Origin of the sequence: Pseudomonas sp. PSPC3-2 (assembly GCF_049897085.1) — a bacterium.
GTDB lineage: Bacteria > Pseudomonadota > Gammaproteobacteria > Pseudomonadales > Pseudomonadaceae > Aquipseudomonas > Aquipseudomonas paraveronii.
Genome location: NZ_JAFCVO010000004.1, coordinates 224,935 through 280,052, shown reverse-complemented (window position 1 = coordinate 280,052; position 55,118 = coordinate 224,935). Strand labels below are relative to the sequence as shown.

Annotated in this window: 55 protein-coding genes, 1 tRNA gene and 1 pseudogene (2 of these 57 only partly in view); 29 read left to right on the top strand and 28 right to left on the bottom strand. The window is 59.7% G+C overall.

Annotated elements, in window-relative coordinates; translation table 11 throughout:
* The 3 genes from ACP7CJ_RS09840 to ACP7CJ_RS09830 form a co-directional block, all read left to right on the top strand.
* On the top strand, nt 1-63 hold the 3' portion of the coding sequence (locus ACP7CJ_RS09840; protein WP_017847751.1) for a CreA family protein. Its footprint begins 402 nt before the window's first position; the window shows 63 of its 465 coding nt (coding positions 403-465); the start codon falls outside the window, past its left edge; its stop codon occupies nt 61-63.
* A gap of 101 nt (nt 64-164) precedes the next feature.
* Nucleotides 165-647 carry a glutathione peroxidase gene (locus ACP7CJ_RS09835; protein WP_276194832.1) on the top strand — a complete coding sequence of 161 codons (483 nt, stop codon included), beginning with the start codon at nt 165-167 and terminating at the stop codon, nt 645-647.
* A gap of 147 nt (nt 648-794) precedes the next feature.
* Nucleotides 795-1,898: an NADH:flavin oxidoreductase gene (locus ACP7CJ_RS09830; RefSeq protein ID WP_426100203.1), complete on the top strand. Its 1,104-nt coding sequence runs from the start codon at nt 795-797 to the stop codon at nt 1,896-1,898.
* Between the two features lie 383 nt (nt 1,899-2,281).
* Here the strand turns inward: ACP7CJ_RS09830 and ACP7CJ_RS09825 are convergent, their stop codons facing one another.
* Together ACP7CJ_RS09825 and cysZ are read right to left on the bottom strand one after the other, a co-directional pair.
* Nucleotides 2,282-3,460: a glycosyltransferase family 4 protein gene (locus tag ACP7CJ_RS09825; protein WP_276194829.1), complete on the bottom strand. Its 1,179-nt coding sequence runs from the start codon at nt 3,458-3,460 to the stop codon at nt 2,282-2,284.
* 54 nt (nt 3,461-3,514) lie between these two features.
* The gene (gene cysZ, locus ACP7CJ_RS09820; RefSeq protein ID WP_276194827.1) at nt 3,515-4,279 is read right to left on the bottom strand and encodes a sulfate transporter CysZ; all 765 of its coding nucleotides are present in this window, start codon (nt 4,277-4,279) and stop codon (nt 3,515-3,517) included.
* 292 nt (nt 4,280-4,571) lie between these two features.
* Here cysZ and trxB point away from each other — a divergent pair, with 292 nt between their 5' ends.
* Nucleotides 4,572-5,534: a thioredoxin-disulfide reductase gene (gene trxB, locus ACP7CJ_RS09815; RefSeq protein ID WP_276194825.1), complete on the top strand. Its 963-nt coding sequence runs from the start codon at nt 4,572-4,574 to the stop codon at nt 5,532-5,534.
* A 204-nt stretch (nt 5,535-5,738) separates the two neighbouring features.
* Here trxB and ACP7CJ_RS09810 read toward each other — a convergent pair whose 3' ends face one another.
* Genes ACP7CJ_RS09810 through ACP7CJ_RS09785 form a run of 6 tightly spaced genes read right to left on the bottom strand, consistent with a single transcriptional unit; the run spans nt 5,739 to nt 8,671 of the window.
* A complete protein-coding gene (locus ACP7CJ_RS09810; RefSeq protein WP_426100202.1) occupies nt 5,739-6,077 on the bottom strand; it encodes a HopJ type III effector protein in 339 nt (112 codons plus the stop codon).
* Nucleotides 6,070-6,366 carry a DUF1244 domain-containing protein gene (locus ACP7CJ_RS09805; protein ID WP_276194822.1) on the bottom strand — a complete coding sequence of 99 codons (297 nt, stop codon included), beginning with the start codon at nt 6,364-6,366 and terminating at the stop codon, nt 6,070-6,072. Before ACP7CJ_RS09805 ends, ACP7CJ_RS09810 begins: the two co-directional genes overlap by 8 nt.
* A gap of 22 nt (nt 6,367-6,388) precedes the next feature.
* On the bottom strand, nt 6,389-6,760 hold the full coding sequence (gene folX, locus ACP7CJ_RS09800) for a dihydroneopterin triphosphate 2'-epimerase (protein ID WP_026140129.1): 372 nt from the start codon (nt 6,758-6,760) through the stop codon (nt 6,389-6,391).
* Between the two features lie 2 nt (nt 6,761-6,762).
* The gene (folE, locus tag ACP7CJ_RS09795; RefSeq protein WP_247398018.1) at nt 6,763-7,323 is read right to left on the bottom strand and encodes a GTP cyclohydrolase I FolE; all 561 of its coding nucleotides are present in this window, start codon (nt 7,321-7,323) and stop codon (nt 6,763-6,765) included.
* 20 nt (nt 7,324-7,343) lie between these two features.
* Nucleotides 7,344-8,054: a dihydromonapterin reductase gene (gene folM, locus ACP7CJ_RS09790; RefSeq protein ID WP_276194821.1), complete on the bottom strand. Its 711-nt coding sequence runs from the start codon at nt 8,052-8,054 to the stop codon at nt 7,344-7,346.
* Between the two features lie 56 nt (nt 8,055-8,110).
* A complete protein-coding gene (locus tag ACP7CJ_RS09785) occupies nt 8,111-8,671 on the bottom strand; it encodes an antibiotic biosynthesis monooxygenase (RefSeq protein WP_247398013.1) in 561 nt (186 codons plus the stop codon).
* A gap of 232 nt (nt 8,672-8,903) precedes the next feature.
* Here ACP7CJ_RS09785 and ACP7CJ_RS09780 point away from each other — a divergent pair, with 232 nt between their 5' ends.
* Nucleotides 8,904-9,863 (top strand): MerR family transcriptional regulator, encoded by a 960-nt coding sequence (locus tag ACP7CJ_RS09780; protein ID WP_276194820.1) that lies wholly within the window; start codon nt 8,904-8,906, stop codon nt 9,861-9,863.
* A gap of 2 nt (nt 9,864-9,865) precedes the next feature.
* On the opposite strand, the gene ACP7CJ_RS09775 is transcribed toward ACP7CJ_RS09780, so the two are convergent.
* Both ACP7CJ_RS09775 and ACP7CJ_RS09770 read right to left on the bottom strand, forming a co-directional pair.
* Nucleotides 9,866-10,471, bottom strand: coding sequence for a hypothetical protein (locus ACP7CJ_RS09775; RefSeq protein ID WP_276194818.1), 606 nt, complete (start codon nt 10,469-10,471; stop codon nt 9,866-9,868).
* Between the two features lie 60 nt (nt 10,472-10,531).
* Nucleotides 10,532-10,999, bottom strand: coding sequence for a PAS domain-containing protein (locus ACP7CJ_RS09770; protein WP_276194817.1), 468 nt, complete (start codon nt 10,997-10,999; stop codon nt 10,532-10,534).
* Between the two features lie 128 nt (nt 11,000-11,127).
* Between ACP7CJ_RS09770 and ACP7CJ_RS09765 the strand changes: the two genes are divergently transcribed.
* Entirely contained in the window at nt 11,128-11,583 is a 456-nt protein-coding gene (locus tag ACP7CJ_RS09765) for a flavodoxin (RefSeq protein ID WP_276194816.1), read from the top strand.
* On the opposite strand, the gene ACP7CJ_RS09760 is transcribed toward ACP7CJ_RS09765, so the two are convergent.
* Nucleotides 11,564-12,460, bottom strand: a complete 897-nt coding sequence (locus ACP7CJ_RS09760) for a LysR family transcriptional regulator (RefSeq protein WP_276194815.1) — start codon at nt 12,458-12,460, stop codon at nt 11,564-11,566. The two genes, ACP7CJ_RS09765 and ACP7CJ_RS09760, sit on opposite strands and share 20 nt — an antisense overlap.
* A 98-nt stretch (nt 12,461-12,558) precedes the next feature.
* Here ACP7CJ_RS09760 and ACP7CJ_RS09755 point away from each other — a divergent pair, with 98 nt between their 5' ends.
* The 8 genes from ACP7CJ_RS09755 to ACP7CJ_RS09720 all read left to right on the top strand — a co-directional run bounded on the left by ACP7CJ_RS09755 (nt 12,559) and on the right by ACP7CJ_RS09720 (nt 22,877).
* Nucleotides 12,559-12,945, top strand: coding sequence for a CidA/LrgA family protein (locus tag ACP7CJ_RS09755; protein ID WP_276194814.1), 387 nt, complete (start codon nt 12,559-12,561; stop codon nt 12,943-12,945).
* Nucleotides 12,935-13,621 (top strand): LrgB family protein, encoded by a 687-nt coding sequence (locus ACP7CJ_RS09750; RefSeq protein WP_276194813.1) that lies wholly within the window; start codon nt 12,935-12,937, stop codon nt 13,619-13,621. Before ACP7CJ_RS09755 ends, ACP7CJ_RS09750 begins: the two co-directional genes overlap by 11 nt.
* 149 nt (nt 13,622-13,770) lie before the next feature.
* Nucleotides 13,771-14,553: a class II aldolase/adducin family protein gene (locus ACP7CJ_RS09745; protein WP_276194811.1), complete on the top strand. Its 783-nt coding sequence runs from the start codon at nt 13,771-13,773 to the stop codon at nt 14,551-14,553.
* Nucleotides 14,553-15,455, top strand: a complete 903-nt coding sequence (locus tag ACP7CJ_RS09740) for an alpha/beta fold hydrolase (protein WP_276194810.1) — start codon at nt 14,553-14,555, stop codon at nt 15,453-15,455. Before ACP7CJ_RS09745 ends, ACP7CJ_RS09740 begins: the two co-directional genes overlap by 1 nt.
* Nucleotides 15,456-15,573: 118 nt before the next feature.
* Nucleotides 15,574-16,485: an SDR family oxidoreductase gene (locus ACP7CJ_RS09735; protein ID WP_276194809.1), complete on the top strand. Its 912-nt coding sequence runs from the start codon at nt 15,574-15,576 to the stop codon at nt 16,483-16,485.
* A gap of 482 nt (nt 16,486-16,967) precedes the next feature.
* A complete protein-coding gene (locus ACP7CJ_RS09730; protein WP_276194807.1) occupies nt 16,968-18,758 on the top strand; it encodes a DUF1302 domain-containing protein in 1,791 nt (596 codons plus the stop codon).
* Between the two features lie 26 nt (nt 18,759-18,784).
* Complete coding sequence (locus ACP7CJ_RS09725; RefSeq protein ID WP_276194806.1) at nt 18,785-20,143, top strand: DUF1329 domain-containing protein; 1,359 nt, start codon at nt 18,785-18,787, stop codon at nt 20,141-20,143.
* Between the two features lie 226 nt (nt 20,144-20,369).
* Entirely contained in the window at nt 20,370-22,877 is a 2,508-nt protein-coding gene (locus tag ACP7CJ_RS09720) for a LuxR C-terminal-related transcriptional regulator (protein WP_426100201.1), read from the top strand.
* Here ACP7CJ_RS09720 and ACP7CJ_RS09715 read toward each other — a convergent pair.
* Nucleotides 22,874-23,749, bottom strand: coding sequence for a helix-turn-helix domain-containing protein (locus tag ACP7CJ_RS09715; protein WP_247405561.1), 876 nt, complete (start codon nt 23,747-23,749; stop codon nt 22,874-22,876). The genes ACP7CJ_RS09720 and ACP7CJ_RS09715 overlap by 4 nt on opposite strands.
* Before the next feature lie 138 nt (nt 23,750-23,887).
* On the opposite strand from ACP7CJ_RS09715, the gene ACP7CJ_RS09710 reads away from it, so the two are divergent.
* Nucleotides 23,888-24,799 carry a DMT family transporter gene (locus tag ACP7CJ_RS09710; RefSeq protein ID WP_426100200.1) on the top strand — a complete coding sequence of 304 codons (912 nt, stop codon included), beginning with the start codon at nt 23,888-23,890 and terminating at the stop codon, nt 24,797-24,799.
* Between the two features lie 141 nt (nt 24,800-24,940).
* Here ACP7CJ_RS09710 and norR read toward each other — a convergent pair whose 3' ends face one another.
* Entirely contained in the window at nt 24,941-26,485 is a 1,545-nt protein-coding gene (gene norR / locus ACP7CJ_RS09705) for a nitric oxide reductase transcriptional regulator NorR (RefSeq protein ID WP_276194803.1), read from the bottom strand.
* A gap of 145 nt (nt 26,486-26,630) precedes the next feature.
* Here norR and hmpA point away from each other — a divergent pair, with 145 nt between their 5' ends.
* Complete coding sequence (hmpA, locus tag ACP7CJ_RS09700; protein ID WP_426100199.1) at nt 26,631-27,812, top strand: NO-inducible flavohemoprotein; 1,182 nt, start codon at nt 26,631-26,633, stop codon at nt 27,810-27,812.
* A gap of 237 nt (nt 27,813-28,049) precedes the next feature.
* The gene (locus tag ACP7CJ_RS09695) at nt 28,050-28,556 is read left to right on the top strand and encodes a disulfide bond formation protein B (RefSeq protein ID WP_276194801.1); all 507 of its coding nucleotides are present in this window, start codon (nt 28,050-28,052) and stop codon (nt 28,554-28,556) included.
* Between the two features lie 510 nt (nt 28,557-29,066).
* Here the strand turns inward: ACP7CJ_RS09695 and ACP7CJ_RS09690 are convergent.
* Nucleotides 29,067-29,320: pseudogene (locus ACP7CJ_RS09690) on the bottom strand (hypothetical protein).
* Nucleotides 29,321-29,347: 27 nt separating this feature from the next.
* On the opposite strand from ACP7CJ_RS09690, the gene cyoA reads away from it, so the two are divergent.
* The 6 genes from cyoA to ACP7CJ_RS09660 all read left to right on the top strand — a co-directional run bounded on the left by cyoA (nt 29,348) and on the right by ACP7CJ_RS09660 (nt 35,418).
* The gene (gene cyoA, locus ACP7CJ_RS09685; protein ID WP_276194800.1) at nt 29,348-30,289 is read left to right on the top strand and encodes a ubiquinol oxidase subunit II; all 942 of its coding nucleotides are present in this window, start codon (nt 29,348-29,350) and stop codon (nt 30,287-30,289) included.
* A gap of 3 nt (nt 30,290-30,292) precedes the next feature.
* Nucleotides 30,293-32,311, top strand: a complete 2,019-nt coding sequence (cyoB, locus tag ACP7CJ_RS09680; RefSeq protein ID WP_276194799.1) for a cytochrome o ubiquinol oxidase subunit I — start codon at nt 30,293-30,295, stop codon at nt 32,309-32,311.
* Between the two features lie 3 nt (nt 32,312-32,314).
* Complete coding sequence (locus ACP7CJ_RS09675) at nt 32,315-32,941, top strand: cytochrome o ubiquinol oxidase subunit III (protein ID WP_276194798.1); 627 nt, start codon at nt 32,315-32,317, stop codon at nt 32,939-32,941.
* The gene (cyoD, locus tag ACP7CJ_RS09670) at nt 32,941-33,276 is read left to right on the top strand and encodes a cytochrome o ubiquinol oxidase subunit IV (protein ID WP_276194797.1); all 336 of its coding nucleotides are present in this window, start codon (nt 32,941-32,943) and stop codon (nt 33,274-33,276) included. The genes ACP7CJ_RS09675 and cyoD overlap by 1 nt, the downstream gene beginning before the upstream one ends.
* Nucleotides 33,277-33,287: 11 nt before the next feature.
* Nucleotides 33,288-34,175 carry a heme o synthase gene (gene cyoE / locus ACP7CJ_RS09665; protein ID WP_276194796.1) on the top strand — a complete coding sequence of 296 codons (888 nt, stop codon included), beginning with the start codon at nt 33,288-33,290 and terminating at the stop codon, nt 34,173-34,175.
* Nucleotides 34,176-34,323: 148 nt separating this feature from the next.
* Entirely contained in the window at nt 34,324-35,418 is a 1,095-nt protein-coding gene (locus tag ACP7CJ_RS09660; RefSeq protein WP_276194795.1) for a pyridoxal phosphate-dependent aminotransferase, read from the top strand.
* 68 nt (nt 35,419-35,486) lie between these two features.
* Here the strand turns inward: ACP7CJ_RS09660 and ACP7CJ_RS09655 are convergent, their stop codons facing one another.
* From ACP7CJ_RS09655 to ACP7CJ_RS09640, 4 genes are all read right to left on the bottom strand, one after another.
* Nucleotides 35,487-36,203, bottom strand: a complete 717-nt coding sequence (locus ACP7CJ_RS09655) for a hypothetical protein (protein ID WP_276194794.1) — start codon at nt 36,201-36,203, stop codon at nt 35,487-35,489.
* A gap of 70 nt (nt 36,204-36,273) precedes the next feature.
* Complete coding sequence (locus tag ACP7CJ_RS09650) at nt 36,274-36,777, bottom strand: hypothetical protein (RefSeq protein WP_276194793.1); 504 nt, start codon at nt 36,775-36,777, stop codon at nt 36,274-36,276.
* Between the two features lie 77 nt (nt 36,778-36,854).
* Nucleotides 36,855-37,109, bottom strand: coding sequence for a Txe/YoeB family addiction module toxin (locus ACP7CJ_RS09645; RefSeq protein ID WP_426100198.1), 255 nt, complete (start codon nt 37,107-37,109; stop codon nt 36,855-36,857).
* Nucleotides 37,106-37,360 (bottom strand): type II toxin-antitoxin system prevent-host-death family antitoxin, encoded by a 255-nt coding sequence (locus tag ACP7CJ_RS09640; RefSeq protein WP_276194791.1) that lies wholly within the window; start codon nt 37,358-37,360, stop codon nt 37,106-37,108. Before ACP7CJ_RS09640 ends, ACP7CJ_RS09645 begins: the two co-directional genes overlap by 4 nt.
* 229 nt (nt 37,361-37,589) lie before the next feature.
* Between ACP7CJ_RS09640 and ACP7CJ_RS09635 the strand changes: the two genes are divergently transcribed.
* On the top strand, nt 37,590-39,614 hold the full coding sequence (locus ACP7CJ_RS09635) for a c-type cytochrome (protein ID WP_426100197.1): 2,025 nt from the start codon (nt 37,590-37,592) through the stop codon (nt 39,612-39,614).
* On the opposite strand, the gene ACP7CJ_RS09630 is transcribed toward ACP7CJ_RS09635, so the two are convergent.
* The 5 genes from ACP7CJ_RS09630 to ACP7CJ_RS09610 form a co-directional block, all read right to left on the bottom strand.
* Complete coding sequence (locus tag ACP7CJ_RS09630) at nt 39,611-40,861, bottom strand: 2-aminoadipate transaminase (RefSeq protein WP_426100196.1); 1,251 nt, start codon at nt 40,859-40,861, stop codon at nt 39,611-39,613. The genes ACP7CJ_RS09635 and ACP7CJ_RS09630 overlap by 4 nt on opposite strands.
* 191 nt (nt 40,862-41,052) lie before the next feature.
* Nucleotides 41,053-42,054, bottom strand: coding sequence for a sensor domain-containing diguanylate cyclase (locus ACP7CJ_RS09625; protein WP_426100195.1), 1,002 nt, complete (start codon nt 42,052-42,054; stop codon nt 41,053-41,055).
* Nucleotides 42,055-42,194: 140 nt separating this feature from the next.
* A complete protein-coding gene (locus tag ACP7CJ_RS09620; RefSeq protein ID WP_426100194.1) occupies nt 42,195-44,090 on the bottom strand; it encodes an alkaline phosphatase D family protein in 1,896 nt (631 codons plus the stop codon).
* A gap of 124 nt (nt 44,091-44,214) precedes the next feature.
* On the bottom strand, nt 44,215-44,409 hold the full coding sequence (locus ACP7CJ_RS09615) for a hypothetical protein (protein ID WP_426100193.1): 195 nt from the start codon (nt 44,407-44,409) through the stop codon (nt 44,215-44,217).
* A 244-nt stretch (nt 44,410-44,653) separates the two neighbouring features.
* Nucleotides 44,654-45,034, bottom strand: coding sequence for a response regulator (locus ACP7CJ_RS09610; RefSeq protein WP_426100192.1), 381 nt, complete (start codon nt 45,032-45,034; stop codon nt 44,654-44,656).
* Nucleotides 45,035-45,384: 350 nt separating this feature from the next.
* On the opposite strand from ACP7CJ_RS09610, the gene ACP7CJ_RS09605 reads away from it, so the two are divergent.
* From ACP7CJ_RS09605 to ACP7CJ_RS09595, 3 genes are all read left to right on the top strand, one after another.
* Entirely contained in the window at nt 45,385-45,762 is a 378-nt protein-coding gene (locus ACP7CJ_RS09605) for a c-type cytochrome (RefSeq protein ID WP_276194785.1), read from the top strand.
* A gap of 446 nt (nt 45,763-46,208) precedes the next feature.
* Nucleotides 46,209-46,547 carry a hypothetical protein gene (locus ACP7CJ_RS09600; protein ID WP_426100191.1) on the top strand — a complete coding sequence of 113 codons (339 nt, stop codon included), beginning with the start codon at nt 46,209-46,211 and terminating at the stop codon, nt 46,545-46,547.
* A gap of 336 nt (nt 46,548-46,883) precedes the next feature.
* On the top strand, nt 46,884-47,519 hold the full coding sequence (locus tag ACP7CJ_RS09595) for a LysE family translocator (RefSeq protein WP_426100190.1): 636 nt from the start codon (nt 46,884-46,886) through the stop codon (nt 47,517-47,519).
* Nucleotides 47,520-47,563: 44 nt separating this feature from the next.
* On the opposite strand, the gene ACP7CJ_RS09590 is transcribed toward ACP7CJ_RS09595, so the two are convergent.
* The 4 genes from ACP7CJ_RS09590 to ACP7CJ_RS09575 all read right to left on the bottom strand — a co-directional run bounded on the left by ACP7CJ_RS09590 (nt 47,564) and on the right by ACP7CJ_RS09575 (nt 54,143).
* Nucleotides 47,564-47,893: a hypothetical protein gene (locus tag ACP7CJ_RS09590; RefSeq protein ID WP_247396101.1), complete on the bottom strand. Its 330-nt coding sequence runs from the start codon at nt 47,891-47,893 to the stop codon at nt 47,564-47,566.
* Nucleotides 47,894-48,205: 312 nt separating this feature from the next.
* Nucleotides 48,206-50,536, bottom strand: a complete 2,331-nt coding sequence (locus ACP7CJ_RS09585) for a TonB-dependent receptor (protein WP_426100189.1) — start codon at nt 50,534-50,536, stop codon at nt 48,206-48,208.
* A 647-nt stretch (nt 50,537-51,183) separates the two neighbouring features.
* Nucleotides 51,184-52,836 (bottom strand): methyl-accepting chemotaxis protein, encoded by a 1,653-nt coding sequence (locus tag ACP7CJ_RS09580; protein ID WP_426100188.1) that lies wholly within the window; start codon nt 52,834-52,836, stop codon nt 51,184-51,186.
* A gap of 767 nt (nt 52,837-53,603) precedes the next feature.
* Nucleotides 53,604-54,143: a DinB family protein gene (locus ACP7CJ_RS09575; RefSeq protein ID WP_426100187.1), complete on the bottom strand. Its 540-nt coding sequence runs from the start codon at nt 54,141-54,143 to the stop codon at nt 53,604-53,606.
* Between the two features lie 94 nt (nt 54,144-54,237).
* Here ACP7CJ_RS09575 and ACP7CJ_RS09570 point away from each other — a divergent pair, with 94 nt between their 5' ends.
* Nucleotides 54,238-54,546, top strand: coding sequence for a DUF3077 domain-containing protein (locus ACP7CJ_RS09570; protein ID WP_426100186.1), 309 nt, complete (start codon nt 54,238-54,240; stop codon nt 54,544-54,546).
* A gap of 162 nt (nt 54,547-54,708) precedes the next feature.
* On the opposite strand, the gene ACP7CJ_RS09565 is transcribed toward ACP7CJ_RS09570, so the two are convergent.
* A tRNA-Leu gene (locus tag ACP7CJ_RS09565) sits at nt 54,709-54,793 on the bottom strand.
* A gap of 108 nt (nt 54,794-54,901) precedes the next feature.
* On the opposite strand from ACP7CJ_RS09565, the gene queA reads away from it, so the two are divergent.
* Nucleotides 54,902-55,118, top strand: the 5' portion of a protein-coding gene (gene queA, locus ACP7CJ_RS09560; RefSeq protein WP_426100185.1) for a tRNA preQ1(34) S-adenosylmethionine ribosyltransferase-isomerase QueA. The gene runs 848 nt beyond the window's last position; only the first 217 of its 1,065 coding nucleotides appear in the window; it begins with the start codon at nt 54,902-54,904; the stop codon falls past the right edge of the window.

Genomic DNA, 55,118 nt, shown 5'->3' with positions numbered 1-55,118 from the left:
GAGGGCAGCCCGCAGAACGCCGTTACCGCGATTCCGATTTTGCCGTGGCCGACCGCTCAGTGATCCGCAGGCGAGTTTCGTAATCGGCGTCTATGATTGCAGGCTTGCGGGTTGTAATCTCGAAGCGTCGCAATGCAAAGAACATGGGATATCTGGAGTTCGTCATGAGTGCTTTCCACGACCTGAAACTCAAAGCGTTGGACGGACAAGAGCTGCCACTGGCGCCCTTCAAGGGCAAAGTTGTGCTGGTGGTCAACGTGGCCTCCAAATGTGGCTTGACCCCGCAATACGCGGCGTTGGAAAACCTCTATCAGCACTACAAGGACCAGGGGTTTAGCGTACTCGGCCTGCCGTGCAACCAGTTTGCAGGCCAGGAACCGGGTAGCGAAAAGGAAATCCAGGCGTTCTGCAGCCTCAACTACGGCGTGACCTTTCCGTTGGGCAGCAAACTCGAGGTCAACGGCCCTGAGCGTCATCAGTTGTACCGCTTGTTGGCGGGCGAGGGCGCCGAGTTTCCTGGGGACATCACCTGGAATTTCGAGAAATTCCTGTTGGGTAAAGACGGCCGAGTACTGGCGCGCTTCTCGCCGCGTACCCCACCGGAAGATCCGTCGATCGTCCAGGCCATCGAAAAAGCCCTGAGCTGATTCCCTAACCTGTAGGCGCGAGCCAGCTCGCTCCTACAGGTGTCCGGCATTTCTAAGCCTTAATCACTCCGATCAATAGTGCTACTCAGCGCGCTGCACTCGCCATATTATCGGCATCATAAAAACCGTCTTTCGTGGAGTGTTGCCATGCTTGTTCAAGCCTTGTTCAAACCGTTCCACCTCGGAGCACTGCAACTGTCGAGTCGTGTGGTCATGGCGCCGATGACCCGTTCGTTTTCCCCGGGCGGTGTACCCAATTCCAAGGTCATCGAGTACTACCGCCGCCGTGCCGCTGCCGGCGTGGGCCTGATCATCACCGAAGGCACCGTGGTCGATCACCCGGCGTCCAACGGCTATCCCAACGTCCCGCACTTCTACGGTGAAGCGGCGTTGGCCGGTTGGAAGAAAGTGGTCGATGCAGTGCATGCCGAAGGCGGCAAGATCGTCCCGCAGCTGTGGCATGTGGGCAGCGTGCGCCGTATCGGCACTGAGCCGGATGCCAGCGTACCGGCCTACGGCCCGATGGAAAAACTCAAGGATGGCAACGTGGTCGTCCACGGCATGACCCATCAGGACATCAAGGACGTGATTGCCGCCTTCGCCCAAGCGGCCAAGGACGCCCAGCGCATCGGCATGGACGGCGTGGAGATCCATGGCGCCCATGGCTATCTGGTGGACCAGTTCTTCTGGGAGGGCAGCAACCAGCGCACCGACGAATATGGCGGCAGCCTGGCCAACCGTTCGCGCTTTGCCATCCAACTGATCCAGGCCACCCGCGCCGCTGTAGGCCCGGATTTTCCGATCATCTTGCGTTTTTCCCAGTGGAAGCAACAGGACTACACCGCGCGCCTGGTGCAAACCCCCGAGGCCTTGGGTGAGTTTCTTAAGCCGCTGTCCGACGCCGGTGTGGATATTTTCCACTGTTCCACTCGCCGTTTCTGGGAGCCGGAGTTCGAAGGTTCCGACCTCAACCTGGCCGGCTGGACCCGCCAGCTCACCGGTAAACCGACCATCACCGTCGGCAGCGTCGGCCTGGATGGCGAGTTCCTGCAGTTTATGGTCAACACTGACAAGGTTGCGCAACCGGCCAGCCTGGAGAAGCTGCTGGAGCGCTTGAACAACGATGAGTTCGACCTGGTCGCCGTGGGCCGTGCTCTGCTGGTGGACCCGGATTGGGCGGTGAAGGTGCGCGAAGGTCGCGAGGGCGACATCCTGCCGTTCAGCCGTGAGGCGTTGACGACCCTGGTGTAACGGGCTGGGCTCCCGGCGGTTGTCACCGGGAGCTGTTTAGCTGGAGCGTTCAATACTCTACTGATTTACGCAGCGCTTGGCTGTGATCGGTCTTGTGCCCATCTTGACGCGCAGAGTGGTCATAGGTGGGCGGTTCTGCTCGAGACTGATCCAGCCACTGTTGCTGACGCGTCCACTCTGCCTTTTGTGTGTGTGTCCACAAGCAGACACCCCTTCTATGGCAGGTGTCATGTAGGTGGCGATAAATCGCACGACGTTCCGGAAATATCCTGTTGTGGCGTGCCGACTCCGATGGCTTTAGGTAAAAAATCCTAATGTTGAAGCCGTTATTCAGGGGGAAGGCTGGCAGGAAGGCGAACGAACTGACGTTACTCGCAGAGCGTTCAACGAGCGTAAGGCAGCGTTGGAGCGGCCAAAGGTTCCCCGCACACATCGCGTAACTGGTTCTCGAATTGCTCGATAATCGCTGGCCAGCCCTGGCGACTGGCATGCTGGCGCGCATTGAGGCGGGCTCTGCGCAAATGCTCACGGTCTTCGAGCAGCCAATTGGCTGCATCGCAGAACGCGTCCTCATCGCCGGGCATCGCCAGCACGCCGTTGTAGCCATGGCGGATATGCTGGGTCGCGGCCGCCTGGTCGTATGCCACCACCGCGAGCCCGGAGGCCATCGCTTCCAACACCACATTGCCGAAGGTTTCGGTCAGGCTGGGGAACAGGAACAGGTCTCCCGAGGCGTAATATCGCGCCAGTTCTTCGCCGCGCAGGGTGCCGCAGAATATGGCGTTCGGCAGGTCGTGCTCCAACAGCGCACGCTGTGGCCCGTCGCCGACGACGATCAGTTGCAGGCGACGCTGTGGATAAGTACTGCGCAGGGCATCGAAGCAACGCTTGAGCACGCCCAGGTTCTTTTCCTGAGCCAGACGCCCGACGTGCAGCACCGCAATATCGTCATTGCCCAGGCCCCAGCTCTCGCGCAACGCGTTATCGCGCTTGGCCGGGTGGAATAGCTGACTGTCCACCCCGCGCGACAACATCCCCAGGCGCTCGAAATTCCGGCGCTCCAGTTCCAGGCGCTGGCTGGCGCTGGGCACCAGGGTCAAGGTGGAGCGGTTATGAAACCAGCGCAGGTAGTGCGTGACCACGCGGCTCAACAGGCTCATACCGTACTGGTTCGAGTACTGCTGGAAATTGGTGTGAAAGCCGCTGACCACGCTGATCCCCAGGCGACGCGCTGCGCGTAGCGCCGACAACCCGAGCGGCCCTTCTGTGGCGATGTACAGCACATCCGGGCGCTGGCGTGTCCAGCGGCGCAGCAGCTTGTGCATCGACGACTGGCCCCATTGCAGGCCCGGATAACCCGGCAACGGCCAGCCGCGACACAGCAGCAATTCGTTGTCGCTGGGCCGGCTCTGGTCAACGCCCTGGCGCGGGCGCACCAGTTCGACCTGATGGCCGCGCGCGCGCAGACCCTCGCACAGGCGAGCCAGTGTATTGGCCACCCCGTTGATCTCTGGCGGGAAGGTTTCGGTAATTAGGGTGATATGAAGCGAGGCTGTCGTCATGACCCACAGTGTCGCTGTGGGCTGTGTCGTCGATGTGTCATACAGATGATGGATTTATGACTTGACCCCTTTGGACACCACCATCGCCTCGGCGCCTTGCTCGCGCACCCAGAACAACGTCGCCCCGGCCACCGCTGCAGGCATCATCAGCAGGTTGACCACCGGCACCAGCAGCACCAGATAGACGATGCCGCCGAAGCTCATGCTCTGCCAGCGTTTCTGGCGCAGCCAGGCGAGCATTTCATTCCAGCCCAGTTTGTGGTTGTCGGCTGGGTAGTCGATGTATTGGATCGCCATCATCCACACGCCAAAGAGCAGCCACAACGGCGCGGCGATCAGGTTGACCACCGGAATGAACGACAGGATAAACAGGCCGATGGCCCGTGGCAGGAAGTAGCCCAGCTTGCGCATCTCCCGCGCCAGGGTGCGTGGGACCATGGCCACCAGCTCGGCCCAACTGAACGATGGGAAATCATCGGTGCCACGCACCACCACTTCAACTTTCTCCGCGAGAAAACCGTTGAACGGCGCGGCGATGATATTGGCGAGCATGGTAAAGGTGAAAAACACCATCAACACCACCAGCACCACGAACAGCGGCCACAGGATATAGCTGAGGAAACTCAGCCAGCCGGGCAGCGTCGGCATCAAGGTGTCGACCCACAGGCTAAACTGATGGCCGGCGAAATAGATCAGACCGACGAACAGCACCAGGTTGATCGCCAGCGGCAGCAGCACAAACAGGCGCAAGCCGGGGCTCAACACCAGTTTGAGGCCTTCGCGCAGGTATTGCGGACCGGAAAGAACAGGGGCAGGCATGGAGAACTCCGAGCAGGATGACGAACGCGCCGACCTTACCGGCTTTGCATTCCAGGCGAAAGAGCGGCCAGTGGGACGACATCAACGGTAACAAAGGCGTCGATTAATGAGGGCGACTGCATAGAGACCGCCTATGAGCTGGATTGTTATTCCGTATTTCCTTAATCTTGCCCCCCTCTATACGCTGCACCCATTATTTTCAGGATCTGCGAGTTCAAGCCTTCCCCAAGTGCTTCGCGGTCCTTTTTTATTCCAGCCGCCTTGTAGTCCGGGCGGTCGACAGGAGTGAGTCATGTCTGATACCCGTCATTCGCGAGTGATTATTCTCGGTTCCGGCCCTGCCGGTTACAGCGCTGCCGTCTACGCTGCCCGAGCCAACCTCAAGCCACTGCTGATCACCGGCATGCAGGCGGGCGGTCAGTTGACCACCACCACCGAAGTCGACAACTGGCCGGGCGACGTCCACGGCCTGACCGGCCCGGTGCTGATGGAGCGTATGAAAGAGCACGCCGAGCGCTTCGAAACCGAGATCGTGTTTGACCACATCAACCAGGTCGACTTCTCGAAAAAGCCTTACAGCCTGACCGGCGACAGCGGCGTCTACACCTGTGACGCGCTGATCATCGCTACCGGCGCCAGCGCCCGTTACCTGGGCCTGCCGTCGGAAGAAGCGTTCATGGGCAAGGGCGTATCCGCCTGCGCGACGTGCGACGGTTTCTTCTACCGCAACAAGCCGGTCGCGGTGGTCGGTGGTGGCAACACGGCCGTGGAAGAGGCGCTGTACCTGGCCAACATCGCCAGCACCGTGACCTTGATTCACCGCCGCGAGACCTTCCGCGCCGAGAAGATCCTGATCGACAAGCTGCACGCGCGTGTGGCTGAAGGCAAGATCATCCTCAAGCTCAACGCCACCCTGGATGAAGTCCTCGGCGACAACATGGGCGTGACCGGTGCGCGCCTGAAAAACAACGACGGCAGTTTCGACGAGTTGACAGTCGACGGCGTGTTCATCGCCATTGGCCACACCCCGAACACCTCGCTGTTCGAAGGCGTGCTGGATGCCAAGGACGGTTACCTGGTGGTGCAGGGCGGTCGTGAAGGCAATGCTACGGCGACCAACATCGAAGGCATCTTCGCTGCCGGTGACGTGGCTGACCACGTGTACCGCCAGGCCATCACCTCGGCCGGTGCCGGTTGCATGGCGGCCCTGGATGCCGAGCGTTACCTGGACGGTTTGAAGGACGCTGCGCTCTAAACCGTTGAAATAAAAAAAACCGGCGAAAGCCGGTTTTTTTATGCGCGGGATTTGATGATCCATCGCTATCTCAATTTGGTAATCCAATCCCTGTGGGAGCTGGCTTGCCTGCGATAGCGGTGTGTCAGCCAACGTCTATGCAGGATTTACCGCCGCCATCGCAGGCAAGCCAGCGCCCACATTAAATCGGGTTTGCACGTTGGATCAGCGGCGAGTCAGAGGTTGCTGGTCAAACTTCACACCCGCCAAGCCGTGCTCGATCAACGCTCGAATATTGCCATGGTCACTGCCCTCAGGCGTGGCCACCACCGAACGGTAGTGTTCGCCAAACGCGAGCAGTGCGTGCTGATTGCTCAAACCTTCCAGCAATGCCAGGCCCAGGGTCTTGCACGACCCTTCGTTCTGCCCTACGGCGTTTTCCACGGTGCCGTTGGTGAAGGCTTGTGGCTTATACGCGTAACCTGCGGCAACGAAAGCCAGGGTGTCGGCGAAGAGATGTTCGCCGCTGTCGAGGCTGGCGCGCAGGGTGTTCAGGTCAGTCATGGGGTTTTCCTTTGGCGAACGCCGCGTGTTGTACGGCGCTGGCTTCTTGCTGGTATTGGGTTTTCCACTCGGCATACGGCATGCCGTACACCACTTCACGGGCGGCATCGAGGCTCAGCTCGATCTGGCGCTCGTCGGCTTCGGCCTTGTACCACTTGGACAGGCAGTTGCGGCAGAAGCCGGCGAGGTTCATCAGGTCGATATTCTGCACATCCTTGCGGCTGTCCAGGTGTGCGACCAGTCGCCTAAAGGCGGCGGCTTCGAGTTCGAGGCGTTGTTGATCGGTCATAGGTTTCACGCAAATCCAGGGGTTAGCGGCTGGCCGCCAGGGTAATCGAAACCGATTCGGCAAAGCGCAGCGCGTGGGGCTTGTCCACTTCGACTTCGGCGTACAGCACTGACTCGTTGCTCATCACCAGGTCCAGCAGTTCCTGGGTCAGGCGCTCCAGCAGGGCGAAGCGGTTGCCTTCGACGTGGGCGATGATCGCCTTGGTGATGGTGCGGTAATTCAAGGCGTGGTCGATATCGTTGTCGCGCACGGCGTCCTGGGCGGCATAAAGGATGGTCAGATTAATCAGCACATCCTGCTTGTTGAGGATTTCATCCTCGTTGATACCGATATAGGTGCGCAGGCACAGGTCCTTGACCCGGATGCGCGCCATGCCTGGTTGAAGTTGTGGCATTGCTACTTGCTCCGTCCAATCAGTTGCAGGAACTCCATGCGCGTGGTGTTCGACTCGCGGAACGCGCCGAGCATCACCGAGGTGTTCATGGTTGAATTCTGTTTTTCCACGCCGCGCATCATCATGCACATGTGCTTGGCTTCGATCACCACCGCCACACCGGAAGCCTGGGTCACGTCCTGGATGGCGTCGGCGATTTGCCGCGTGAGGTTTTCCTGGATCTGCAGGCGCCGCGCAAACATGTCGACGATGCGCGCCAGCTTCGACAGGCCCAGGACCTTGCCGGTCGGAATATAGGCCACATGGGCCTTGCCGATAAAGGGCAGCAGGTGATGCTCGCACAGCGAGTACAGCTCGATGTCCTTGAGGATCACCATCTCGTCATTGTCGGAGGCGAACAGCGCCCCGTTGACGATTTCTTCGAGGTTTTGCGCGTAGCCATGACACAGGTATTGCATGGCTTTGGCGGCACGCTTAGGGGTGTCGAGCAGGCCTTCGCGTTCCGGGTCTTCACCCAGGCCTTTAAGGATCTCGCGATAGTGCTGGGGCAGGGATAAGGTCATACAACATCCTCACAAACGGCTTACTTGATATGCCGCCCACCGTTGACGGTCAGGGTGGTACCGGTGACGTAGGGGTTGTCCAGCAGGTAACGCAGACTCTGGTAAATCACTTCGGGCCCGGGCTCGATGCCCAGTGCCGACTTGGCCAGCACCTGGGTACGGTAGGCCGCGTCGTCGCCTTCGTTGAACATCACCATCGCCGGGGCGATGCCGTTGACTTTGATCAGCGGTGCAAACTGCGCGGCAAACGACAGCGTGAGACTGTCGAGCCCGGCCTTGGTGGCGCAGTAGGCGATGTGCTGGCGGCTGCCCTTGCGCACCACGTCATCGCTGATATGCACGATGTCGGCGGGTGAAGAGCGGTGCAGCAAGGGTGAACAATGCAGGTTGATCAGGTACGGCGCAAGCATGTGCACGCGGAACATGTCGGTAAATGCACGGCTTTCGTCGCCCGGGGTTTCGGCGATCCAGGCCGAGGCGTTATGGATGATCGCGCGCAGGCTTTGGGTGTGGCGCTGCAGCTCGGTGATAAACGCGAGAATCCCGGCTTCGCTGGAGAAGTCGGCAAACACGCCGATCGCGCCCCGCTCGCGCAGTGCCTGCACGCCGGGGCGTTCGCTGCGATAGCTGAAAATCACCGAGTGGCCGTCGTCCAGCAGGCGTTCGGCACAATGCAGGCCGACGCGCTGGCCGGCGCCGGTGATCAGGATCGGGGCGTTCGTTGCAGTCATGGGAGGCTCAAGTCGCTGGCAGGTTCAAATCATACCAGCGACGAGCCGCCCTGTACTCACGCCGCGGCTTCGGTAGCCTTGGCCCGTGGCGGCGAAGGGTGCAGCCAGTTGGCCAGCAGGTGGGTCGAGAGTGGAATGAACAGGTAGACCATCAGCGGTGTGAGCGCCAGGGTGCTGACCAGCACGCGGCTGAACAGGTCCAGTTCGCTGAGCAGTGGCCCCAGGCCGAAGTTGAACAGCAACGACACCGGGAAAAACGCCAGCCAGATCGCCACCGCCTGTTTCCAGCGCGGCGGCCGTGTACCTGCGGCACCGAACCAACCATCGATGCCACGCACGCGATGCTCCGACGGGTCGGCAAACAGTTCGCTGCCACGGCCCAGCCACGCGCTGCGCGACGCGGAAAATTCCCAGGCATGCAGGGTTTTTTCGTCGGCGAAGCGGAAAATGATCTGGAATTCATCATCAAGCGGCGGCGGTGCGAGGACGCCGGAGCCCAGGTAGCCGGGGAAGTCAGTGGCCAGTTGCTCGCCTTCGCGCAGCCAGGCCATCAACTCTTCGTAGCGGCCCTTGGCCACGCGGCGCGCAACCATCAGGGTGACGGGTGAGGTAGACATTGTGTATCTCCAAATAGACGGGTGCGCTGAACCGGGTAGGTGGCGCACAGACGACGCTGCGGGGGTGTTGCAGCGACGCTTGGTTCGTTGTTGCCAATATCGGTAAGCAAGGATTATTCCTGTTTTGTAAAAATACACCAGCGGCATCGGTCCGATAGGTACACACCTTGATATACATCGCGGTAAAAGCGTTAAATGGAACTCACTTTCATACGGACGTTCTTGACCTCTGATGCCCGAAATCATTGCGCCTATTGGCGAATCTTCCTTCGCCAGCCTTGCCGACTCCGATGAGTTGCTTCCGATTCGTGAAGTGTCGAGATTGACGGGCATCAACCCGGTCACCCTGCGTGCCTGGGAGCGGCGTTACGGCCTGATTCAACCCACGCGCACCGAAAGCGGGCATCGTCTGTACTCCAAAGCCGATATTCAAACGGTTCATCGCATTGTCGATTGGATCGAGCGCGGCGTGGCCGTGAGCAAAGTGGGCAAGATCCTCGCGCGTGACGATCAGCAGGCCGCAGCCGTGCGCGTCGAGCACGACACGGTCGAGGAGGGCGAATGGCCGCAGTGGCAGGCGCGCTTGGTGCTGGCCGTCAACGCGTTTGATGACCGTCAACTGGAGCATCTGTACAACCAGGTGATTGCCACCTACCCGCTCAACGTGGCGTTCCAGGACATCCTGATGCCTCTTTGGAACGACCTGTTGCGTCATCAGGGCGGATTCGGCCAGGCCAGTGAGTGGCTGTTCTTCGACAATTTCCTGCGGGTGCGGGCGTTGCAGCGTCTGCAACTGGGGTGTGCGTCGGCGGCGCCACGGGTGTTGCTCGCGGCCATTCCTGGCGAGTGCCGTAAATTGGAGTTGCTGGTGGCGGGGCTGTTGATCTGTCGAGACGATCTGGCCGTGAAGGTGCTGGGGATGGGCCAGCCTTTCGATGAATTGACGCTGGTGTGTGAAAAGACGCAACCCGAGGCGCTGGTGCTCTTCTCCAATCACTCACACAATCAGGCGCTGATCGGGCGCTTGAATCGACTGGCGTTGACCCTGGATTGCCCGTTGTTTCTTGCCGGTGCGGCGTCGGACCTGGCCGAGGAAGACCTGGCAGGCTCCACCGTCGGTTGCCTGGGCAATGAAGGGCGCTTGATGCAACGCCGCTTGCAGCAATTTCTCCGCGGTAACCTGGATACCTGAGGTCAGGTGTGCATCTGTGGATGCATCAAGCGGTGCTGGTGCAGGATGAATTGGCGCAGGCGCTCGGTTTCATTCGCATCGCCTTGGCCCAGGCGATAGGCAAACAAGCCCCGCGCGGTTTCCCGCTCCAGCGTGCCGCGTATCGCGATGCGTTCATAACCGGAAGGGCTGAACCACAGGGCAAAGGTTTTCGGCGCCTTGATCCGGCCACGAATTTCCACCAGCACGCCCTTGAACGACACTTCATGCACCCACAGCGCACTGGGATTGCCCCTGACATTTTCCAGCGCCACCGGCGCTTCAAGTGCCAGGCGCCAAGGACGAATCATCGGCCCGTCTTCAAAAATACTCGGTACGCCCAGGCGTAAATGCACGGCATGAAACTCGTCTTCCTCCAAGTGCAGCGGGAAGGTGAGTTGCTGGTTATCGAAGTGCGCCTGGAGGGTGACGTGATCGTGGGCAGCCAGCCGCGTGAGCAAGTCGCGAAGCTGGGAACCGCCGTTGACGGTCAGGCTAGACGAGGTATCCCGCAGGTTGAGCTGGGGGTTGTGCTGCATGTTACGAATGAAATCCAACTCGTCCTGAGTCAGAAGCGCGTCGCGTTGCATTGATCTTGCTCAATCGGGAGGGTGTTAAAACGCCATTATCCGCTCTAATGAGCGCATTTTCTAAGTTTTGTTAGATCCGCTCGTCGCCTTGACCGCTGCCAGCTCGGCCTTGACCTGCGCCAACTCCGCCTCCAATTGCGCGACGCGCTGCTGGGCCTTGACCTGCAAGGTCACGTCCTTTTGCACACCGACGAAATAGGTCTGCTTGTCGGCATGGTTGTAAACCGTTGAAAGCGACAGCTCGTTCCAGAAATGGCTGCCGTCCTTGCGATAGTTGCGCAGGATTTCCCGGCAGGTACCGCCGCTGTCCAGTGCTTCACGAATGGCCATCAGCGCCGGTTGATCACGGTCGCCGGACTGCAGAAAGCGGCAGTCCTGATACAGGACGTCGTCCAGGGTGTAGCCGGTCAGTCGCTCGAATGCCGGGTTGACGTAGATCAGCGGTTTGTCCTTGCCTTCCCGTTCGGCGACAACAATACCGTCGTTGGAAGCGTTGACGACCATTTGCAGCAGCTTGGCGTTAATCATAGCGCGGTCCCGGGCGTGTTCTTGAACTGGCAGTTTATGGCAAGTCTTGAATGTTGCACGGTGTGTGCCGAAATATTTGCCCCAACTGGTAATATCCCAGGCTTTCGCTCAATGACAGGATCAGATTGATGAAAGTCGCCATCCTTTCCGGCTCGGTGTACGGCACGGCTGAAGAAGTCGCCCACCACGCTGCCGACATCCTTAACGCGGCCGGCTTCGAGGCCAGGCACAACTCGCGCGCGAGCCTGGCGGACATGCTGGCCTTCGCCCCGCAGGCTTTACTGGCGGTGACCTCCACCACCGGCATGGGAGAGCTGCCGGACAACCTGCAACCGCTGTATTCGAGCATTCGCGACCAGTTGCCTGCAGCCTGGCGCGGTTTGCCGGGCGCGGTCATCGGCCTGGGCGACGCCAGCTACGGCGATACGTTCTGCGCCGGCGGTGAGCACATGCGTGAGTTGTTCAGCGAGTTGGGCGTGCATGAAGTGCTGCCGATGCTGCGCCTGGACGCCAGCGAAAGCGTCAACCCGGAAACCGACGCCGAACCCTGGTTGGCCGAGCTGGTCACTGCACTGCGCGGCTGACCGGGAACTCCCGCAGCAACGCCAGCCAGGCCTGGGCGGCTTTCGACAGATAGGCGCCCTCACGCCAGATAAATGCAATGTCCCAGCGCAGGTAGTCGGGCGCCTTCAGCGTGAGGCGTACCACCCCGGGCCGCACCAGCCCACGAGCGACCACGCTGGGCAACAGCACCACGCCTTGACCGGCCGCGACCAGGGCCGCGAGAAAATCTGCCTGGCCGCTGCGGCCTCCTTCTTTCGGCGTAAAGCCCACCCGCTGACACGCCTGTAGTAAGCGGTCGTTCAAGACAAAGCTGCGCTGATACATCAGGAACGGAGTGTCCGCCAACTCCTCCAGGCGCACCTGGGCGTTCTGCGCCAAGGGATGGTTCATCGGCAGCAAGGCATCCAGCGGTTCATCGCAGAAGGCTTGCCAGGCGAATGCCGGGTCGCTGGGCTTCAAGCTGCCACCGACTTCCAGCTCGCCGCTCAAAATCGCCTGCTCGATGCTGCGACTGCCGCCTTCCAGCAACTGGATGGTGACGTTCGGATAGCGCCGGCGGTACTCGGCGAACAGCTCGGCAAACAGCGTATCGCCGCCCAATTGCGGCAAGCCCAGGCGCAACTCGCCACGGGTCAGGTGCTGCATATCATCCAGCTCACTGAGCAACTCGTTCTGCAGGCGCAGCATGGCTTCGGCACGTTGCAGGACGACCTGGCCGGCGGCGGTCAGGCGGATCTGCGAGCCGATGCGGTCGAGCAACGGTGTGCCCAGGCTGTGTTCCAGCTGTGCGACCTGTTTGCTCACGGCGGACTGGCTGATGTGCAGGGTTTTCCCGGCCTGGGTAAAACCGCCGCGGTGGATGACTTCGACAAAACTGCGCAGCTGTTTGAATTCCATGGGCTCGATTCCAGTTTGGAATAGTTGGCAGTCTAACAATTCGCTGTGGGGATGGAAGGGGGCTCTCTAAAATGGAGGCTTACGAGGACCCAAAGCCCATGAAACGTTTCAGCTTCAAACACGTCAGCCGTCTGCTGACTGAATTGGTCGTGCTGCTGGCCATCTACCAGCTCGGTACTCAACTGGTGGCCTGGTTGGCGTGGCCCATCCCCGGTGGCGTGATGGGCCTGGGCCTGTTGCTGGCGACATTCGCCACCGGCCTGGTCAAGCCGGCTGCCCTGCAATTGGGGGCGGGTGTGTTGATGGCGGAAATGTTGTTGTTCTTTATTCCGGCCTTGATGAGCCTGTTGGACTACGGCGGCCTGGTGCGCAATGACGGTTGGCGCATTCTGCTGGTGATCGGCGTGAGCACCCTGGCGGTCATGCTGGTGACGGCCTTCACCGTGGAAATAGTATGTCGTTGGAAGGTGCGCCATGAAGCTTGAGCTGATGCCGGTGTTCTGGCTGGCCCTGACCCTGGGCGCCTATATCTTCAGCCGCTGGATCTACCGTCGGACCGGGCGCTACCTGCTGTCGCCGCTGATCCTGGTGCCCGCGCTGCTGCTCGCGGTGGCCGTGCCGATGCACACCGCCTATGCCGAATACGCCTGCGACACCCATTGGCTGATGCGGGTGCTGGGCCCGGTGACCGTGGCGTTTGCGGTGCCGATCTGGCAGCAGCGACGTTTGCTGGCGCGGTATTGGTCGGCCTTGCTGCTGGGCATGGTGGCCGGCAGCGCGGCGTCCATCGGCACCTCGTTCGGTTTGGCCAAGGCGCTGGCGCTGGACAGTGCGGTGACGATGTCCCTGGTGCCGCGTTCAATCACCACACCGTTTGCCATGCCGATGTCTTCCGACCTGGGCGGTGTGCCGGAACTGACGGCCGTGTTCGTGATGTTCACCGGCGTGTTCGGCGCCTTGCTCGGCGGGGTGCTGCTCAAGTGGCTACCGCTGCGTACCCCCTTGGCGCGCGGGGCATTGTTTGGGGTGGGCGCGCACGGCGCAGGCGTGAGCCGGGCCCATGAAGTGGGCGGTGAAGAGGGCTCTGTCGCGGGCCTGGTGATGGTATTGACGGGGCTGCTCAACCTGTTTGCAGCGCCTTTATTGGCGACGCTTCTCTGACGCGAGGTGGCCAAATGTAAACTATTCTCTTGGCTGACTCGTGCGGCCATCAAGCTGGCTGCGAAGGCAACTCCCTGCGCCACGAGGTCTGACTACACTGACCCTTCACTCAAAAAATAATAATAAAGTGCGCCAAGGAGGTCATTGCCGTGAGCCTAGCCCCCGTTGTATCGCCACAGAATGTCAACGATCAGGTCAGCGCCGCCGAATGGCAGACCCGCGTCGACCTGGCTGCGTGCTATCGCCTGGTCGCCATGCATGGCTGGGATGATCTGATTTTCACGCATATATCGGCCAAGGTGCCGGGCACCGATGATTTCCTGATCAACCCTTATGGGCTGATGTTCCACGAGATCACGGCGTCGAGCCTGGTCAAGGTCGACCAGGCCGGCAACAAGCGGATGGACAGCCCTTACGACATCAACCCGGCCGGCTACACCATCCACAGTGCCATCCACGAAGTGCGCCACGATGTGGTGTGCGTGCTGCATACCCATACGGCGGCGGGGGTTGCCGTGTCTGCGCAGAAGCAGGGCGTATTGCCCATCAGCCAGCAGTCCTTGTTCGTGTTGTCCAGCCTGGCCTATCACGCGTATGAAGGCGTGGCGCTGAACCACGAAGAAAAAGCGCGCTTGCAGGCCGACCTTGGCGAAAACAACTTCCTGATGCTGCACAACCATGGCCTGCTGACCTGCGGTGGGACGATTGCTGACACCTTCCTGATGATGTTCACCTTTCAGCGCGCCTGTGATATCCAAGTGCTTGCGCAAAACGGCGCGGCTGAATTGATCACCATCGACCCGCAGGTTCTCGCTGGGGCCAGGGCGATGGTGGCGGCTGTCACAAAGAGCGCCCAGGGTATGGGAGGCGCGCTGGCCTGGCCGGCGTTGCTGCGTAAATTGGACCTGCAAGATCCGGGGTATAAAAATTGATGCCTCTCGCCGAGATTCCGCTCAGGGCCTGGCGCAAGTGCGGTCAGAGTTTCGTTTTTCGCGGGCGCACCATTCGGTATTGGGTGGCCGGGCAGGGCGAGCCGCTGCTGCTGATCCATGGCTTCCCGACCGCCAGTTGGGACTGGCATTACCTCTGGCAGCCCCTGGCCCAGCGCAATCTGGTAATCGCCTGCGACATGCTTGGGTTTGGCGATTCGGCCAAGCCGCTGGACCACGACTATTGCCTGTTGGAACAGGCCGATTTGCAACAGGCGCTGCTCGACCACCTGCGTGTGCGGCAACCGGTGCATGTGCTGGCCCATGATTATGGGGACAGCGTCGCCCAGGAATTATTGGCGCGGCATCACGAAGGCCGTTTCCAGATGGCCAGTTGTGTGTTTCTCAACGGCGGGCTGTTCCCCGAAACCCATCGTCTGGTGCTGGTGCAGAAACTACTGCTCAGCCCCTTGGGCTGGATGATCGGTCGCGCATTTGGGCGCAATGCCTTGTCCGACAGTTTCAGCCAGATTTTCGGCGCGCAGACCCGTCCCAGTGAGAGCGCCCTCGATGATTTCTGGAGCCTGATCGACTGCAATGACGGGCCCCGCATCCTGCATAAACTGATCAACTACATTCCCCAGCGCCGTCGCCTGCGTGAGCGTTGGGTGGGCGCCCTGCAGCGTGGCGACGTACCGCTGCGAGTCATCGATGGCGAGTTCGACCCGATTTCCGGCGCCCACATGGTCGAGCGTTACCGCCAGTTGGTGCCCCACGCCGACACGGTATTGCTGGCCAATATCGGCCACTACCCGCAGATCGAAGCGCCGGTGCAGGTGCTCAAGCATTACCTGGAGTTTCGACAGCGGATCGTGCAGGTCGCGCCGCGCATGGCCTATTCCTGAGACAGGCAATCATCCTTCAGCCTTATCGCGCACCATTCAGCCTTGGCCGTATTTATTGTGACCGAAGGCCCTGTGCCTGACACTCGACCCATTCCCATTGTCGCCATTGGAGTTCGGTATGAGTGAGTCAGTGCAGTTCCAGGATAAGGTCGTGATCGTCACCGGTGCCGGCGGCGGGTTGGGCCGGGCCCATGCGCTGCTGTTCGCCAAGCACGGGGCCAAAGTGCTGGTCAACGATCTCGGCGGTTCCACCCAGGGCGAGGGCGCCAATGCGTCGGCGGCCGACCGTGTGGTCGCACAAATCCGCGAGGCCGGCGGCATTGCCGAAGCCAACCATGATTCCGTCACCGATGGCGAGAAAATCGTACAGAACGCCCTGGACGCTTTCGGCCGTATCGACGTGGTGGTGAACAACGCCGGCATCCTGCGCGACAAGACTTTCCACAAAATGGACGACAGCGACTGGGACTTGGTTTACCGGGTGCATGTCGAAGGTGCCTACAAAGTCACCCGCGCTGCCTGGCCCCATCTGCGTGAGCAAAGCTATGGTCGGGTGATCTTTACTGCGTCCACGTCGGGCATCTACGGCAACTTCGGGCAGTCCAACTACGGCATGGCCAAGCTCGGTCTGTATGGCTTGACCCGTACCCTGGCGCTGGAAGGGCGCAAGAACAACATCCTGGTCAACGCCATCGCCCCCACCGGCGGCACACGCATGACTGAAGGTCTGATCCCGCCGCAGGTATTCGAGCGCCTCAAGCCGGAACTGGTCAGCCCGCTGGTGGTGTACCTCGGCAGCGAGGCGTGCCAGGAAACCTCAGGCTTGTTTGAAGTGGGCGGCGGCTGGATCGGCAAGACCCGCTGGGAACGCAGCCTCGGCGTGGGCTTCGACCCGCAGGCCGGGTTCTCGCCGGATGACGTGGCCGCGCACTGGCAACAGATCTGTGACTTTGAAGGGGCGGTGCATCCCAAGGACACGATTGAGGCTTTGAAGGAGATGATGGCCAATTTGCAGAAGTTCAGTCTCTGATCATTGCCAGATGGACTATGAATACTGCGGGGCGCTGATGGCGCCCCGCTTTTTTTTAAGCATAAAAAAGGCCGCTGCAAAGCAGCGGCCGAAATAAGACGTTGGATCAAGGAGCGACAGATTCAACGTCAGTGAACACCGGTAACAGATTGAATACAGTAGCCAATCCGTAAAATTTCAGCTTTTCTCCCGAAGCTGGGAGCGGGCCATTTGCCCTGAAAGCCAGGCAAGAATAGAGGGTTGTAACCAAATGAGTAATAGCGGTTCATGACAAGGACTGTTACCGATATGGAAACAGTTCCCTCGGCGCTATCCACCGGCCTGATAACCCGCCATCCACAGGGTGCATGCCCGCGCGCAGAGCCGCGCCAGAGCGGCTGTTAATCCTTTCGAGCGACAACACGAATACCTCCTTGGTGCGCTTATCGCTCCCGAAGGGCGGCAGTAGGGTGGGGCCTTCTGTCACTCACCGGGGAAGACGCATGACAAAAACAACAATGCGCGCCATCTTCACGCCACAGGCGCTGGCCACTGCGGTTGCGTTGGGATGCTGTGCCCAGGCGCAGGCTGTTTCGTTCAACATCGGCGAGATCGAAGGGCAATTCGATTCCTCGCTGTCGGTCGGCGCCAGTTGGGGCATGCGCGATGCCGACAAGAAGCTGGTGGGCGTGTCCAATGGCGGCACGGGGCAGGCTTCGACCGGGGATGACGGGCGACTGAACTTCAAGAAGGGCGAGACCTTCTCCAAGATCTTCAAAGGCATCCACGACCTGGAACTCAAGTACGGCGACAGCGGCGTCTTCGTGCGCGGCAAGTACTGGTACGACTTCGAGCTGCAGGATGAAGACCGTGAGTTCAAGCAGATCAGCAATCACCATCGCGACGAAGGCGCGCGCTCTTCCGGCTACGAGCTGCTGGATGCGTTCGTCTATCACAACTATTCCATCGCCGACCTGCCGGGCAACGTGCGTGTCGGCAAGCAGGTGGTGAGTTGGGGCGAGAGTACGTTTATCGGTAACTCCATCAACAGCATCAACCCCATTGACGTATCGGCCTTCCGTCGCCCCGGCGCCGAGATCAAGGAAGGGCTGATACCGGTCAATATGCTGTTCGCCTCCCAGAGCCTCACCAACCAACTGACGGTGGAAGGCTTCTACCAGTTGAACTGGGAAAACACCGTGCTGGATAACTGCGGCACGTTTTTTGGTGGCGACGTGGCGGCCCATGGTTGCAACGGTAACTACACGGTCGGCAGCCCTGCGATTGCACCGTTGCAACCCGTGGCCGCAGCGTTCGGCCAGGGCTTCCAGGTGACCAGTGAAGGTGTGGTGGTGCAGCGCGCCAAGGACCGTGATGCCCGCGATGGCGGCCAGTTCGGTGCGGCCCTGCGCTGGCTGGGCGACGACACGGAGTACGGCCTGTACTTCATGAACTACCACAGCCGCACGCCGACCGTCGGCACCCTCACGGCCAACACCAACCTGGCCACCATCGGGCGCATCGTCAACACCGCCAACGCCATTGCGCCGGGCACCGGCTCGGCCCTGGCCCAAAGCACCATGCTTGGCCGTGGCCAGTACTATCTCGATTACCCGGAAGATATTCGCCTGTACGGTGCGAGCTTCTCCACCACCTTGCCCACCGGCACGGCCTGGACCGGGGAAATCAGCTACCGCCCGAATGCGCCGGTGCAACTCAATACCACTGACCTGACCCTGGCCCTGATCAACCCGATTGCCGGCAATACCGCATCGCCGATCCACAGCTCGTTTGGCGCCGACAATAGCGGTTACCGTCGCAAGGAAATCACCCAGATCCAGAGCACCATGACGCAGTTCTTCGACCAGGTCCTGGGTGCCGAACGCCTGACCTTGGTGGGTGAGGCCGCCTTCGTCCACGTCGGCGGGCTGGAAGCGAAAAGCAAACTGCGCTACGGCCGCGATTCGGTATACGGCGCCTACGGTTTCGGTGGCGACACCGACGGTTTCGTCACGGCTAATTCCTGGGGTTATCGTGCCCGCGCCATCCTCGACTACAACAACGTGTTTGCCGGGGTGAACCTCAAGCCCAACCTGTCCTGGTCCCACGACGTCAACGGTTACGGCCCCAACGGCTTGTTCAACCAGGGTGCCAAGGCGATCAGCGTCGGCGTCGATGCGGACTACCGCAACACCTACACCGCCAGCCTGAACTACACCGACTTTTTTGGTGGCGACTACAACACCCTGACCGACCGCGACTTCCTCGCCCTCAGCGTCGGCGTGAACTTCTGATTTGGCTTAAAGAAGGACAAGACTCTATGCGTAAGTTGATTGCTGTGATGGCCCTGAGCGTGTTGGCCGCCAACGTCATGGCGGCCGTGTCGCCCGAAGAAGCCGCCAAGCTCGGCACCAGCCTGACCCCGGTCGGCGCGGAAAAAGCCGGCAACGCCGACGGCTCGATCCCGGCCTGGACCGGTGGCATTCCGAAAAATGCCGGTGCGGTGGACAGCAAGGGCTTCCTCGCCGACCCGTTCGCCAATGAAAAGCCGCTGTTCGTGATCACCGCCGCGACGGTCGACAAGTACAAGGACAAACTCTCCGACGGCCAGGTGGCAATGTTCAAACGCTACCCCGAAACCTACAAGATCCCGGTGTACCCGAGCCACCGCACGGTCAACCTGCCGCCGGATATCTACGAGTCGATCAAGCGCAGCGCGCTGAACGTGCATGCGATCAACGACGGTAACGGCCTGGAGAACTTCACCGGCAACCGCTACTACGCCTTCCCGATTCCCAAGAATGGCGTGGAGGTGTTGTGGAACCACATCACCCGTTACCACGGCGGTAACCTGCGGCGCATCATCACCCAGGCGACCCCGCAGACGAACGGCAGCTACACGCCGATCCGCTTTGAAGAGGAAGTCGCAGTACCGCAGGCGATCCCTGACATCGACGCGGCCAAGGCCGCCAACGTGCTGAGTTTCTTCAAGCAATCGGTAACGGCCCCGGCGCGGTTGGCGGGCAACGTGCTGCTGGTGCACGAGACTCTCGACCAGGTCAAAGAACCGCGCCTGGCCTGGATCTACAACGCCGGCCAGCGCCGCGTGCGTCGCGCGCCGCAAGTGTCCTACGACGGCCCGGGCACCGCGTCCGACGGCCTGCGTACCACGGATAACTTCGACATGTTCTCCGGCGCCCCCGATCGCTATGACTGGAAGCTGGTGGGCAAGAAAGAGATGTACATCCCCTACAACAGCTACAAACTCGATTCGCCGAGCCTCAAGTACGACGACATCATCAAGGCCGGGCACATCAACCAGGACCTGACCCGTTATGAGCTGCACCGCGTGTGGGAAGTGGTCGGCACCGTCAAGCCGAGCGAACGGCACATTTATGCCAAGCGCCACATGTACATCGACGAAGACAGCTGGCAGGTCGCGCTGGTGGATCACTACGACGGCCGCGGCCAACTGTGGCGTGTCGCCGAAGGCCATGCGCAGTTCTACTATGACCACCAGGTGCCGGCCTACACCGTGGAAACCCTGTACGACCTCATCGCCGGACGCTACATCGCCCTGGGCATGAAGAACGAGGAGAAGAGCAGCTTCGTCTTCGGGTTTGCGGCCAAGGCGGCGGATTACACGCCGGCGGCGTTGAGGGCTTCGGGCGTGCGCTGATGCCTGTTTGAAATGCAATCCCAATGTGGGAGGGGGCTTGCCCCCGATAGCGGTGTGTCAGCTACAGATAGCTGACTGATCCACCGCCATCGGGGGCAAGCCCCCTCCCACATTGGGTTTTGTGCATGGCTATTAATCACTGCGCTGAATACTTCTTCAATAATCGCCGAGCACAGGGCTAGGGTAGGTGTCAGGTTGCATAACAATAAAAACGCAGGATGCAGCAATGACCGCCATGACACGTTGCCTGGACCGTCCTGGATTCATGCCCCGGCTGTCCGCCCATCATCTGTTGCGCCCGCGCCTGGCCGAGCCCTTGCTGGCGGCGCAGGCTCGCGTCAAGTTGCTCTGCGCCCCAGGCGGCAGTGGCAAGAGTGCGCTGCTCGCCGAGTGTGCCTTGCAGGCGCCGGCGGGTTGCCTGGTGTACTGGTTGCCGCTCAATGGCGTGGTGCTCAGCCCTGTGGATTTCTGCAGGCGCCTGGCGCACAACCTGGGCCTGGCGTTTACCGATGAAGCCACCTTGTTACAGGATCTCGGCCGCTGGCAGACGTCGGCGTGGCTGTTTCTCGATGATTTCAGCCGCCTGCCCGCGCCCGAACTCGACGCTTTGCTCGACCGCCTGCTCACCGCCAGTCACCCTTCGCTGACCTGGTGGCTGGGCGCGCGGCGGCGTCCTGCGTGTAACTGGCCGCGGCTGTTGCTCGACGATGAACTGCTGGAGTGCAGCGCGGCCGAGCTGATGTTCAGCGCCGAAGAAGTCCAGGCCCTGCTCGGCCAGGCGCCGGGTCACTGCGTCGAGCGCGTGATGCAGTTCAGCGCCGGCTGGTGCGCCGGGGTGCGCATCGCCTTGCTCGGCGACGGCCATCCTGACAAAACCTTGCTCGACTACCTGCAGCACGAGCTGTTCAGCACCTTGCCGGCAGAGCTGGTTGAAGCCTGGCGGGTGCTGGCGCATTTGCCGCGTTTTAATGTGGGCTTGTGTGAGCACCTGTTCGGTTTTGGCGATGGCGATCAGTACCTGCGGGACTTGCAGGCGCTCGGCGCATTTATCCAGCCCTGGGAAGATGACGCCGACTGGCTGCAAGTCTTCCCGCCGCTTGCGCAATTGATGCGTGATGAACCCTGGCCGGCCAAACGCTCCTGGCACCGACGGGCCTGTCAGTGGTTCAGCGCCGAGCGTGACTGGCAAGCCGCGTTCGAGCAGGCGCTGCTGGCCGAAGAATACGAAGTGGCCGTCAGCCTGTTGCAGCACTTCAGCTTCGAAGACCTGTTCCGCCAGCAGAACGCCACTCTGCTGTTGCGCCTGCATGAGCAGCAGGGTGATGAGCTGATGCTCTGTTCCGCGCAGTTGGTGGGGCTGGTCACGGCCGCGTTGCTGTTCGCCGGGCGCTTCGAGCAGGCCGCGCTGTGCATCGGCCAACTGGCGCGTTTCGCCCCGCAACCGTCGGCGGCACAACAACGCCTTCTGTTGGCGCGCTGGCAGGCGCAGTGGGGGTGGTTGCTGCATCTGGCAGGCGATGCGCAAGGCGCTCGCGAGCATTTCTTCGAGGCGTTGCAGGCATTGCCCGACAGCGCGTGGACGTCACGTTTGATGTGCCTGTCGGGGTTGACCCAGCAGGCCTTGTTGCGCGGTGAGCTGGAGGCGGCCCAAGCCCTGAACCGTGAAGCGTTGTGCCTGGCGCGGGCCCACGGTTCGCTGCTGCTCGAGGCCCTGCTGGAGCTGGATCACGCTCAATTGCTCGAACAGCGTGGCGCACCGTATCGGGCGCAGAGCCTGTTGGAGCAGGTGCAGGCGATGTTGCTCAACCAGCGGCTGAAGGCCGAGCCGCTGGTCGGACGCATCGCCCTGCGGCGTGGGCATCTGGCCCTGCGCCAAGGCCAGGATGCCTTGGCTGCCGAGTGTTTCGACGCCGGTTTGACGATGTGTTTGCACAGCCAGGACAAGCGCGTGCTCTACGGTTTTCTCGGCCTGGCGTTGCTCGCGGCCAACCGTGGCGATTACGCCCAGGCCTTTATCCAATTGCGCGAGGCCGAGCGCCTGATGCAGCAACGCCAGGTGCCGGACACGGTATACCGCGCGGTGCTGTTGCTGGTCAGCGGGCACTTCTGGTTACAGCAGGGTCGCGCCGAATTGACGATGGAAGCAGTGCGCCGGGTACTCCGCCATTTCCGTGGGCCAGGCGCCAAGCAGGCACCGCCGGCCACGCTGGAATTGATCCCGCGCCTTGAATACCTGTTGGTGTTGGCCGAGGTCAAACTGGGCGTCGTCGATCAACCGCTGGCGCGGCTTGAAGCGCTGCTGGACGCCTCCCGCCAACGCGGCATGCTGTGCCTGGAAGCCGAATTGCACTTGGTGCTGGGGGAGGTGGCCTGGCAACTGGGCGAGCCGGCGGTGGCGCGTCGTGCCTTGCAAAATGGCCTGGAACTGGCGGGGCGCTGCCAGGTGCAGCAGGCCATTCGCGAACTGCGTTTACGCTCGCCCGGGCTGTTGAGTGAGCTGGGCCTGGAGCCGCAGGCCTCGCCGACAGGCACGGCAGACAACCCGCTGAGCCAGCGCGAGCTGGAAGTGCTGCAACTGATCGCCCTCGGTAACTCCAACCTGGAAATCGCCAACCGGTTGTTTATCTCGCTGCACACCGTCAAGACCCATGCGCGGCGCATCCATAGCAAACTCGGCGTGGAGCGGCGCACCCAGGCGGTGGCCAAGGCCAAGACGTTGGGCTTGATGGGTTAAGCGCAGAACGCCTGACGGTATTCGCCGGGCGTCGCGCCCATGGCCTGGCGAAAACGATGGGTGAAGTGGCTGGCGCTGGAGAAGCCGCACATCAACGCGATATCACCCACGGGCAGGCTGCCACTGCGCAGCAGGCTCTGCGCACGGGCCAGGCGTCGCGCCAACAGGTATTGATGGGGCGGCAGGCCGAAGCTCTGGCGGAACATCCGCGCAAAATGGTATTCCGACAGCGCGCACATCCCGGCCAATTGCCCGAGGCTGATGGGGTCGTCCAGGTGCTGCTCGATGTAGTCCACCAATAAGCGCCGTTGATGCGCCGCCAGCCCGCCTTTCAAGCGCAGCCCGTCGCGCGCGCCGACTTGGCTGAGCAGGGTGTGGCTGAGCATTTCATGGGCCAGACTACTGGTCAGCAGGCGTTCGGCGGGTTCGTGCCAGTTGAGGGCGATCAACTGGTGAAAGCGGCGCGCCTGGCTGGGGTCTTCGAGGAAGGTGCTTTCCTGCAACTGCAGCGCGCGCGGTTCGCGGTCGAGTAGGGTGATGCAGCCCAAGGCGAATTGCGCCTGGCTGAAATACACATGGGCCAGGCGGATGTCGCCGTTGATCACCCAGGCCGACTGATGCTCGGCCGGCAGGATGCACAACTTGTCGGGCCCGCCCTTGGTGCCCGGCTGGTCGCGCCGAAAAGTGCCGGTGCCGCCGCCGATGTAGCAGGACAAGGTGTGATGGCCGGGTGCCTGGTAATCCTGGGAATCGTGGTGGTTGCTCCACAGCGCCGCAGACAAGCCGTCACCGAGCTCGGCGCAGGCTTCGAGGCGAGCATGGGGCGAGCGGTTGAGGGCTTGAAAGACTTGCAGGGATTCCAGCGTTGACATGGTGTGTACTCTCCGACGCCTTGCATCCTACTCCGAGCCGCTGGTGCTGTGAGCCCGCCGCGCGACAAAAGCGCAAGAATCTGCAAGTGCCGGCCAGGGGTTGAAGGTGACACTGTGGCTCAACCAGCGGAGCCTGTTATGAACCTTTTCCTGTATTTACTCACCGTGCTGATTTGGGGCACCACCTGGATCGCCCTCAAGTGGCAACTGGGCGTGGTGGCGATTCCCGTGTCGATCGTCTATCGCTTCGGCCTGGCGGCGCTGGTGTTGTTTGCGCTGTTGCTGCTCAGTCGCAAGTTGCAGGTGATGAACCGGCGCGGGCATCTGATCTGCCTGGCCCAGGGCTTGTGCCTGTTTTGCGTGAATTTCATGTGTTTTCTCACGGCCAGCCAGTGGATTCCCAGCGGGCTGGTGGCGGTGGTGTTTTCCACGGCGACGCTGTGGAATGCCCTGAATGCGCGGGTGTTTTTTGGCCAGCGGGTCGCGCGCAATGTGTTGATGGGCGGCGGGCTTGGTTTGTTGGGGTTGGGCCTGTTGTTCTGGCCGGAGCTGGCGGGGCACACCGCCAGCCCGCAGACCTTGCTCGGGCTGGGCCTGGCGCTGCTGGGGACGATGTGTTTTTCGGCTGGCAATATGCTTTCGAGTTTGCAGCAGAAGGCGGGGTTGCGGCCGTTGACTACCAATGCCTGGGGCATGGCGTATGGGGCCGTGATGTTGGCGACCTATTGTGTGGTGCGCGGTATTCCGTTCGAGATGGATTGGAGTGCGCGGTATATCGGGGCGTTGGGGTATTTGGTGATTCCGGGCTCGGTGATTGGGTTTACGGCGTATCTGACGTTGGTGGGGCGGATGGGGCCTGAGCGGGCGGCGTATTGCACGGTGTTGTTTCCGGTGGTGGCGCTGAATGTGTCGGCGTTTGTCGAGGGGTATCAGTGGACTGCGCCGGCGTTGGCGGGGTTGGTGTTGGTGATGGTGGGGAATGTGTTGGTGTTTCGTAGGGGGAAGGTGGTTTTGCCGGTGGACCCGGGGTTCAGGGCGAAGCAGGTCTGAGGTGGGAGGGGTGTTTAAGGTGGTGGGGTGGTGATTAAGGTGGGAGGGGGCAAGCCCCCTCCCACATTTTTTGCATTTTTTGCATTTCCTGCATTTTTTGCATTTTTGGGGTTGGGTTTGGGTTTGATTGGGTGATTTGGGTTATTTGAGGCCTAGGCGCTTGGCCATGCGGCCTAGGTTGGCGCGGTCCAGGCCGAGTTCACGGGCGGCGCTGGCCCAGTTGTGCTGGTGGCGTTCCAGGCAGGCGTTGATCACTTGGCGCTGGTAGTGCTCGGTGGCCTGGCGCAGGTCGCCGCTGGCGATGGCGGCTACTTCGGGTGGGGGGTCGATCAGTGCTGCGCTGACGTCGGGCAGGTCCAGGTCGTGGGCGCTCAGGCTGAGAATCTTCGGACGTTCGCGACAGTTTCCCAGGGCTTTCAGTGCGCTGCGTCCGATCAAATGTTCCAGCTCGCGCACATTGCCCGGCCAGTTGTAGGCCAGCAATGCCGTCTGGGCGTCGCTGGTCAGGCGCAGGCTGCCCAGGCCCATGCGTGAACGGTTCTGTTCGAGAAAGAACCCGGCCAGCAGCAACACATCGCGCCTGCGCTCGCGCAGCGCCGGCACTTGCAGCGGGTAGACGCTGAGGCGGTGGTAGAAGTCGGCACGGTAGCGGCCGTTGCGCACCTCTTCAGCCAGGTCGCGGTTGGTGGCGGCGATCAGGCGCACGTCCACCTGATGTTCCTTGTCCGAGCCCAGGCGTTGCAGTTGGCCGCTTTGCAGGACGCGCAGCAGCTTGGCCTGCACCGTCAACGACAACTCGCCGACTTCATCCAGAAACAGCGTGCCGCCATTGGCCAGTTCGAACTTGCCGCGGCGCTCGTTCGACGCGCCGGTGAAGGCGCCACGCACATGGCCGAACAGCTCGCTTTCCACCAGGGTTTCCGGCAGGGCGGCGCAGTTGAGGCTGATCAGCGGCTTGTCTGCACGGGACGACGCGGCGTGGATCGCCTGGGCCACCAACTCCTTGCCGACCCCGGTTTCGCCGGTGATCAGCACGGTGAGGTCGCTGCCGCCCACCAGGCTGATCTCTTCTACCAGGCGTTTGTGGGGCTTGCTCTGGCCGATCATCTCTTTGTGCTGCTGGCCGCTGGCCTGGCGGTAGATTTCGGCGCGCTGGTGCTCGTCTTCGGCACGCAACGCCAGGCGCTCGATGCGTTCGGCGACGTTGACCGTGGCGGCGGCGAGGCTGGCGAAGGCCTGCAGCGCATCCAGTTCGACCCGTTCGAAACGCTCGGGGTCGAGGGCGTCCAGGGTCAGCAGGCCCCACGGTTGGTCATCGACAAACAGCGGGCAGCCCATGCAGTCATGAATTTCGAGGTGCCCGTGCAGGCCGTCCACCAAGCCGTCGTAGGGATCGGGCAATTCACTGTCGCTGTCGAAACGCGTCGGGCTGGGGCTGCTGAGCAGTATGGCGAAACGCGGGTGTTCGCTGACCTTGAAGCGTCTGCCCAGGGTATCGGCGCTCAAGCCGTCCACGGCCAGCGGCACCAGCGACTCGCCGTCCAGGCGCAACAGTGCGGCGGCATCGCACGGCAGCAGGGCGCGCATGGCGTGCAGCAGGCGGCGGTAACGCTCGCCTTCGGGCAGTTCACGGGACAGGTCGGCGACCAGGGGGAGCAGGGTGGTGAGCAGCGATTGCGCAGTCATAATGACTCCTTGTAGTCCTTATGACTATATTGCGTAGGAGTCATACTGACTATGTTTAATTTAACTGGTTGAAATTTAACGATTTATTAGTTGGCATGAATGCTGATTACCTCAAGGCAATCAGTAAAGAAGCCCAGGAGGCTCCATGCTTAGTGCCCAAGACCGTGCCATCGTCAAATCCACCGTGCCCCTGCTGGAAAGCGGCGGCGAAGCGCTGATCACCCATTTCTACCGCATGATGCTCTCCGAATACCCGGAGGTCCGCCCGCTGTTCAACCAGGCGCACCAGGCCAGCGGCGACCAGCCCCGCGCCCTGGCGAATGGCGTGTTGATGTATGCGCGGCATATCGACCAGTTGGATCAACTGGGTGACCTGGTGGCGAAGATCATCAACAAACACGTGGCCTTGCAGATCCTGCCGGAACATTACCCGATCGTGGGTGCCTGCCTGTTGCGTGCGATTTCCGAAGTGCTGGGCAGCGAGATTGCCACCCCCGAGGTGATGAGCGCCTGGGGAGCGGCCTACGGCCAGTTGGCGGATATCCTGATCGGCGCCGAAGCTGCGATCTATGACGAGAAGGCCCAGGCGCCCGGTGGCTGGCGTGGTGCGCGGTCATTCAAGCTGTTCAAGCGCGTGAAAGAAAGTGCCGAAATCACTTCCTTCTATTTCGCCCCGGTGGACAACGCCCCGATCCTCGCTGCTGCGCCCGGTCAGTACATGGGTATGACGCTGCTGCTCGATGGCGAAGAAGTGCGCCGCAACTATTCCTTGTCGGCCCTCAGCGATGCCGGCCAATACCGCATCAGCGTCAAGCGCGAAGCCGGTGGGCGGGTGTCCAACTACCTGCATGATCAACTGCAGGTCGGCGCGACGATCGACCTGTTTCCGCCAGCGGGCGAGTTCACCCTGGTGGCCAGCGATAAACCGCTGGTGCTGATCAGCGGCGGGGTGGGCATTACGCCAACGCTGCCGATGCTCGAAGCGGCCCTGGCCACCCAGCGCCCGGTGCATTTTATCCACTGTGCGCGTAACGGCGGGGTGCATGCGTTTCGGGAGTGGGTGGACGCCTTGGCGGTCCAGCATCCGCAGCTCAAGCGCTTCTACTGCTACGCCGAGGACGATGGCGTGAGCCCTGCGGCGGACACGCTCGGCCTGCTGAGCCAGGAACAACTCGCGGCGTGGTTGCCCGAGCAGCGCGACCTGGATGCGTACTTCCTCGGCCCTAAAGGCTTCATGGCCGCGATCAAGCGCCACCTCAAAGCCTTGGGCGTACCCGAAAAACAAAGCCGCTACGAATTCTTCGGCCCGGCCGCCGCCCTGGAATAACCACCTAAAGGTTCACACTGTTCACACTGTGGGAGGGGGCTTGCCCCCGATAGCGTTGGATCAGTCAGCTTATCTGTAGCTGACACACTGCTATCGGGAGCAAGCCCCCTCCCACATTTAGTGCTCCATTCCCTCCGATTAATCCCCTGTTAACCCCCTGTTAACCCCTCTCTGTTTAAACCACTCTCTGTGTGTAAACTTGCGGCCATTGGCACAATCAAACAAAGGGATACGGAGATGAGTGACGAATTGCGTTTGGGCAGGGAACGGCGCTTTCTGGCGTTGCTGGGCATCATCTGCCTGGCGCTGATCGGCGGTGCGCTGTACATGCAGGTGGTGTTGGGCGAGGCGCCGTGCCCGCTGTGTATCCTGCAACGCTACGCCTTGCTGTTGATTGCGGTCTTTGCGTTTATCGGTGCGGCCATGCGCAGCAAAGGCGCGATCACGCTGTTTGAAGGCTTGGTGGTCCTCAGTGCCCTGGGCGGCGTGGCCGCTGCCGGCCACCATGTGTACACCCAGTTCTTCCCCGAGGTCAGTTGCGGCGTGGATGTGCTGCAACCGATCGTTGACGGCCTGCCCCTGGCGAAGGTGTTTCCACTGGTCTTCCAGGTCGATGGCTTCTGCAGCACGCCTTACCCGCCGGTGCTCGGCCTGTCACTGGCGCAATGGGCGCTGGTGGCGTTCGTGCTGACGGTGATCCTGGTGCCCCTGGGTATCTATCGCAATCGCCAACGCAAAGCCTGAGTCGTTCACTGAAACGCCCCGGTCCTTCTCAAGGGAACGCCGGGGCGTTTTTGTTTGTAGGGATTAATGAAGGGACAGTGACGCGGGACAATTTTGACGGTGTGCAGCGTGCGACATGTTGTCACACAGACGCCGTTGCAGGACGTTTCTGAGCCGCTGAACCGCCGCTTGAATTTGCCCCGGGTCGTGAATGTGTGCTGTCAGTTCATCGTTTGATCGACACCGCGAATGGCGCGCGGTTCGAGGCTTTCGGTGATCTGTTAATGCCTTGTTTTATGGGGGCTTGGATCGGTTTTTCAGGCCCTTACAGGGGGTAAGGGGTGTGGCAGTTTGCCCTATAACACGGCATTTTTTGTGGTTTTTGTTGAGAATCTAACGCGATAAGATCGCGAACTTTTGCAAAATAGGTGAAGGATTATTGCTGGAATCGATAAAAATTATTTCTTTATAAGACATGGTTTATACATCGCTAGCTAACTACAATCGCCCGCACTGAATGTCCGGTGCTGTTCAATCTTTTGAGCATTGGAGCGGTCGAGGGGCAGATGGATGGCTCTGTGCGACCCCAGGTTCCGGCAGCCTTTCAACTATCCGCACCAAATGGAATTGGTCTGTAACAAGGCCTTTAACCACGAAATCGAATAAGAACTCACCGCAGGTCCGTTAACCGTCCAATCAGGGCGCACGGGCAGGCTCTTATTCAATCGAAGAGAAATGCCAACCCTTGGCAGGGTGAAGTGTTGGCGATCAAAACCCAACTGCATTGCGCAAGCTGCTTTAGAGGTCGTGAGATGAGTAAAAACAGGTACCCCCGATTACTAGGCTTTTTGCCGCTGCTTGGCATGATGTTAATGCTGGGAGGCTGCAAGTGGGCCTTGCTCGACCCCAAAGGACAGGTCGGTCTGGATGAACGCAACCTGATCATCACCGCCACCCTGCTGATGTTGCTGGTAGTGGTTCCTGTGATCATCATGACCTTCGCCTTCGCCTGGAAATACCGCGCGTCGAACACCAACGCGACTTACGCGCCGAAGTGGTCGCACTCCACCAAGATTGAAATCGCGGTGTGGCTGGTTCCGATCCTCATCATCATTGCCCTGGGTTATGTGACCTACAAGTCCACCCACGCACTGGACCCGTACCGTCCGCTGGAATCCGACGCCAAGCCGATCAATATCGAAGTGGTCGCGCTGGACTGGAAGTGGCTGTTCATCTACCCGGACCTGGGTATCGCCACCGTCAACAAGATCGTGTTCCCGGAACATACCCCGGTTAACTTCAAGATCACCTCCGACACTGTGATGAACTCGTTCTTCATTCCAGGCCTGGGTGGCCAGATCTATGCGATGGCCGGCATGCAGACCAAGCTGCACCTGATGGCCAACCAGAAAGCTGAAATGGACGGCATCTCCGCCAACTATAGCGGCGCTGGCTTCACCGGCATGAAATTCAAAGCGATCTCGACGAGCCAGGAAGAATTCGACGCCTGGGTAGCCGAAGTCAAGGCCGCACCTAAACAGCTTGATCAAGCTGAATACGAAGCCCTTGCCAAACCAAGCCAGAACAACCCTGCCGCTTCGTACTCCGCGTACACGCCGGACCTGTTTCAGAAGATCGTCGACAAGTACGAAGGCATGAAACCAGGCAAGCCGGTCAAGCACGAGAAGAAAGAAGTGGCTGCGGTTGAAGGTTCTGACACGGGCTCGCATTCAACTGCTGGGGCAGAGGAGTAAACGATGTTTGGTAAATTAAGTTGGGATGCGGTCCCGTTCCACGAGCCGATCGTGATGGTGACCATCGCCATGATCGCGCTGGGTGGTCTGGCACTGTTTGCAGGTATCACTTACTTCAAGAAGTGGACCTACCTGTGGACCGAGTGGCTGACGTCGGTCGACCACAAGAAAATCGGTGTGATGTACATCATCGTTGCCATGGTCATGCTGCTGCGTGGTTTTGCCGACGCCATCATGATGCGTACCCAGTTGGCCATGGCCACCGAGGGTTCGCCGGGCTACCTGCCGCCTGAACACTATGACCAGATCTTCACCGCTCACGGTGTGATCATGATCATCTTCATGGCGATGCCTTTCTTCACCGGCCTGATGAACCTTGCAGTGCCGCTGCAGATTGGTGCCCGTGACGTTGCCTACCCGTTCCTGAACTCCCTGAGCTTCTGGCTGCTGGTATCCGGCGTTGTGCTGGTCAACCTGTCCCTGGGCGTCGGCGAATTCGCCAAGACCGGTTGGGTTGCGTATCCGCCGCTGTCGGGCCTGGCGTACAGTCCGGGCGTGGGTGTGGACTACTACATTTGGGCGCTACAGCTATCAGGGCTCGGGACGACGCTGACGGGGGTCAACTTCCTGGCCACCGTGCTGAAAATGCGCGCCCCTGGCATGAAGATGATGGACATGCCGATCTTCACCTGGACCTGCACCTGGGCCAACGTGCTGATCGTGGCTTCGTTCCCGATCCTCACCGCTACCCTGGCACTGCTGTCGCTTGACCGTTACCTGGATTTCCACATTTTCACCAATGAACTTGGTGGCAATCCAATGATGTACGTGAACCTGTTCTGGGCGTGGGGTCACCCTGAGGTGTACATCCTGATCCTGCCAGCGTTCGGTATCTTCTCCGAAGTGATCTCGACCTTTACCGGCAAGCGCCTGTTCGGTCACCACTCGATGGTCTACGCTTCCGGCGCGATCTCGGTACTGGGCTTCATGGTTTGGCTGCACCACTTCTTCACCATGGGTTCGGGGGCCAGCGTCAACGCCTTCTTCGGCCTGGCGACGATGCTGATTTCGATCCCGACGGGGGTGAAGCTATTCAACTGGCTGTTCACCATCTATCACGGTCGTTTGCGTATGACCAGCCAGGTTCTGTGGACCCTGGGCTTTATGGTGACCTTCGCCATCGGCGGCATGACCGGCGTACTGCTGGCCATCCCGGGTGCTGACTTCGTGCTGCACAACAGCCTGTTTGTGATCGCTCACTTCCACAACGTGATCATCGGCGGTGCGGTATTCGGTTACATCGCTGGTTTCAGCTACTTCTTCCCGAAAGCGTTCGGCTTCAAGCTGCACGAAGGCTGGGGCAAGGCAGCATTCTGGTTCTGGATCTCGGGCTTCTTCGTCGCGTTCATGCCGCTCTATGCACTGGGCTTCATGGGCATGACCCGTCGTCTGAACGCTACTACCAACCCTGAGTGGGTGCCGTACCTGTACGTCGCCATGGTCGGTGCGTTGATGATCGCTGTGGGTATCGCCTGCCAGTTGATCCAGCTGTATGTCAGCGTGCGTGATCGCAAGCAGAACATGTGCGAGTCGGGCGATCCATGGAACGGCCACACCCTGGAATGGTCGACTTCGTCGCCACCACCGTTCTACAACTTCGCCGTGATTCCTACTGCGAACACCATCGATGCGTTCACCGAAGCCAAGGAAGACGGTACTGCGTACCAGCAGCCTAAGCACTACGAACCGATCCACATGCCAAACAACACCGCCACTGGCGTGGTGATGGGTGCGCTGTTGACCGTGTTCGGTTTCGCGATGATCTGGCACATCTGGTGGCTGGCAATCGTGAGCCTGGTGGGCACCATCGGCTACTTCATTGTCCACGCTGCACGTGATGATCAAGGCTACATGGTGCCGGTCGAAACGATCGAGCGCATCGAAGCCGAGCAGCACGCTCGCCTGGTGGCCGAGAAGAAGATCCCGGCCAACCGTGTAGAAACCTCGTTGGAACAGGCTTAAACCATGTCGAACTTAGTGACCAATGCTGGACACGCCCATGTCGATGATCATGGGCACGATGACCATCACCACGACTCGGGCCCGGTAACCGTTTACGGTTTCTGGCTCTACCTGATGACCGACTGCATCTTGTTTGCGTCGATCTTCGCGGTGTACGCGGTACTGGTAAACAACGTAGCGGGTGGCCCGGCGGGCCACGACATCTTCGAACTGCCTTACGTGCTCGGCGAAACCGCCTTGCTGTTGTTCAGTTCGATCACCTACGGCTTCGCCATGTTGTCCTTCTACAAGGGCAACAAGCAGGGCGTACTGACCTGGTTGGGTCTGACCTTCCTGTTCGGCCTGGGCTTCATCGGCATGGAGATCAACGAGTTCCACCTGCTGATCTCCGAAGGCTTCGGCCCGCACCGCAGCGGCTTCCTGTCGGGGTTCTTCACACTGGTGGGGACCCACGGTCTGCACGTGACGGCTGGCCTGATCTGGATGGCGGTGATGATGTATCAGGTCAATAAACACGGCCTGACCAACACCAACAAGACTCGCCTGAACTGCCTGAGCCTGTTCTGGCACTTCCTGGACGTGGTCTGGATCTGCGTATTCACCGTCGTCTACTTGATGGGGACTCTGTAATGGCTAATGCACACTCCCATGACAGCCATGATGCGAGCCACGGCAGCGTAAAGACTTACGCTATCGGCTTCATCCTGTCGGTCATCCTGACCCTGATCCCGTTCGGCCTGGTGATGTACCCAACCTTGCCGAAGTCGATCACCTTGATGATCGTCCTGGCGTTTGCGGTGATTCAGGTCCTGGTTCACCTGGTGTACTTCCTGCACCTGGACCGCTCCGAGGCTCAGCGCGAGAACGTGATTGCGTTTGTGTTCGCAGGCCTGGTGATCGTTCTGCTGGTTGGTCTGTCGCTGTGGATCATGTTCAGCATCCACACCTTCATGATGGCGAAGTGAGGTAAGACCCGATGTCGCTTAAGCACTTTATCCAAATCACCAAACCGGGGATCATTTTCGGTAACGTGCTTTCTGTGGCAGGCGGCTTCTTCCTGGCCTCCAAGGGACATGTCGATCTGGCCATCTTCCTGGCAGCAATGATCGGCACGTCCCTGGTGGTAGCTTCCGGTTGTGTCTTCAACAACTGCATTGACCGCGACATCGATATCAAGATGGAACGCACCAAGAATCGCGTGCTGGTCCAGGGCCTTATCTCCCTGAAACTGGCCCTGCTGTTCGCGACCGTCCTGGGTGTTGCCGGCGTGGTGTTGTTGTACAAGGTGGCCAATCCGTTGGCGGCACTGTTTGCCGTGATCGGTTTTGTCATCTACGTCGGCCTCTACAGCCTGTACCTCAAGCGCAAGTCGGTTCACGGCACGCTGGTGGGCAGTCTGTCGGGGGCGATGCCGCCGGTGATTGGTTATGTGGCTGTGACCAATAGCTTCGACATGGCCGCGCTGGTGCTGCTGGTGATGTTCAGCCTGTGGCAGATGCCGCATTCCTATGCCATCGCGATCTTCCGTTTCAACGACTACCTGGCTGCGTCGATTCCGGTTCTGCCGGTCAAGCGTGGCATCCAGGTGGCCAAGAAACACATCCTGCTGTACATCCTGGCCTTCCTCGTGGCGACCTTGATGTTGACCTTCAGTGGCTACGCCGGCATGAGCTACCTTGCCGTCGCCGCCGCCATGGGCATGTACTGGTTGTACATGGCCTGGACCGGCTACAAGGCGGTGGACGACACCGTCTGGGCGCGCAAGCTGTTCGTGTTCTCGATCTTCACCATCACCGCGCTCAGCGTGATGATGTCCCTGGATTTCCAAGTGCCCAAAGAGCTGTTGCTGACCTACGCGCCCTGAGTGGTTCCAAGCAGTGAACAAGCCCCGCCTTCGTGAGAAGCGCGGGGCTTTTTCTTGGGCGCGGGGTTAAATCGGCCGGGGCCTTTCTCGTCATACCCCTGTGTATGAACTGTGCGAATCCATCACCCGCCTACAAGGAGTTGTCACCATGGTCAGCGTTAGTCGTCGCTCCCTTCTCGCCCTGGGCGCGGCCTTGCCCCTGCTGGGGCGCCTGGACTGGGCGGTCGCCAGCCCGCCGCCGGCAAAGGCTGACAAGGTGCGGCTCAACTACAACGAAAGCCCTTACGGCCCCTCGGGCGCCGCCCGTGAGGCGATGCAGGGCGCGATTGCCACGGCCGGACGTTATCCCTACGGCCACATGTACGCCTTGGCCGCGCTGTTTGCCCAGCAGCAGGGGATTGCCGAGGACCAGGTGGCGGTGTTCTCCGGCTCCATGGCGGCGCTGCGCTATGCCGTGTTGGCGTTTACCGGCGAAAGCCGCGGCCTGGTGATGGCCGCGCCGTCCTACGAAGTGCCGCGCCAGGCGGCCGAGTCGAACCGGGCGTCGGTACATGAAGTGAGCCTCACAGCCGAGCACGCCCACGACATCCCCGCGATGCTTGCCGCCGATCCCCAGGCGGGCATGCTCTACCTGTGTAACCCGAATAACCCCACCGGTACCCTGACCCCCACCGAGGCCATCCGCCACGCACTGGCGAACAAACCCCAAGGCAGCGTGCTGGTGGTGGACGAGGCGTACATCGACTTCGCCGACGCCCCCAGCTGTGTCAGTTGGGTCAAGGAACACGACGACCTGCTGGTGCTGCGCACCTTCTCGAAAATCTACGGCATGGCTGGCGCGCGCGTGGGCCTGGCGATTGGCGCCCCGGCGTTGCTGGCACGCCTCGCGGTGTTCGGTGGTGACAACGTCCCCGCCGGTAGCGGCTTGCTCGGCGCGCGGGCCAGCCTCGAAGACATCAAGCTATTGCCGCAACGCAAGGCCCTGAACGCGCAACTGCGCGAGGAAACCGTCGCCTGGCTCAAGGCCCGTGGGTTCACCTGCACGGTGTCGCAAAGCAACTGCTTCATGATCGATGTGAACCAACCAGCGGAGCAGGTGATAGAGAAGCTGGCCGCGCAAGGGGTGATGATTGGCCGCGTGTGGAAGAGCTGGCCGCAGTGGGTGCGGGTGACAGTAGGGAACAAGCGCGAGATGGAGCGGTTTCGTGAGGTGTTTGCGGCGCAGGTCCAGCGCAGCGTTTAACCCGACACAAACCCAATGTGGGAGGGGCGGTGCGACGATTCCACATTGGGTTCAGCGATACAGCGGTACTACTGCTGCGCGATGCTATACCCATCAAATGCGGTCTGCTGCTGCAACGCCGTGATCACGCTCTTGCGGCTCAGTGGCTGTTCAGCGCCTGCGTTATCCACAAAGCTCTCAACCTCCAGCTCGGCGTCATCGCCTTCACCCACGAAGCTGAAACCCAGGAACTCGAACGCTTCACGGTCGACGTTGAGCTTCGAGCGCGGCGTGCGCAGCGGCAGGGTGACGCTGATGCCGTCCTTGCTGATCACAAACACTTCGGCTTCTTTCTTCGGTCGAGCGACCTTGCCCTTGCCGGCGCTTGGGTTGCTGATGGCCTGGTGGGACTGGTTCAGCACCTTGAGGGCCAGGCCATAGACCAGCTCCTGAAACTGCGGGTCGTCCTTGAAGCTGGACAGGATGCGGCTGATGGAAAACTGGCTGCTGAGGTCTTCCAGTGCGATGTTGTCGGCGGCTTCGGCGTCCTTGAGCTGCTTGAGCTGGCCCATCAGGTCGTAGGCCTTGTCGTCATCGAAGGCGTCTTGGGCCTCGCGGATGGCCACACGCAGTTCGCGGATCTGGTCGCTTTCCTTGGAGGTATGGAATGCGTCCAGCACCATCTCGCTGATGATCTTGGCCGCTGGCACATGCTGTGAAAGATTGATGGCGTTTTCGTATTCAGCTTTGGATTGCAAGGCGACTACGGATTCTGCGGCGGATTCTGCGGTGTAGGAATCGGACATTGAAATTTCACTACTTCAGTAAACAGGGACAAAAAAGCGTCGGGCATTTTCGGCGGGGAGGGGGATCAGGTCAAGGCAGCACAATGCCCTTATTGCGACGCAAGGCAGCCAGCGCCCGCTGCAGCGTGATTGCCCTCCCGCAAAACAGACCTACGGTCAAACCGGATGCGCCACCGACTGCGGCCAGCATCGATGGCGTGCTCAGCAACAGCGGATGCACGGCCTGCTGGTAACCGAAGTAATACTTCACCGCGAAGAACAGCTGCGAGATCAACAGGGTTTTCCACGTGCCCGGCAGCACCAGCGTGTCGCCATCGGTTTCCAGTCGGGCGCCGTTGGCATTAAACAACAGCATGCCCAGCAGACTGCCGATGACCGCGCCGCCCACCCAGGCACCGCTCGACAGCATCGACGGTGCCAGCGATATCAGCGACCACACCACCAGCACCGCCGACAGGATCATCAATGACCGCCGATTCTCGCGGCCACCCAGGCAGGCCTTGATCCCGTAGTAACAAATCCACAGGTAAACGGCGTATACCCAAACGGGCGTGCCTTGGAGGATGTCGAGCATGGTGTGCTTCCGTGCAGAAAAACGTCGGATATTTTCAGGCGCGGATCAGGGCAGTCGGCTTCAACAGGTATTCCCCGTTAATAGTGATAACGACACATCAAGATCTGAACCTCATCATCCTCTATGCCATAGACCAATCGATGTTCGGCGGTGATTCGCCGAGACCAGAAGCCACTGAGGTTGTGTTTGAGTGGTTCGGGTTTGCCCACGCCGTCAAATGGGTCTCTTTGTATCACCTTGATCAGCAAATTGATACGTTTGAGTCCGGCTTTGTCGTTTTGCTCAAACCAGAGATAGTCGTCCCAGCCCTCAGGGGTGAAGAGTATTTTCATTCCTCAATCAGCCGCCTCGCTTTGGCTTTGCCCGCTCTCAAGCTGTTGACCGAGTTGATCAGGCGTTCAGCATTTTTTGGCGAGCGCAGCAGGTAGGCCGTCTCTTCAAGGGCATTGAATTCCGAGAGCGAGATCATCACCACGGGCTCACCTTTTTGCCGGGTGAGCAGCAACGGGATGTGATCGTCATTAACCCGATCCATTGTCTCGGAGAGATGGGCACGGGCATTGGTGTAGTTGATTGTTTCCATGGGTATGTCCTCGCTTGATGGTACGAAACGTACAGAAATACGTACATGTGTTCAAGGATTTCCTTATCAACGGTCAGTTGGCGGCACCCTTACGGTTTGAGCCTGACCCACATCAAAAGCCCACAGCGGTAAACCCGTTACAACACAGAGGTCTGATGAACCTATAAAAACGAACACAGACCTGCGCCGGGGGGACATCCCCACGCCAGGCTATTAAAGGACAAATGCAATGGCGCTTTCTTTGTCACGCGTGGCCATGCTGGGAGCGATGCTCTGCCTGACGCTACCCCTGCACGCAAATTCCGCTGATACCCCGCTGATCGAACACGGCAAATATGTCGCGCAATTGGGCGACTGCATCGCCTGCCACACCGCCAAGCAAGGCAAGGCGATGGCCGGCGGGCTGGAGCTGAGCACGCCGATGGGCACGATCTATTCGAGCAATATCACGCCGGACCGCGAGACGGGCCTTGGCGCCTACAGCTTCGAGCAGTTCGACCGGGTCATGCGTGAAGGCGTCACACCTGCGGGTATGAACCTGTACCCGGCGATGCCGTATCCGTCCTACGCCAAGATGAGCGAGGAGGACATGCGCGCCTTGTATGCCTACCTGATGCAAGGCGTAGAGCCCGTGCGAGAGGCCAACCTCGAGGCGGACATGGGCTTCCCGTTCAACCAGCGCTGGGGCCTGGCCCTGTGGAACTTCGCCTTCCTCGACACGCAAGCGTTCCAGCCGGCCCCGGGCCGTGACGCGCAGCTCAACCGTGGCGCCTACCTGGTCCAGGGCTTGGGCCACTGCGGCTCCTGTCACACCCCACGCGGCATCGCTTTCCAGGAAAAAGCCATGAGCGATGACGGGCGCAGCGGCCAGCATTACCTGGCCGGCGAAACCGTCGAGCATTGGCGCGCCCTGAGCCTGCGCAACCTGTGGACCGTGGAAGACACCGTGCAACTGCTCAAAACCGGGCAGAACCGCTTTGCCACCGTCGCCGGCAACATGGCCGATGTGATTCACCACAGCACCCAGCATTTCAGTGACGACGACCTGACCGCGATTGCCCGCTATTTGAAATCCCTGCCGCTAGGCGAGGACGATCTGCCGATGCCGTCGCTGGCCCGCGCACCGGCGGTGCCGCCCGCCGACCTGTTCACCAGCCGTGGCGGCCTGGGTTATATGCAGTTCTGCAGCGACTGCCACCGCAGCGACGGCAGGGGTGTGAAAGGTCTGTTCCCGCCTTTGGCCGGCAACCCGAGCATCGCCTCGAACGACCCGACATCGCTGCTGCACATTACCCTCACCGGTTGGCAGACCGCACAAACAGCCACCTACCCACGGGTCTACACCATGCCCGGGTTTGCCCGGCTGGCGGACCAGGAAGTCGCCGACATTCTCAGTTTTGTGCGCACACGCTGGGGCAACCAGGGCACGCCGATCAGTGCCGCGCAGGTCAAGACGTTGCGTGACCAGCTCAACCCGACCACGACCGACTCAACTGCCTTCGTAACCCCGCGCCTGGCCGACCTGCTCGCCGCGCCGAACGCCGACCAGGTGGTCCGCGGCATGCGCCTGCACCTGCAAACCAAGGAATTGCTGCCCGCCAACGTGGGCAATTCGCTCAATTGCACCAGTTGCCACCTCAACGCCGGCACGGTGGCGGACGGCTCGCCCTTCGTTGGCGTGTCGGCCTTCTTCCCCAGTTATGCACCGCGCGCGGGCAAGGTGGTGAGCCTGGAAGAGCGCATCAACGGCTGCTTCCGCCGCTCGATGAACGGCAAACCGTTGCCGCCGCAATCAGCCGATATGCAGGCGATGGTCGCGTACTTCGACTGGATGAAGAACAACACCCGCCCCGAAGACAAGGTGGCCGGGCGCGGCGTAGGCAAAGTCGACGCGGCGATCAAACCCGACCTGGCCAACGGCAAGGCGGTCTACGCCAAGCAATGCGCGGTGTGCCATGGCGACAATGGCGAGGGCCTGGCGCGTGCCGACGGCGAGCGGGTGTACCCGCCGCTGTGGGGCGACCAATCGTTCAATATCGGTGCCGGCATGGCGCGCACCTACACGGCGGCGGCGTTCGTCAAACGCAACATGCCGATCGGCTTCCACGAGCAATTTCCGTTGGGCCAGGGTGGTTTGTCCGACCAGGAAGCGGTGGACGTCGCGGCGTATTTCTCGGGGCAACCTCGCCCGGATTTCCCGGACAAGGTCAAAGACTGGCCCAACGGCGGCAAGCCGCAGGATGCGCGTTACTAGCCCAGTTGCTTGAGGCACGCCTGGAGGATGTCCAGGCCTTCCTCCAACACCGCTGGCTCAGTGGTCAGCGGCGCCAGTAAACGGATGATGTGCCGCGACTTGCCGCTGGGCATCAGCAGCAAACCGGCGTCCCGCGCCAGGCTCAGTAATTGGCTCAGTTGCTGGGGCGCGGGCGTGCCGTCGGCGTGGGCCAGCTCTATGCCTCGCATGGCGCCGACGCCGGTCAGTCGGCCCAGGTAAGGCGACAGGCCTTGCGCGCGCCAGGTTTCGTAGCGGCGCAGGATGGCCTCTTCCTGCTGCGATCCCCAGGCCTGCAAGTGTGCATCCGTCATCACCTCAAGGGTGGCCAACGCCGCCGCGCAGGCGATGGGATTGCCGGAGTAAGTGCCGCCCAGCCCGCCTTTGGGCAGGTTGTCGAGTAATGCCTTGCGCCCCACCACGGCGCCCAACGGCACACCGCCGGCGATGCTTTTGCCGAGCAGGATCAGGTCCGGCGCTATGCCCAGGCGCGAGAAGGCAAAACGCTGGCCGGTGCGGCCGAAACCGGACTGGATTTCATCGACGATCAGCAGGATATTTTTCTCATCGCAGAAACGGCGCAGGGCCTGGGCAAACTCGATATCCAGCGCGAGGAAACCGCCTTCGCCCTGCACCGGCTCAATGATGAAGCAGGCGACGTCGTTGACGTCGATTTCCACACTGAACAAGCGGTCCATGGCCTTCAGCGCTTCGGCGCAGGTCACGCCGTTGTCTGCGCTCGGGTAGGGCAGGTGATACACAGGGCCCGGTAGGACACCGACTTTTTGCTTGTAGGGCGCCACCTTGCCATTCAGGTTGAGGGTGGCAAGCGTGCGGCCGTGGAACGCGCCGTCGAACGCAATCACCGCAGTGCGGCCGGTGGCGCCGCGCACAATCTTCAAGGCGTTTTCCGCGGCTTCCGCGCCGCTGTTGGTGAGCATGCCGCTGACCGGGTAGTCCACCGGGATAAACGCACTCAGACGATCCATCAGCTCGATGTAAGGCCTATGCGGTGCGGCGTTGAAGGCGTAGTGGGTCAGTTGGGTCGCCTGCTGGCGAATTGCCTCGACCACCGCCGGGTGGCAATGCCCGAGGTTGAGCACGCCGATGCCGCCGACAAAGTCGATGTAGCGCTTGCCCGTGGTGTCCCAGACCTCGGCGTTCTTGCCATGGCTAAGGCTGATGGGGTGAACGATGGAAATCGACTGGCTGATGGTTTCGCGGCTCATGAATCTCGGACTCGGCAGTGGCGGGCTTCTTTTTATCTAAGCCGCGAGCCAGGCCGTGCCGCAAACGAAATAAAGTCGCCGGGTCATTCCAAATCGGAAGGAGCGGTTGCCAGCAGGTTGTTCGGGGCAACAAACCCCGCGCACTCAATGTAGGAGCCGGGCAAGCCCAGCGCCCACATGTGAACGTGCATTTATTCCGAGACGACGTCCTTCCCCGCTGCCTTGGACCGATACAGCGCCTGATCGGCCCGCGCCATCAGCGCGGCGGGGGTTTCACCCGCAAGACGCTCCACCACCCCCAGGCTCAGGGTCACTTTGAAGTCACCCACGGCGGGCATCGCGGTCATTTTTTGGCGAATGCGCTCGGCCAGGGCTTTCGCTGTATTCAGGGTGCTTTTGGGCAGCACCACCACAAACTCATCGCCCCCCCAACGCGCCAGCAAGTCACCGGGGCGCACGCAGGATTCCAGGCTCTCCACGACGCTCACCAAGGTCTTGTCGCCGACGCCGTGGCCGTGTCGATCATTGATCGGCTTGAAATCATCGATATCCATGGCGAGCAGCGCCAACGGCAGGCGGAAACGTTCGGCGCGGTCGCATTCTTCCAGCAGCACTTTCTCCAGGCGATAACGGTTGGCCACGCGGGTCAGGGCGTCGCGCTCGGCCAGTGAGCGGTTTTCGTCCAGTTGCAATTGCAGTTGCTGATTGACCCGTGACAACTCGCGTGTGCGTTCGGCAACCAAGGCTTCAAGCGATTGGTTACGCCGTTCGAGCTGTTCGATGGAGCATTTGCGCGTATTAATGTCGCGGTGGGCGCCGACCATGCGCGCCACCGAGCCGTCGAGGTTACGCGCAACCACACAGCCGCGGTCTTCGATCCACAGGTAGCTGCCGTCTTTTTTGCGGCAGCGGTATTCGGTCTGGTAATGGGGCGAGCGACGGTTGATGTAGTCATCGAACAGCGTCATCACCCGGAGGTAGTCGTCGGGGTGGAGGATGTTCTCCCAAGTGAACACGCTGTTCTCCAGGGAGTGGCTGGGGTAACCGAGCATTTCGTACCAGCCCGGGTTACGGTAAACGAACCCGGTATTCGCGTTCCAGTCCCAGACTCCGTCGCTGACCAGTTCCATGATCGCATGCAGAATGTCGGCATTGAGGTCAGTTGAGGGTTTGTTGCCGGATGTATCGTCCATGTGTGTGCTTCCTGCGTGGGCAGGCCCAGAAGGCCATTCAAATTCCCGCCGATACTCCGTGGCTGGCGCTACTGTACAACGGGGCTTGCACGCGTTGAATAGAGAGGCTTTGCGGCTTCAGGGCGTGTGGCGATAGGCTATTACCTAGGCGCCAGCATCCTCGTCCGTGCCTTTCCATCGGCGTTGTGCTGGTAAATCGCTTCAGGCTGGCCTTGCTCGTTGAAAAACACCTGGCCGATCCCCGCCGAGTTCCACAAGCGCTCACCGGCTTGCGCGTGTTCCGGGATATGCGGCACCACCTGCATGTTGCGGCGGCGGGTGAACCCGTTGAGCGGAGAACGCGGCGAGTAGAGCCAGCGGTTGAGGCGGTCGAACCATTCCAGCAGGCGCGGTGGGAATTCGTTCTTGATGCCGCTGCTGGTGATCTGCCAGAGCTTGGGGCCTGCGTTGCGATGACGGATCAGCACTTCGTAGACGAACGAATAGTGTACGTCGCCCGAGAGGATGACGTAGTTACCCGGCGTGCGGGAGTGGCGGAAGATATTCAGGATCACCTCGGCGGCGCCGCGATGCGCCATCCAGTTTTCGGCGTCCACCAGCAGCGGGTAGCCGCACCCACTGAAGACTTTTTGCACGGTCTCGATCAGCTTGACGCCAAAGATCGGCGCGGGGGAGACGATGATCGCGCACGGGTGGTCCAGCAGTTCCTGTTGCAGTTCGCTCAAGGCTTCCCAGTCCAGCAGGCCGGATGGTTGTTTGAGGTTGAATTCGCTGCGCCAGCGCCGGGTGCGGGTGTCGAGCACGACCAGCGCGGGGCTGGTCGGCAGGACGTAATGCCACTGTTGGAAGGTCAATAGCGTTTCGAGCAGTTCATCCTGCGCGCTCGCGTTCAGATGATTGTCGTGCGCCTGGGCGGCAAGCGCCTGTGTCTGGCCGATCAGCTTGGCAAACACATCCGGCTGGTTGCCCCAGCCCTGGCACAGCAGGTAAGCCAGCAACGCGTTACCGATGATGCGTTTGGAGAACGGATGGCCGTAGGCAGTTTCTTCCCACTGGGCACTGAGGTTCCAGTCGTCGGTGATGTCGTGATCGTCGAAGATCATCAACGTGGGCAGATGGGCGAGCACCCGCGCAACGCCGGGCAGGCCGTTGCGGAATTGATCGATCTGCACCTGCTCACGGGCATAACGCTGTTGCGCGTCGGCGCTCAGTTGCGGCGGTTGTGGTGTGATCAGCGTCCAGGGTGTGGGGGACCAGACCAGCAAATACATGGCTATCACTTCGGCGAAGGTCACCAGGTGATTGTCGGCGGTGCTGCTGGTGAAAATCGGCTTCTTCACACCGCCGAAAAAACGCTCGCGCAGGGTCTCGTTGCTGTCCAGCGCGGGCAGCAGTTCGGCCCGATGGTAATAACTGGCGTGATGCCCATAGAGGCTGGCGCTGTTGTCCACCACGGCGCCTTCCAGGTATTCGTCGAACAGCCCCAGGCGCGCGATCAGCCCGTGAATCGCCCTTAGCATCGGCCCGGCGACATCGTCGGCGTACACCTGGTCGCCGCTCATCATCAACAACGCCGGGCGTTGCGCTGGGGTTTGGGCGTCCGCCAGCAGGCGGTCGACGCACAGCAAGCCTTCGTCCGCCGGGTGATGGGGCTTGCGGCAGGAGCCGTGGACCAATTGATGAATACGGCTATGCAGCACGAAACTCGGCGATTGCGCGTCGCAATAGAGCAGGTGCGGTGCCCATTGGGCGATGCCGCGCGCGTCGATCAGCAGGTCGTAGCCGATCACCACGTCCTGGGGCAGGGCCTCGTCCAACGGGATGTCGATCAAGTGGATAAAGGCCTGGCGCCCCACCGGCACGATTTGGCACTGGCCTTGGTCCAGCGAGATATCGCGGGTCTGCTCGGCGACGTGCAGCCTGAGGCTCAAAGGCAGTTCTCGGGTCCCCACCAGCCACATCACCAGGCGCTGGGGTTCAAGGCGCCGCAGCAGCGGGCCAGCGAGGACGTCGGGCAAGGTGCCGGCGTGAGGCATAGGGTTGAACGCTCTGGGCAGGGTGGTTGCGAACGTTAACCCGGGGGATGTCAGTATTTTGTTAAGGTCGGGCGGATCGAAAGGTGGAAGAGACTGCAGGGCTGCAGCCTCTCAATTTGACGACTTAGATGAGGTTTCCACCGCCCAGGCTGTCCAGGCCGCTCGAACGGTTGTCCTTCTTTGGCAGCCGCTCACCACTGAAATCAATGGTCGGCCCCTGAGAGGGCGTTTTTGGGCGAGGACGGTTTTCTTCTGGCGTGTTCAAGTAGGTCTGCAAAAGGGTGTTTTCGAAACTCAGATGACTGGAAAAAATATCCATCACGGTATCCTCTGTAAGTTCAGTTCGCGTCGAAGGCTGTCGACGCGGACCGAAACTACAGAGCGTGGGAAGCCTGAGCTATAAACAAATCGCGTCAAAACGAGACGACGCAGGTGTGGGAATCGTCATTCACCTTGGGCACCCTAAATCGGAACTCCCTGCTGCGGCCCAGCTCACTTTTCGCAACGATTTTTCCGACACCTAACCGCCGCCGAGCCTTCGGCGAAGTGATGTCGCGAAGCTATTAATGCATCGACGCTCCCTGCTGGGTCAGTGCGGTTTGTACGCATTCGAGCAGATGGCGGGTGCTCCACGGCTTGGGCAGGAACCGTACCGATCCCCCCAACTGCGCCGCCAGCCTGGTGTTGCCGGACGTCAGCACCACCGGCACCGCTGGCCAACGATGGGCCACCACTCGACTCAGGTCATAGCCGTTGAGCAATCCAGGCATCTGGATATCACTCACAATCAGGTCCACCGGGTCATCGGCCCGCTCCAGGTAAATCATGCCTTCATCCGCCGAAGGAAACGAGGTGACATGCGCACCGAAATCCTCCAGTACGTCGACCATTAACGCGCGAATGATTTCGTCGTCTTCCAGCACTAAAATCGATGGCTGAGCCATGATCCTTACTCCACCATCAGGGTTCAGTAGGGTGGAGTGGGGCGCAGCGCATTAGGTTCGATCAGATATGCCTGGAACGATGGATGGTCGTTCTGAGGGACCCGGTTGCGTATTGACCGGGTGCTGCTGCACGATACCGGCGCTTTTCCACCTACCACCGGCCTGCTTCCCACAGGCCGTGACATAAGGCCGTCAACCGTGACCACTCGGCCGCGCAGATCGACCGGGATGACCCGTGGTTCAGGGCGCTGGCATCGGTGGTGACGGCATGGACCGAAGCGGTGATCTGGATGGGCATGCGCTCCTGACAAACCGGCATAATCACCCGTATCACCCGATGTGGAGCCCTTATGAAATACCGCGCCTTACTGACCTTCGCCCTGATCCTCAACACCGGCGCGGCCTGCGCCGCCGGCGATGCCGAAGCGGGCGGCAAGCTCTTCGCCAAAACCTGCGGCGGCTGCCATAACATCGGCGAGGGCGCGCGCGGCGGCTTTGGCCCCGAACTCAACGGCATCATCGGCAGGCCTGCCGGCACTACCGCCGACTATCAGTATTCGGATGCGATGAAAAACTCCGGGGTGGTCTGGACCCGCGAAAAACTCGCGGCCTATATCGAGGCGCCGAAGAAGGTAGTGAGCGGCACTCGCATGATCTTCTGGGGCATCAGCGATCAGGAAAAAATCGACAACATCCTGGCGTATCTGGAGATGTTTCAACCCCAGTGATTCTGACCTCGTGTGGGAGTTGTCGAGCCCCACATGAAACCTGCGTCGTTCTGAAGTTCCTATACTTAACCGCCCAGCTGCCTATTCTGCTGCGGAACATTCCGTACAAACACCGGCCCAGTTAGCACTTACTTTCACACCAATAAGAACATCCCCTGTGAGGGCATGTGAGTTATACCCTGCAGCCAAAACTGACAGGCAAGTAGGACCGTTCTGATTTCTATCTGATCCCCTCTATAAGCAGCAGAGCGTTTGCTACGGTCGCGAAAAAACGCGATGGAAATGCTAAATGCTGACGTTCCATACGCTATGGAAAAACCATCCGGAAATCTTCGGAGACGCCGCCCCGTGCCGAACCCACTTCTTCAAGGTTTTTTTGGCACCGGGGCAATGAAACGTTCGGTAACCGTAGTGGTGACCACATTGATTTATGGAATGGGCGGCGATTGACGGATTGGCTGAGCTATCCGCGAATTCAGTTGGCGTTCTCGATCAAAGGGATCGTTCTCGGATTGTCACCAGTCAAGGGAGATTTGGTGTTGGAGCGTTATATGAAGGTCTGTAAGGGGGGCGTGTTCGTGTTTTTGGTGGTTGCCGTGGCGGTTGCGGTGTTCAACGGGGTGGTGGTCGCGGTGTCGGCGTACTTTGGGCCGTTCTATGAGGGGGATGCGGAGCAGACTCGGAATTTTGGGATTTGGTTGTTGGGGAATGGCGTCACTGTCGTGGGGGCGGTTGTGGGTGGGGTGGTTTGGTATTGCCGGTATTTGGGGCGGCCGCGGGGCTGATGGCCTGCGCCCATATTTGACGGTGTGCATCCATTGAATCAGGCATGCCTGCAGTAAAAAAGACCTTGGGACGCCAAGGTCTTTTTTTGCCCGCTGATCAGGTCAGTAGGTGCTTGGAAATCCGGAGCGAAAGTCCCGGACGATTCCACGGAATAGGCCACGCTGTTTTTGTACGGCAGCGAGGGCGAAGTCGACCATGGGCCTGTCCTGTGTATGACGTTTTGCTCGCAGATCTGTATCTAACGCGCGCTTGTCGCACGCCCTACCATGGCGCTCGACACGACAACGTTGGCCAAGGGGCTTTCGCCGACAACACCCTCATTCAGGAGCTGCACGATGCCCGCACTGTCCAACTGGCTTGCCTATGGCCTGATCTCACTGGGCATGGTGCTGACGCCCGGGCCGAACATGATTTACCTCATTTCCCGCTCGATTTGCCAGGGGCGCACGGCCGGTTTGATTTCCCTGGGCGGGGTGGCGTTGGGTTTTATCGTTTACATGCTGTGCGCGGCGTTGGGTATCACCGCATTGGTCATTGCGGTTCCCTTGGCATACGACGCGCTGCGACTCGGCGGGGCGTTGTATCTGGTCTACCTGGCCTGGCAGGCGGTCAAGCCGGGTGGTCGTTCGCCTTTTCAGGTGCGGGACTTGCCCCAGGACAGCCCGCGCAAGCTGTTCATGATGGGCTTTGTGACCAACCTGCTGAACCCTAAAGTCGCGGTGATGTATCTGTCGCTGCTGCCGCAGTTCATCGACCCGAACGGCCACGGCAGTGTGCTGACGCAATCTTTGGTGCTGGGTTTTACGCAGATTTTCATTAGCGTGGGCGTCAACGCAATGATTGCCATGATGGCGGGCTCCATCGCGGTGTTTTTCGTCACCCGGCCCGGTTGGCAGGTGGCGCAGCGCTGGCTGATGGGCTCAGTGCTGATGGGCTTGGCCGTGCGTATGGCGGTTGACGGGCGGCGGTAATTGGGCAGGCGCTATTGACGCTGGCCGGCACGCTGATCACCGATTCACTGGATGTCTTTCAAATAGTCCTTGAGGGTGGTTAGCGGCGCGGGCAGTGCATCGAGTTGACGGACGTTTTGCACGTCAGTCGCCAACCGCCGCAATTCCCGCCCCAGCACCGTCTGGGCGCCGCCCACTGTATCCAGCGCCTGCACCGCGCACTCCTCGATCTTGAGTTGAATCGCAGGCAGATCCCCCCGTCGCACCAATAACCCAAACACTTCCCGCTCGTACCCGTCCATCACCAGATCGTCACGCAAAACCGGGCTGCCGCCGTCGGTCTCGTGCACCAGTTTCAGTGCGAAGAGCGCAACCGCTTCCAGCGTCAATTCCATGGTCTCGCTTCCTCAGGCTTTGGTGGGGAGGGCGATGATCACTGTTCTGCGCCGGAAAAAAAAGACCCACGCGTCAGCGCTCCAGGATCAGTTCCACGCGGCGGTTGCGGCAGCCTGGTTGCGGGTGACCTCCGCCATGCTCGCGTTTTCCACTTCAGCGCAATCAGGGCGCGCGGTGGCGCGGCAGCTTAATATCGCCAATGGCGAGGCGTTGGGCTGCGGATGGCGTGTAACCAGCGGATTGTTGGGTTTCTTAACCGCATTGGCGGTAACCAATTGTATGGGCCGGATGGGCGGACGCTGCGAAGAGACTCAGAACTTCACGTTGAAGCCGGCATACATCGCCCGAGGCGCCGCCGGGGTGATGGTTTGCGGATTGGATAGCCCAAGCGACGGGATGTCGCCAACGGCGGCGAACGTACCGTAGGTGGCATATTTGCGATCAAGGGCATTGTCCAGTTTCGCGAAGAGTTTGATTGTTTGGGTAAGCTGATAATCGCTGTGGACATTGAACACCGCGTACCCGGCCAACTTGGCGTTCTGGTTTGAATCGTCGCCAACGTAATACTGGCTACTGTTGGCGATCATGTCTGCGCCGAGGGTCAAGGCAGGTGTCAATTTATAATCCCCGCCCATCTTCAATTGCCATGGCGAAATACCGGGGATTTTTTCGCCTCGGGCGACAGCAATATTGCCGTTGGCATCGGCTTGAGGATTGTTGGCCGACGTCAGGCTCAGGTTGGATTGGTAGGTTGCATCGACATAGGCCAGCGTCGTGTAGGCAGACCAGTCGGAAGTTCGGTACTGGACGTAGGCATCGATACCCTGGCGACGGGTTTTGCCCGCATTCACATAGTAGCCATAGCCTGGGACCAGGCTGCTGGGCTGGCTGACGATGTCATCGGTGTTGTTAGTCCGGAAAGCGCCGAGTTTCCAGTCAATCGTCGAGTCGGCGCCCACCGTGCTGTGACCACGAAGACCTGCCTCGTATGTTTTTGAGACCACCTGTTTCAGGGTTGGGTCTGACACCAGGAAGCCTTCGAGCAAGCAGGGTTTCGCCGGGTTTGCGCAACCCAGTTCGAGCGGTGTGGGCGCGCGGTTGGCTTCGGAGTAGCCGCCGTACACGGTCAGGTCTGGCGTCAGCTTGTAGGTGAGGCCTGTGAGTGGGTTCAAGCGAGCGTAGCGATGATCACCGGTGAGTTCAGGCGAGTTGCCCAGCGCGTCACTCAGGTTGATCTGAGCGATATTCAGCCGCGCACCGAGCGTGGCCGACAGGCGATCAGTGATGTCGAGCGTATCGGAGGAAAACAGCCCCTGATAGGTATTCTTCGCGCTTAGCCTGACCGGTTGAATCAAGCCATCGCTGGTCTGATAAGTGATTCCGGAGCCGATTACGTAAGGATCTATCGTGGTGTCCGGTATCGTCCCGAGTTCATTGCTTCCGGAAAACGACAGGCTGGAATAATCGATGTTGGCACCTGCCACGAAATGATTGTTCAGCTTTAGGAGCGAGCCGTCATACGTGGTCTGGAGAGAGACGCCGACGGTGTCGGAGTCGACGTGAGTGCGGTCTATCGACCCGGCGATCCCCTGGTTCAATCCGCTGCCAGGCAGCAAGTTCGATGCTAGGTTTTCTCCGCTCCTGGCGTTCTGCGCGGCCGCGTCGCCAAGGCATAACTGCGTGGGATCGCCCGTACATGCCGCCACATCGGAGGTGTTGCCATCGACATGTTTCTGGTCGAAATGGCGCACGTAGATATTGCTTTGCACCGCCCAGTCGTCATTGATCGATACCTTGCCGTTAAGGCCGATCATCAACATGTTGTTTTCGGTTGTCTGGGGAAACGTGTAGACGCTTGAGTATCTACGCGCCAGTTCCTCGACCGGGGTCGGGCCAATGACCCCCAGCGTGTTCGACGCGCCCGAGAGGCTTAGATGGAACTCACGCTCGTCGTCCTTGTAGCCAAGGTCGGTGTAGAACCGCTTGATCCTCGAAGAGGAGTGATCACGCCAGCCGTCTTCATGGATTTCTTCACCGGAGGTGTAGAAGGCCCAGTTGTCTTTTTGGGCACCGTATTGCAGAGAGCTGCCGAGGCGTCCGAACGACCCTCCTGTGACCTCGGCTTCCAGTCCGTCATAGGTGAAGCCGTTCTTGAGTTGCAGATTGATCGCCCCGCCGAGGGCGTTGAGTCCGAAGACCGGATTGCTGGTCCATACGTCAGCACGGTCAATGGCCACGGTGGGCACCAGGTCAAAATTCACGGTATCGCCGAACGCTTCGTTGATACGCACGCCGTTCATATAAACGGCCAGCCCCTGCGGGGTTCCTTGCGTAGCGGAGGCCCTGAAGCCACGCAGATTGATGTCCTGCGAGAACGGGTTGCCCTGGACATCGGAGATCTGAAGGCCTGGGGTCTGTTGAGAGAGCGTGTCCAAGACTGAGGCTGATTTATTGCGGTCGAAATCATCGGCAATCAGCGATTGAGTATCGGTCGGCACTTTATCCCGATCGATTGAGTCGCCGGCTACCGGAGAACTGCCGATGACTTGGATCGTCGGCAATTCCGTTTCTTGCGCGTGCGCGACAATGGGGACGCAAATGCAGGCCGAGCAGAGGAGCATACGTTTTAACGTCTGGTGCATGGTCGGCCTGCGTATTTGTTTTTATTTTTTCGCAATTTACCAATACGTATAACCCCGGACGTCGGGGGGCACTTGATAAAGCGCGAGGGGGTATGAAAACCATATTCCTGACGTGACAAATACGTCAACGCCTCTTTGCAAAATCACGACCTATTAATAGGGGAGTTAAGACTTTTGGATGAGGCGAAGGGGGGCGCGTCTCTTACACTATTATTTTCGGTGTGGCAGTAATAAGGATGAGGAGGTTAGTTAGCTAACTACAGTCGCCAAGGTTTCCTTTCTATTATGCCCATGGCGGGCGATTGCGTATTCGCCGTCTACCCGTACAAATTTCCGCCCGCGCCAGGGGCGGGCGCCGAGGTTCTGAATCTCCCAGGTTTTCTGAAGCGTCTCACCTTGCAGCACCACGGTTTGGCCTGGGGTGGTGACATCTGCGTTGAAGATGGCTATGTCGTTGGTGTCACGCAGGCCGGTGGCGCGATGGGTGCGCTCAGAAAGGCATCGCCTAGCGGAGCGTTCTGCCCGTCTTGAAGTGGATGGGGTTTATGGCGCACTTACGTTTTTTTCTGCGTCTGTGGAAAACTATCCTGAGCGTGAATAAAATCGCGTGCTCCTCAATCCGCCAGACGCTATTTTAAATGAACGGGTCAAACCTTAAAGTTACCTATTTGCTGCTGGAGCACGTTTCCTAGGGTCGCCAAGTTACTGCTTGAATGGGCAGTTTTCTCGCACGATAAAGCTGAGTCATCCGCAATATCGCGAACTGAAGTAACACTACGGTTGATTTCTTCAGCCACACAACTTTGTTCCTCACCTGCAGTTGCGATTTGCCTTACCATCTGCTGGATGTTGTCAATCATCTCCACGATGGTGTCAACCGAGTTTCCGGTGTTTGAAACCTGTATGACGGTTTCATCAGTCAGACCGCGACAGACTTCCATCATCTCGGCAGCTTCTTCAGCTATTTTTTGCAGATTGGCGGTCAGCGTTCCAATCTCTAGGGTCGCGCCCTGAGTTCGTTTGGCAAGCGTTCTCACCTCATCGGCTACCACCGCAAACCCTCGACCAGCATCGCCCGCCCTAGCCGCTTCGATAGCCGCATTTAGCGCCAACAAGTTGGTTTGATCAGCGACGGAGGTGATGACTTGCAATACACCGCCTATATTCAAACTCTCCTTTTTGAGTTGTGCCATCGCTGCGGCAGATTTTGCCACTTCAGAGGCCAGACGTTTTATCTGGTTGATTGCGTCTTTCGCCATGGTGCCACCGGCCTGCGCTTGAAGGTTAGCGCTGAGTGCAGCATGGGCTGCTGCTTCGGAGTTGCGCGCAACTTCAAGGGTGGTTGCTACCATTTCGTGGATCGCGGTCGCGACTTGGTCGATTTCAATTCTCTGGCTTTCTACACCGACACGGGTCTGCTCTGTCGCAGAGGAAAGCTCCACAGCCGCAGTAGAGATAACTTCCGATGAAGTATTGACCTGGCTAATAAGCAAGCTCAGGCGTGACTGCATTTCACTTAAGGAGGACAGCACGCTACCAGTCACTGACATTTTTGCTTCGGAAATCGGGCGCAAGTCACCACTGGCAACGCGCTGAGCGATTGTCGACAAGACGGTGGGCTCTGCACCAAGGGCACGTGATAGTCCACGAACTATTAGAATAGTAAGCGCCACCCCTATGACAATCGCTATCGCGCAAAAAAGCATCATGAAATTCCGATTGTTTTTATATTCAGCCTGCGAGTCACTAACACTAATCTGTGCGCTCTTTGAGTTGAAGTCCTTGTAGTTGTTGACGCTGGCCACCAATTTTTTTAGGAGTGGCAAACATTCGTTATTCATCATGTTAATGGCTGCGCTATTATCGCCACTCATGGCCAGTCGCGTAATCTCTAAGGCGACAGGGCCATAGACTTTCTCAATTTTCTCAATCTCAGCAAGCAAGTTTCGGGCAGTATCACTATTGGCAGATGGAGGCAATGCGTTTACTCCAGCTACTAATTCCGACAAAAGCCTTTTAACGTTCTGATGTTCGGCGTTTATGCTGTCGGCCTCAGACTGTCGGTCAGTTGCAGAGGTGACCAGTACAAGATTGCGCGCTGAAATAGCACGTTGCTGCGCAGCGAGCAGCAAATCATTCATCAAACCCATGCGCATATCCAAACCATCGACATAGCTTGAGAAACGCAGGTTCGACTCATTTAAGCTAATGACTGATAACGCAGAAGCCATTAATATAATGAATACCATTGTTCCAAAGCCTAACATCAACTTTGTTCTTACCAATAAGGTAGTTAACATGTAGGTATTCCTCTCGCTTTCAGTCTTTCTTGTGGCGCAACTAGGAGTATGGCGTATTGACACTATGCGGCTTGCGGTGCGAGTATTTCAAGGGGTAAATCCAGTTTTGATAAGAAATCTATCATTTAAAAAACAAACAACTCAATCGAATTGCTTGTGTGATCTGCTGATATCTATTCGAATACGCCCTGTGTCCCTGGTTGTGCACTTGCTGTGCAAGTATTCTTGTGAATAAGAAGCGCTCTATATTTAACTTGGTTGTACTTAATTGGCTCCCATAACGGGGCATTGGTTAAATGCCCCACAGCAAAGCCCACTCCGGTGGGCTTTTTTGCGCTGGGTGGTTTGAGTCCGTGTCCGTTCAGGCGTCAAATGGGGGAATCGGGGTCAGTCCCCTGATTGTTCGACAACGCCTTGCCGCTACTTGGATTATTTGTTCGTCTGACAAACCAATAGGTGTTTTAGCGCAGTAATGGTCAGAACCTGAGTTCTGCGTACCGTCCGAGAGCATCGTGGATCAATATTTCGCAAATACCGAACCTCGCCTTCTGTTCAGATATTGGGGCAAGGCAGATCCAGATAAAGTCTTTTCGCATATAAAGGCCGGAAAAGAGCCACCATCACGATTTTAGGATTCTACGTCGATTTCAGAAAAGTAGCTCAGGTCTATACCGGCTAGGAATTCACGTAGAGGCGCGATTTAGGGCTCATGTTTTGATCTACCGAACATTCGTCGGAGTTTTACACCCCCGGCCGATAGCGAACGCTCAGTCAAGCACGCTATCCGGATGAAACGTTAATCGATCTTCGTCCGCAGCGCGTAACGCAGCATCCCCATCCAGATAGTACTCGTCTAATTGGGGCGGTGTGACATGGGTGCCCGACAGCATGGCGTGAATCTGTCCTCGGTGATGGATCTGATGCTGAAACAGGTGTAGCAGCAGGCGGTCAACTTGCTCCATAACGACTCCCTGAGCCCTAACAACGCCTACCAGATGGCTCAATGTGCGCTCGTCCAAGTGTTCACAAAAGGCTACCAGCCGCTCGTCCACAGTCGATTGAAGCTGCGCGCTCTGTGCTAGCGACATGTCTCCAGGAAGCTCTTGGCGTTGCGCTTCCAAGTCGGCGTTTAATGCCGCCAGATAGAACTGGTCTACATCCAGTATATGCAGCAGTGTTCGCTCTATTGAGGGAAAGAAGCCCGTTCTGGTGGCGACATATTCCTCATGACTCAACGCCAGGCATGCCGAAAGCAATCGCCGATTCGACCACCTGTTATTTTGTGCCTGCGCCAAGAAGTAGTTCACTCGGGATTACCTAGTGGATTCGTTTGGGGTTCAAGGATAGGCCATACCCCCGCAATCCCAAAACCCACACCTCCGCCCATCCAGGAGGTGTCCAATGATCAACCTACCCCTCAACAAAACCCTAGGTGTCATCACCTTTTCCACCTGTGGCAAACAGCCCAACCTTCACCGGCTATTCCGCGTCAATTCCGGCGTGCCCATCCGCGATGCCCTGGAGCATGCCTCCGAGTTGCTGCGCTGTTCAAAACTGCTGGCGTTGGATGCCGCCATGGACACGGGCGCGGATCGTTATGCCTGGGCGGCGCATTATTTGGGGGAGATGGCGAAGGCGGTGGTGGATGATTTGGCGAATGGGGTGTTGCCCAATGGGGTGATGGAGGAGGGTGACGTGGCGGGTATTTAGTCTGGTGGTTTGAGGGCGTTGCGGCTGACGCTATCGCAGGCAGCCAGCTCCCACAACGGGCCGTGTTTCAAGTTGAGGGAGCGGTGGCCAGGGATTTTGTCGGTTGCCCACTTTTCGACAGGCGAAAAAAAAGACCTTGAATTTCAAGGTCTTTTTTTAAGATGGTGCCCCGAGGGAGAATCGAACTCCCACTTCTTTCGAAAACGGATTTTGAATCCGCCGCGTCTACCAATTCCGCCATCAGGGCTCAATGGCGGCGAAGTATAGAGATGAGATTACCGTTGGTCAATCACGTTTCATGGTCAATTTTGACTATTTCCGCTAGACTTCCCGGCCCTGCTAGACGAACCCCATCATGCGCGTTGCTGACTTTACTTTTGAGCTCCCTGATTCGCTGATCGCTCGCCACCCTTTGGCCGAGCGTCGCGCCAGTCGACTGCTGACCCTGGACGGGGTGAGTGGTGCCCTCGCACACCGTCAATTCACTGATTTGCTTGAGCATTTACGCCCAGGCGATTTGATGGTGTTCAACAATACCCGTGTGATTCCGGCGCGGCTGTTTGGCCAGAAAG

Coding starts and splice junctions, on each gene's coding strand:
- ACP7CJ_RS09835 (WP_276194832.1), top strand. CDS start 165: ATGAGTGCTTTCCACGACCTGAAACTCAAAGCGTTGGACGGACAAGAG.
- ACP7CJ_RS09830 (WP_426100203.1), top strand. CDS start 795: ATGCTTGTTCAAGCCTTGTTCAAACCGTTCCACCTCGGAGCACTGCAA.
- ACP7CJ_RS09825 (WP_276194829.1), bottom strand. CDS start 3,460: ATGACGACAGCCTCGCTTCATATCACCCTAATTACCGAAACCTTCCCG.
- cysZ (WP_276194827.1), bottom strand. CDS start 4,279: ATGCCTGCCCCTGTTCTTTCCGGTCCGCAATACCTGCGCGAAGGCCTC.
- trxB (WP_276194825.1), top strand. CDS start 4,572: ATGTCTGATACCCGTCATTCGCGAGTGATTATTCTCGGTTCCGGCCCT.
- ACP7CJ_RS09810 (WP_426100202.1), bottom strand. CDS start 6,077: ATGACTGACCTGAACACCCTGCGCGCCAGCCTCGACAGCGGCGAACAT.
- ACP7CJ_RS09805 (WP_276194822.1), bottom strand. CDS start 6,366: ATGACCGATCAACAACGCCTCGAACTCGAAGCCGCCGCCTTTAGGCGA.
- folX (WP_026140129.1), bottom strand. CDS start 6,760: ATGCCACAACTTCAACCAGGCATGGCGCGCATCCGGGTCAAGGACCTG.
- folE (WP_247398018.1), bottom strand. CDS start 7,323: ATGACCTTATCCCTGCCCCAGCACTATCGCGAGATCCTTAAAGGCCTG.
- folM (WP_276194821.1), bottom strand. CDS start 8,054: ATGACTGCAACGAACGCCCCGATCCTGATCACCGGCGCCGGCCAGCGC.
- ACP7CJ_RS09785 (WP_247398013.1), bottom strand. CDS start 8,671: ATGTCTACCTCACCCGTCACCCTGATGGTTGCGCGCCGCGTGGCCAAG.
- ACP7CJ_RS09780 (WP_276194820.1), top strand. CDS start 8,904: ATGCCCGAAATCATTGCGCCTATTGGCGAATCTTCCTTCGCCAGCCTT.
- ACP7CJ_RS09775 (WP_276194818.1), bottom strand. CDS start 10,471: ATGCAACGCGACGCGCTTCTGACTCAGGACGAGTTGGATTTCATTCGT.
- ACP7CJ_RS09770 (WP_276194817.1), bottom strand. CDS start 10,999: ATGATTAACGCCAAGCTGCTGCAAATGGTCGTCAACGCTTCCAACGAC.
- ACP7CJ_RS09765 (WP_276194816.1), top strand. CDS start 11,128: ATGAAAGTCGCCATCCTTTCCGGCTCGGTGTACGGCACGGCTGAAGAA.
- ACP7CJ_RS09760 (WP_276194815.1), bottom strand. CDS start 12,460: ATGGAATTCAAACAGCTGCGCAGTTTTGTCGAAGTCATCCACCGCGGC.
- ACP7CJ_RS09755 (WP_276194814.1), top strand. CDS start 12,559: ATGAAACGTTTCAGCTTCAAACACGTCAGCCGTCTGCTGACTGAATTG.
- ACP7CJ_RS09750 (WP_276194813.1), top strand. CDS start 12,935: ATGAAGCTTGAGCTGATGCCGGTGTTCTGGCTGGCCCTGACCCTGGGC.
- ACP7CJ_RS09740 (WP_276194810.1), top strand. CDS start 14,553: ATGCCTCTCGCCGAGATTCCGCTCAGGGCCTGGCGCAAGTGCGGTCAG.
- ACP7CJ_RS09735 (WP_276194809.1), top strand. CDS start 15,574: ATGAGTGAGTCAGTGCAGTTCCAGGATAAGGTCGTGATCGTCACCGGT.
- ACP7CJ_RS09730 (WP_276194807.1), top strand. CDS start 16,968: ATGACAAAAACAACAATGCGCGCCATCTTCACGCCACAGGCGCTGGCC.
- ACP7CJ_RS09725 (WP_276194806.1), top strand. CDS start 18,785: ATGCGTAAGTTGATTGCTGTGATGGCCCTGAGCGTGTTGGCCGCCAAC.
- ACP7CJ_RS09720 (WP_426100201.1), top strand. CDS start 20,370: ATGACCGCCATGACACGTTGCCTGGACCGTCCTGGATTCATGCCCCGG.
- ACP7CJ_RS09715 (WP_247405561.1), bottom strand. CDS start 23,749: ATGTCAACGCTGGAATCCCTGCAAGTCTTTCAAGCCCTCAACCGCTCG.
- ACP7CJ_RS09710 (WP_426100200.1), top strand. CDS start 23,888: ATGAACCTTTTCCTGTATTTACTCACCGTGCTGATTTGGGGCACCACC.
- norR (WP_276194803.1), bottom strand. CDS start 26,485: ATGACTGCGCAATCGCTGCTCACCACCCTGCTCCCCCTGGTCGCCGAC.
- hmpA (WP_426100199.1), top strand. CDS start 26,631: ATGCTTAGTGCCCAAGACCGTGCCATCGTCAAATCCACCGTGCCCCTG.
- ACP7CJ_RS09695 (WP_276194801.1), top strand. CDS start 28,050: ATGAGTGACGAATTGCGTTTGGGCAGGGAACGGCGCTTTCTGGCGTTG.
- cyoA (WP_276194800.1), top strand. CDS start 29,348: ATGAGTAAAAACAGGTACCCCCGATTACTAGGCTTTTTGCCGCTGCTT.
- cyoB (WP_276194799.1), top strand. CDS start 30,293: ATGTTTGGTAAATTAAGTTGGGATGCGGTCCCGTTCCACGAGCCGATC.
- ACP7CJ_RS09675 (WP_276194798.1), top strand. CDS start 32,315: ATGTCGAACTTAGTGACCAATGCTGGACACGCCCATGTCGATGATCAT.
- cyoD (WP_276194797.1), top strand. CDS start 32,941: ATGGCTAATGCACACTCCCATGACAGCCATGATGCGAGCCACGGCAGC.
- cyoE (WP_276194796.1), top strand. CDS start 33,288: ATGTCGCTTAAGCACTTTATCCAAATCACCAAACCGGGGATCATTTTC.
- ACP7CJ_RS09660 (WP_276194795.1), top strand. CDS start 34,324: ATGGTCAGCGTTAGTCGTCGCTCCCTTCTCGCCCTGGGCGCGGCCTTG.
- ACP7CJ_RS09655 (WP_276194794.1), bottom strand. CDS start 36,203: ATGTCCGATTCCTACACCGCAGAATCCGCCGCAGAATCCGTAGTCGCC.
- ACP7CJ_RS09650 (WP_276194793.1), bottom strand. CDS start 36,777: ATGCTCGACATCCTCCAAGGCACGCCCGTTTGGGTATACGCCGTTTAC.
- ACP7CJ_RS09645 (WP_426100198.1), bottom strand. CDS start 37,109: ATGAAAATACTCTTCACCCCTGAGGGCTGGGACGACTATCTCTGGTTT.
- ACP7CJ_RS09640 (WP_276194791.1), bottom strand. CDS start 37,360: ATGGAAACAATCAACTACACCAATGCCCGTGCCCATCTCTCCGAGACA.
- ACP7CJ_RS09635 (WP_426100197.1), top strand. CDS start 37,590: ATGGCGCTTTCTTTGTCACGCGTGGCCATGCTGGGAGCGATGCTCTGC.
- ACP7CJ_RS09630 (WP_426100196.1), bottom strand. CDS start 40,861: ATGAGCCGCGAAACCATCAGCCAGTCGATTTCCATCGTTCACCCCATC.
- ACP7CJ_RS09625 (WP_426100195.1), bottom strand. CDS start 42,054: ATGGACGATACATCCGGCAACAAACCCTCAACTGACCTCAATGCCGAC.
- ACP7CJ_RS09620 (WP_426100194.1), bottom strand. CDS start 44,090: ATGCCTCACGCCGGCACCTTGCCCGACGTCCTCGCTGGCCCGCTGCTG.
- ACP7CJ_RS09615 (WP_426100193.1), bottom strand. CDS start 44,409: ATGGATATTTTTTCCAGTCATCTGAGTTTCGAAAACACCCTTTTGCAG.
- ACP7CJ_RS09610 (WP_426100192.1), bottom strand. CDS start 45,034: ATGGCTCAGCCATCGATTTTAGTGCTGGAAGACGACGAAATCATTCGC.
- ACP7CJ_RS09605 (WP_276194785.1), top strand. CDS start 45,385: ATGAAATACCGCGCCTTACTGACCTTCGCCCTGATCCTCAACACCGGC.
- ACP7CJ_RS09595 (WP_426100190.1), top strand. CDS start 46,884: ATGCCCGCACTGTCCAACTGGCTTGCCTATGGCCTGATCTCACTGGGC.
- ACP7CJ_RS09590 (WP_247396101.1), bottom strand. CDS start 47,893: ATGGAATTGACGCTGGAAGCGGTTGCGCTCTTCGCACTGAAACTGGTG.
- ACP7CJ_RS09585 (WP_426100189.1), bottom strand. CDS start 50,536: ATGCACCAGACGTTAAAACGTATGCTCCTCTGCTCGGCCTGCATTTGC.
- ACP7CJ_RS09580 (WP_426100188.1), bottom strand. CDS start 52,836: ATGTTAACTACCTTATTGGTAAGAACAAAGTTGATGTTAGGCTTTGGA.
- ACP7CJ_RS09570 (WP_426100186.1), top strand. CDS start 54,238: ATGATCAACCTACCCCTCAACAAAACCCTAGGTGTCATCACCTTTTCC.